Genomic DNA, 57,671 nt, shown 5'->3' with positions numbered 1-57,671 from the left:
CGCCGTACGGAACAGCACGGGCCGGCCGCGGCGCCTGCCCACCGCCTCGCGCGGAGCCGCGTGCAGATCGGCCGGCCGAGCCGGGAAGCGTCGGCTCCGTCGTCAGGCCCTGGGCCGCTGGACGCTCTCCAGGAGCATGTCCAGCCACTCCGCGACCTTGTCGCGGTGCTGGTCGGTGGGCAGTTGGGCGGCCCGCCAGGCGATCCCGCGCACCCCGTGGTCCTGCAGCAGCCGCTCCAGCGGGTCGTCGGCCGGTGCCGCCGCCGCCCGCTCACGGTCCGCGAGTTTCTGCAGCAGCTCCTGCTCGGTGTGCTGGAGCGCGCCCGCGAGCGCCTCGGGGTCCTCGGCGGTGAGGAAACCGGCGTGCACCCGGAAGAACCGCTGGATGGCGTCGCAGTGCTCCATGGTCGGACGCCGGTCGCCGTTGATCAGCGCGCCGGCCTGCTGCCGGGACATGCCCGCGCCGTCGGCGATCTCCTGCTGGGTGTACTTGCGGCCGTTCGGCTTCAGCCGGGTGCGGCGCAGCAGGTCCAGCCGCTGCACGAACCGCGCCTGCACATCGGGCTCGCCCGCGGGCCGGCCGCTCAGCAGCGCCTTGACCACGGACTCGGGAACACCGGAGGCGGCGGACAGCCGGCCGATGTCGAAGACCTCGGTGTGCGCCACGCCGAGCCGGTCGGCGAGTGCGGTGACGCGGGCGACGACGGCCGGCAGCGCGGTCGTCGGCGTGGCGCCCGGACCCTCGAAGCCACCCGTCACCGAAAGATCTCCTACGTCTCTCACAGGCTTCTCACAAGCGATTGCCGTGAACTTCACGGAGACTAGCCGTTGCCTCGAACCCACATCCAGGTCTCGCCACAACTGTGGCCAATTTCAGCCGTCAACCGACATGAAATGCCACGATAGTTGACACGCCTCGCGTGCGGGCAGCAGGATCGGGGCGCCGCGTCAGGGCCGCACAGGCAAGAGGGGTGACCTCCCGATGGCACATCAGGCAGGAGGGCAGCGGCCGGTACCGCGGCCCGTCCCCGGGACTCCCGAGGCCCAGGCCTATCTGCAGGACTACGCCGTCCTCCTGGAGGCGGTCCCCTTCCCCTCCCTGGTGGTCGACCACCGCTGGGACGTGCTGCTCACCAACACCGCTTTCCGGTCGCTTTTCCAGGATGTCGAGCCGCACCCCACGGCTCTGCCCGGCGACAACTTCCTCCGGTTCGTCCTCTTCCACCCGGACGCGGCCACGGTGCTCGGCGACCACGAGTCGAGCTGGTGCCTGCCGATGCTGGCCCACTTCGCCGAGGCCGTCGAACGGTACGGCCACGACCACGGCCTGGGGGCCATCCGCCGCGACATCGCCCAGGACCCCATCATGGAAGCCGCCTACCGGCACGGACTGCCGCACTGGCTGCGGGCCGTCGGCGAGCAGGCCGCCGAACACGACGGCGCCGTACGGCCGTTGCTGCACCCCGACCCGCGCTGGGGCGCCACGGACTGCCGGATCGTCACGGAGACGACCCCGACCCTCCAGGACATGGACTGCACCCGGCTGACGCTCGTCCTGCGCGAGGCGCGCCGCGCCCCGTCCGGGGAGCGCGGGTACCGCCGCGCCGCCTCCCACCTGAGAGTGGTCCGTTCCGCCGACTGAAGCGGCCCGTCGCCGACGACGTCCGCCCTCTTCCCCACAGCAGTGCTGTGTGACATATTACTGGCGTGAGCGAGCCGCTGACCTGCGATGTCGTGGTGGTGGGCGCCGGGATGACGGGCGCCGCCTGCGCCCTGTACGCGGCCCGGGCGGGCCTCGCCGTGACCGTGGTGGACCGGGGCCCCGTGGCCGGCGGCACGACCGGCGCGGGCGAGGGGAACCTCCTCGTCTCCGACAAGGCGCCCGGCCCCGAACTCGAACTCGCCCTGCTGTCCAACCGGTTGTGGGCACAGGTGGCACAGGAACTGGGCAGGCCGGTCGAGTACGAGGCCAAGGGCGGACTCGTCGTCGCCGAGAACCCCGAAACGCTCGACGGGCTGCGGAGGTTCGCGGACACCCAGCGGGCCGCCGGGGTGACGGCCGACCCCGTCCCCGCCGACCGGCTCCACGACCTGGAACCGCGTCTGGCGCCCGGCCTCGCGGGCGGTGTGCGCTATCCGCAGGACGCCCAGGTGATGCCCGCCCTCGCCGCCGCCCACCTCCTGCGCGCCTCCGGGGCCCGGCTGCTCACCGGCCGCGAGGTGACCCGCGTCCTGCGCACCGCCGACGGCGCGGTGCGCGGGGTGCGCACGGACCGCGGCGACCTGCACGCCCCCGCCGTGGTCAACGCGGCCGGCACCTGGGGCGGCGAACTGGCGGCCCGCGCCGGGGTGTCCCTGCCCGTCCTGCCCCGACGCGGCTTCGTCCTGGTCACCGAGCCACTGCCGCCCCGTGTCCGGCACAAGGTGTACGCCGCCGACTACGTCGCCGACGTCGCCAGCGACTCGGCGGCACTGCAGACCTCCCCCGTGGTGGAGGGAACGGCCGCCGGACCGGTGCTCATCGGCGCCAGCCGGGAACGGGTCGGCTTCGACCGGTCCCTGTCCCTCCCGGCGGTGCGGGCCCTGGCGGCGGGGGCGACCCGCCTGTTCCCCTTCCTGTCCGGCGTACGGGCCCTGCGCGCGTACGCCGGCTTCCGGCCGTATCTGCCCGACCACCTCCCCGCGATCGGCCCCGACCCCCGGGCGCCCGGACTGTTCCACGCGTGCGGCCACGAGGGCGCGGGCATCGGACTGGCCACCGGCACCGGCCTGCTGATCGCCCAGGCCCTGACCGGTGGGACACCGGAACTGGACCTCACCCCGTTCCGGCCCGACCGCTTCCCCCGTACGACGAAGGAGGCCGAGCAGTGAATCCACTGGAACTCGCCGGGGCGGGGCCCGGACCCGCCTTCGAGGTCACCTTCGACGGACGGCGGATCGAGGCGCTGCCCGGCCGGACGGTCGCCGCCGCGCTGTGGGCCGCGGGCGTCACCTCGTGGCGCACCACCCGGGGCGGCGGACGCCCCCGCGGGGTGTTCTGCGGGATCGGGGTGTGCTTCGACTGCCTGGTCACCGTGAACGACCGCCCCAACCAGCGGGCCTGTCTGGTCCCGGCCCGGCCCGGCGACGTGATCCGCAGCCAGGAGGGGACGGGCCGTGCGGACTGACCTCGCGGTGATCGGCGCGGGACCGGCGGGACTCGCCGCGGCCCTCGCGGCGGACCGGCGCGGTCTGCGGGTCGCCCTGGTCGACGCGGCTCCGGAACCGGGCGGGCAGTTCTACCGGCAGCCCGCCGCCGGACTCCGCGCGGAACGCCCCCAGGCCCTGCACCACCAGTGGCGCACCTGGGTCGGGCTGCGGGACCGGCTCGCCACGAGCTCCGTGCGGGTGCTGAGCGAGCACCATGTGTGGTGCGTGGAGCGGACACCCGACGGACCGGCCGTGCACGCGCTGCTCGGACCGGAGCAGGAGAAGCCGGCCGAGGTGCGCGCCACCGCCGTACTGCTGGCCACCGGCGGATACGAGACCGTGCTGCCCTTCCCCGGCTGGACCCTCCCCGGAGTCGTCACCGCGGGCGGCGCCCAGGCGATGCTCAAGGGCGGGCTCGTCGTACCGGGCCGGACCGCCGTCGTGGCCGGGACCGGGCCGCTGCTGCTGCCGGTGGCGACCGGGCTCGCGGCGGCGGGCGTACGAGTCGCCGCGCTGGTGGAGTCCGCGGACCCGGGCCGCCTGCTGCGGCACGCCGGAGCTCTGGCCGGCAAGTTGCCCGAGGGCGCCGGGTACGCGGCCCGGCTGCTGCGCCACCGCGTACCGTTCCTCGCCCGCCACACCGTCGTCCGCGCCCACGGCGACACCCGGCTCACCGGCGTCACCGTCGCCGCCCTGGACGCGCACGGCCGCGTCCGGCCCGGCACCGAACGCCGTCTGCCCTGCGACACCCTCGCGGTGAGCCACGGCATGCTCCCGCACACCGACCTCGCCGAGAGCCTCGGCTGCCGCCTCGACGGACTCACCGTGGCCGTCGACGCGGAACAGCGCACCGACGTACCCGGCGTGTGGGCGGCGGGCGAGGCCACCGGCGTCGGCGGGGCCGCTCTCGCGCTCGCCGAGGGGCACATCGCGGGCCGCTCGATCGCCGCCCGGCTGCGGGGCACCGTGCCCGACCCCGGAGAGTGGGCCCCGGCCGCCAGGGCCCGCGCCCGGATGCGCGGATACGCGGCCGCACTCGACGCCGCCTACGCCCCGCCCGCCCACTGGACCGACCGGGTCACCGACGACACCGTGGTCTGCCGCTGCGAGGAGGTCACGGCGGGCACGGTCCGCGAGGCCCTCGCGCTCGGCGCCGGGGACGCCCGCACGGTCAAGCTGCTCACCCGGGCCGGCATGGGCTGGTGCCAGGGCCGGATGTGCGAACCGGCGGTCGCCGGGCTCGCCGGATGCGAACCCGCCCCGTCCCGGCGGCCGTTCGCCCGGCCGGTGCCGCTGGGCGTACTCGCCGAACAGCACGAACAGCACACCGAGAGAGGACCCTCATGACCGACCACCGTCCCTGGCGCGGCGTCCTCGTCGCCACCGCGCTCCCGCTGAACGACGACCTCTCCGTGAACCACGACCGCTATGCCGAGCACTGCGCCTGGCTCGTGGACAACGGCTGCGACGGCGTCGTACCGAACGGATCCCTCGGCGAGTACCAGGTGCTCACCCCCGAGGAGCGCGCCCGGGTCGTCGAGACGGCCGTCGCCGCGATCGGCGGGGAGCGCGTCATGCCAGGCGTCGCCGCCTACGGATCCGCCGAGGCCCGCCGCTGGACCGAGCAGGCGGCCGAGGCCGGCTGCCGGGCCGTGATGCTGCTGCCGCCCAACGCCTACCGCGCCGACGAGCGCGCCGTCCTCGCCCACTACGCCGAGGTCGCCGCGGCCGGACTCCCGGTCGTCGCCTACAACAACCCCATCGACACCAAGGTCGACCTGGTACCGGAACTGCTCGCCCGGCTGCACGGCGAGGGACACGTGCAGGCCGTCAAGGAGTTCTCCGGGGACGTCCGCCGCGCCTACCGGATCGCCGAACTCGCCCCCGAACTGGACCTGCTGATCGGCGCGGACGACGTCCTGCTGGAGCTCGCCGTCGCCGGTGCCAAGGGCTGGGTGGCCGGTTACCCGAACGCGCTGCCCCGCTCCTGCGTGGAGCTGTACCGCGCCGCCACCGGCGGCGACCTCGACACCGCGCTGCCGCTCTACCGGCAACTGCACCCTCTGCTCCGCTGGGACTCACGGGTGGAGTTCGTGCAGGCGATCAAGCTGTCCATGGACCTCGTCGGGCGCCACGGCGGCACCTGCCGCCCACCCCGAGGCCCGCTGGAACCCGGTCAGGAGGCGGCCGTCCGCGCGGCCACCGAGAAGGCCGTCGCGGCCGGACTCGCGTAGGGAGGGACGGACATGCGCAGCAAGCTCGTCCTGCACGCCGTCGACTCGCACACCGAGGGCATGCCGACCCGGGTGATCACCGGCGGCATCGGCGCCATCCCGGGCGCGACGATGAACGAACGACGCCTGTACTTCCGTGAACACCGCGACGACATCAAGCAGTTGCTGATGAACGAGCCGCGCGGGCACTCCGCGATGAGCGGCGCGATCCTCCAGCCGCCGACCCGGCCCGACTGCGACTGGGGTGTCGTCTACATCGAGGTCTCCGGCTACCTCCCGATGTGCGGGCACGGCACGATCGGCGTCGCGACCGTGCTCGTCGAGACCGGCATGGTCGAGGTCGTCGAACCGGTCACCACCATCCGCCTGGACACCCCCGCCGGGGTCGTCGTCGCCGAGGTGGCGGTCGAGGACGGCGCCGCCACCGCCGTGACCCTGCGCAACGTGCCGTCCTTCGCCGTCGCCCTCGACCGGAAGGCCACCCTGCCCGACGGACGGACGGTGACCTACGACCTCGCCTTCGGCGGCAACTTCTACGCCATCCTGCCGCTGGACCGGCTCGGGCTGCCCTACGACCGGTCCCGCAAGGACGACATCCTCGCGGCCGGCCTGTCCCTGATGGAGGCGATCAACGCCGAGGGGGAACCCGTCCACCCCGAGGACCCGTCCATCCACGGCTGTCACCATGTGCAGGTGACCGCTCCCGACGCCACCGCCCGCCACTCCCGGCACGCCATGGTGATCCACCCCGGCTGGTTCGACCGCTCGCCCTGCGGCACCGGCACCAGCGCCCGCATGGCCCAGCTCCACGCGCGCGGCGAACTCCCGCTGCACACCGAGTTCGTGAACGAGTCCTTCATCGGCACCCGGTTCACCGGCCGGCTGCTCGGCACCACCGAGGTGGCCGGCCGTCCGGCGGTGCTGCCCAGCTTCACCGGCCGGGCCTGGATCACGGGCACCGCCCAGTACCTGCTGGACCCGCGCGACCCCTTCCCGGCGGGGTTCGTCCTGTGAACACCGCCCTCTCCGACCTGGGTGGCCGCAGGCCCAGCTACCGCGAACGGGTCGCGGACGCGCTGCGGGCCGCGCTGATCGCCGGGGAGCTGCGCCCCGGCGAGGTGTACTCGGCCCCCGGCCTCGCCGCCCGCTTCGGTGTCTCCGCCACCCCCGTGCGCGAGGCCATGCTCGACCTCGCCAAGGAGGGGCTGGTCGACACCGTGCCCAACAAGGGCTTCCGGGTCACCGCCGTCTCCGACCGGCAGCTCGACGAGTACACCCACATCCGCGCACTCATCGAGATCCCGACGACGGCCGGGCTGGCCGCCACCGCGGACCCGGTGGCGCTCCAGGCGCTGCGTCCGGTCGCCGAGGAGATCGTCACCGCCGCCGCGGCCGGTGACCTCATCGCGTACATCGAGGCCGACCAGCGCTTCCACCTCGGGCTGCTGGCGCTCGCCGGCAACGGCCACCTGGTCGAGGTGGTCCGGGACCTGCGACAGCGCGCACGGCTGTACGGGCTGACCGCGCTGGTGGAGCAGGGACGGCTGGAGGCGTCGGCCGAGGAGCACCTGGAGCTGCTCGACGCGCTGCTCGCCCGGGACACGGAGGCCGTACGGGCCGTGATGACCCGCCACCTCGGACATGTCCGAGGGCTCTGGGCGGCGCCTTGACAACAAATTTGCGCGGAAACGCAAGCCGCTTGCGTTTCTTGCGCTACTCTTGCGTGCATGACGCGACGACTTGCTGTGGTGGCGAAGAAGGTCGGGGTCAGCGAGGCCACGGTCAGCCGGGTGCTCAACGGCAAGCCCGGAGTCTCCGAGGCCACCCGGCAGGCCGTGCTCTCCGCCCTGGACGTGCTCGGCTACGAGCGGCCCACCCAGCTGCGCGGTGAGCGCGCCCGGCTGGTCGGCCTGGTCCTGCCCGAGCTGCAGAACCCGATCTTCCCGGCCTTCGCGGAGGTCATCGGCGGTGCGCTGGCCCAGCTCGGTCTCACGCCGGTGCTGTGCACCCAGACGCGGGGCGGTGTCTCCGAGGCGGACTACGTGGACCTGCTGCTCCAGCAGCAGGTGTCCGGTGTCGTGTTCGCCGGCGGGCTGTACGCCCAGGCCGACGCGCCCCACGACCACTACCGGCGGCTCGCCGAGCGCAACATTCCGGTCGTCCTCGTCAACGCGGCCATCGAACACCTCGGCTTCCCCGCCGTGTCGTGCGACGACGCCGTGGCCGTGGAGCAGGCCTGGCGGCATCTGGCCTCGCTCGGGCACGAGCGCATCGGGCTGGTGCTCGGCCCCGGCGACCACATGCCCTCGGCCCGCAAACTGGCCGCCGCCCGCGCGGTCGCCGGCGAGGTGCCCGAAGAGCATGTCGCCCGCGCCATGTTCTCCATCGAGGGCGGACACGCCGCCGCCTCCCGGCTCATCGAGCGGGGCGTCACCGGCTTCATCTGCGCCAGCGACCCCCTCGCCCTCGGTGTCGTACGGGCCGCCCGCCGCAAGGGACTCGACGTGCCCGGACGGATATCCGTCGTCGGATACGACGACTCGGCGCTGATGAACTGCACCGAGCCCCCGCTCACCACCGTCCGGCAGCCCATCGAGGCCATGGGCAAGGCGGTGGTGGAACTGCTGAACGCGCAGATCAGCGGCAGTGTGGTGGCCCCCGAGGAGCTGCTGTTCGAACCCGAGCTGGTGGTGCGGGGGTCGACCGCCCAGGCTCCCCGTTCCTGAGATCCACTCCGCTGTCGAATAATTTCAAATTCTGCGCGACATCTTGCGGGCCGATGTCGTCGGTGCTTGAGTGTGCCCCGCCCACCGCTCCTGTTCCGAGGGGTTCACTCGCTCCTGTCCCTTAAGGGGTCCACCGATGAGAAACACCGGGATCCGTCGTACCCTCGTCGCGCTAGGCGTCGGCGCGCTCGCGCTCACCGCCTGCGGCGCGGACGACGAAGCCGCCGGCGGCAAGACCCGCATCACCGTCAACTGCATGCCGCCCAAGAGCGCCAAGGTCGACCGGCAGTTCTTCGAGGAGGACATCGCCGCCTTCGAGAAGAAGAACCCGGACATCGACGTCGTCCCGCACGACGCGTTCCCCTGCCAGGACCCGAAGACGTTCGACGCCAAACTCGCCGGCGGGCAGATGGAGGACGTCTTCTACACGTACTTCACCGACGCACGGCACGTCGTCGACATCGATCAGGCGGCCGATCTCACCCCGTACGTCAAGGAGTTGAAGAGCTACGACACCATCCAGCAGCAACTGCGGGACATCTACACCGTCGACGGCAAGGTCTACGGCATCCCGCGCACCGGCTACTCGATGGGCCTGATCTACAACCGGGAACTCTTCGAGAAGGCCGGCCTCGACCCGGACCGGCCGCCCACCACCTGGGACGAGGTCCGCGACGCCGCCAAGAAGATCGCCGCACTCGGCGACGGCACCGTCGGCTACGCCGACTACAGCGCCCAGAACCAGGGCGGCTGGCACTTCACCGCCGAGCTCTACTCCCAGGGCGGCGACGTGGTGAGCGCCGACGGCAAGAAGGCCACCATCGACACCCCCGAGGGCCACGCCGTGCTCCAGACCCTCCACGACATGCGCTGGAAGGACGAGTCGATGGGCAGCAAGCAACTGCTCGTCATCAACGACGTCCAGCAGATGATGGGCGCCGGCAAGCTCGGCATGTACCTCGCCGCCCCCGACAACATCCCGATCCTCGTCAAGGAGAAGGGCGCCGAGTACGAGAACATCGCCCTCGCCCCCATGCCCGGCGGCGAAGGCACCCTCATCGGCGGCGACGGCTACATGTTCAACAAGAACGCCTCACCCGAGCAGATCCGCGCCGGTCTCAAGTGGCTCGACCACATGTTCCTCACCCCCGGCGACGGCTTCCTCGGCGACTACGCCCGCGCCAAGAAGAACGACGCCCCGGTCGGCCTGCCCGAGCCCCGTCTGTTCACCGGCGCCGCCGACACCAAGGACCAGCAGGTCAAGAAGGCCAACGCCAATGTCCCGGTGGAGAACTACCAGGCATTCCTCGACGGCAACCAGCAACTGGAGATGAAGATCGAGCCGCCGCACGCCCAGCAGCTCTACTCCGTCCTCGACAGTGTCGTCTCCGCCGTCCTCACCAAGGAGGACGCGGACATCGACCGGCTCCTGAAGGACGCCTCCGGCAAGATCGACGGCATCCTGGCCCGGAGCTGACCGGTGACGAAGACGGTTGAACGGCCGGCCACGGCCGTGCGGGTCCGTCCGGTGAAGGCGCCGTCCCCGGCAGGGGACCGGAGACGGCGCCGCCTCACCGACCATCTGCGCGCCCACGGCTTCCTCCTCGGCGGACTCGTCTGCTTCGCCCTGTTCTCCTGGTACCCGGCGATCCGCGCCGTCGTGATCGCCTTCCAGAAGTACACGCCGGGCTCCGACCCCGAATGGGTCGGCACCGCCAACTTCACCCGGGTCCTGAACGACCCCGAGTTCGGCGCCGCCTGGCGCAACACGCTCACCTTCACCCTGCTCGCCCTGCTGATCGGCTTCGCGATCCCCTTCGTCCTGGCCCTCGTGCTCAACGAACTGAGGCACGCCAAAGCCTTCTTCCGGGTCGTCGTCTATCTCCCGGTGATGATCCCGCCGGTGGTCAGCGCCCTGCTGTGGAAGTGGTTCTACGACCCCGGCGCCGGCCTCGCCAACGAGGCACTGCGCTTCCTCCACCTGCCCACCTCGAACTGGTCCAACGGCGCCGACACCGCCCTGGTCTCCCTGGTCATCGTCGCCACCTGGGCCAACATGGGCGGCACCGTCCTCATCTACCTCGCCGCCCTGCAGTCCATCCCCGGCGAGCTGTACGAGGCCGCCGAGCTGGACGGCGCGAACCTCCTCCAGCGCATCCGCCATGTGACGATCCCGCAGACCAGGTTCGTCATCCTCATGCTGATGCTGCTCCAGATCATCGCCACCATGCAGGTGTTCACCGAACCCTTCGTGATCACCGGCGGCGGCCCCGAGAACGCGACCGTGACCGTCCTCTACCTCATCTACAAGTACGCCTTCCTCTACAACGACTTCGGCGGCGCCTGCGCGCTGAGCGTGATGCTCCTCGCCCTGCTCGGCGCGTTCTCCGCCGTCTACCTCCGTCTCACCCGCTCCGGAGAGGAGGCCGCATGAGCAGCACCACCCGCACCCTCGTCTCGCCGGCGGTGCTGGCCCGCCCGCGCGGCAGGGCCGTCTACTGGACCGTGTTCACCGGCATCGTCGTGCTGTTCGCGCTCGCCTTCCTCTTCCCCGTCTACTGGATGGCGAGCGGCGCGATGAAGTCACCCGACGAGGTGGCCCGCACCCCGCCCACCCTCCTCCCGGAGAGCTGGAGCACCAGCGGGTACACCGACGCCTGGGAGCTGATGGAGCTGCCCACGCACCTGTGGAACACGGTGGTGCAGGCGGCCGGCGCCTGGCTGTTCCAACTGGTGTTCTGCACGGCCGCCGCCTACGCCCTGTCCAAGCTCCGGCCCGCCTTCGGCAAGCTGATCCTCGGCGGCATCCTCGCCACGCTGATGGTCCCGGCGCAGGCCCTGGTCGTACCGAAGTACCTGACCGTGGCCGACCTCGGCCTCCTCAACGACCCCCTCGCCATCTGGCTGCCGGCCGTCGCCAACGCCTTCAACCTCTACCTGCTCAAGCGGTTCTTCGACCAACTGCCCAGGGACGTGCTCGAGGCCGCGGAGATGGACGGCGCGGGGAAGCTGCGCACCCTGTGGTCGATCGTGCTGCCCATGTCGCGTCCGGTGCTCGGCGTGGTGTCGATCTTCGCCCTGGTCGCCGTGTGGCAGGACTTCCTGTGGCCGCTCATGGTCTTCTCCGACACCGGCAAACAGCCGATCAGCGTGGCCCTCGTGCAGCTGTCGCAGAACATCCAGCTGACCGTGCTCATCGCCGCGATGGTGATCGCCAGCATCCCCATGGTCGCGCTGTTCCTCGTCTTCCAGCGGCACATCATCGCCGGAATCAGCGCGGGCAGCACCAAGGGCTGACGCCGGAAACCCCTTACAGAAGAGAAAGGCACGCACCGTGGGACAGCCCACCCCTGCCCTGAACGACGACTGGTGGCGCTCCGCCGTCATCTACCAGGTGTACGTCCGCAGCTTCGCCGACGGTGACGGCGACGGCACCGGCGACCTCGCGGGCGTTCGCGCCAGGCTGCCGTACCTCGCCGAACTCGGTGTGGACGCCCTGTGGTTCAACCCCTGGTACCTGTCCCCGATGAAGGACGGCGGCTACGACGTCGCCGACTACCGGACGATCGACCCTGCCTTCGGCACCCTCGCCGAGGCGGAGAAACTCATCGCCGAGGCCCGGGAACTGGACATCCGCACGATCGTCGACATCGTGCCGAACCATGTCTCCGACCAGCACCCCTGGTTCCGGGCCGCGCTCGCCGGCGGCCCCGAGCGGGAACTGTTCCACTTCCGCCCCGGCCGTGGTGAGCACGGTGAACTCCCGCCGAACGACTGGCGGTCGGAGTTCGGCGGCCCCGCCTGGACCCGGCTGCCGGACGGCGACTGGTACCTCCACCTGTTCGCCCCCGAGCAGCCCGACCTCAACTGGGCGCATCCCGCCGTCCGCCAGGAGCACGAGGACGTCCTGCGCTTCTGGTTCGAACGGGGCGTGGCCGGCGTGCGCATCGACTCGGCCGCACTGCTGGTGAAGGACCCCCGGCTGCCCGACTTCGTCGAGGACCGCGACCCGCACCCCTATGTCGACCGCGACGAACTCCACGACGTCTACCGGGGCTGGCGGGCCGTCGCCGACGAGTACGGTGGCGTCTTCGTCGGCGAGGTCTGGCTCCCCGACACCGAACGCTTCGCCCGCTACCTGCGCCCCGACGAACTGCACACCGCGTTCAACTTCTCCTTCATGACCTGCCCCTGGGACGCGGCACGACTGCGCACCTCCATCGAGGACACCCTCGCCGAACACGCGCCGATCGGCGCCCCCGCCACCTGGGTGCTGTGCAACCACGACGTCACCCGCACGGTCACCCGCTACGGCCGCGCCGACACCGGCTTCGACTTCGCCACCAAGGCCTTCGGCACCCCGACCGACCTCACCCTCGGCACCCGCCGGGCCCGCGCCGCCGCCCTGCTCTCCCTGGCCCTGCCCGGCGCGGTCTACGTCTACCAGGGCGAGGAACTCGGCCTGCCCGAGGCCGACATCCCGCTCGACCGCATCGAGGACCCCATGCACGCCCGCTCCGGGGGCACCGACCCCGGCCGCGACGGGTGCAGGGTGCCGCTGCCGTGGACGGCCGACGCGCCGCACGCCGGGTTCGGCGGCGAACCGTGGCTGCCGCAGCCCGCCGGCTGGGCGTCGTACGCGGCCGACCGGCAGGCGCGGGACCCCGGCTCGATGCTCGCTCTCTACCGCGAGGCGATTCGCCTGCGCCCGGTCCTCGGCGACGGCCCGCTCACCTGGCTCCCCGCCGCCGACGGCGTGCTCGCCTTCACCCGCGCGGACGGCGGCACCCTCTGCGTGGTGAACCTCGCGGACACGCCCGCCACCCTCCCGGCCCACACCGCGCCGCTCCTCGCCAGCGGCCCCCTGGACCCCGAGGGACGACTGCCGAAGGACACCGCGGTCTGGCTGCGCGCCTGAGGCCCCGCCCCGGAACGCCCCGCGTTGTTCAGTGAGGCGGAGGCGTATCCGTCTTGGCCGTGGCGACTCCGCGCTTCGCCGCCTGGATCCGCTCGTACACATGGGTCCGCAGCTCGGCGAAGCGCGGTGCCACGCGGGTGCTCAGCTGGTCCCGTTCGGCGGGCAGATCGACCTTCAGCTGTTCCCGTACGACGGTGGGGGAGGCCGACAGCACGATCACCCGCTCGCCGAGGTACACCGCCTCGTCGATGTCATGGGTGACGAACAGGACCGTGATCCCGCGCTCCCGCCACAACCGTCGTACCAGGTCCTCCAGATCGGCGCGGGTCTGCGCGTCCACCGCCGCGAACGGCTCGTCCATCAGCAGCACCTCCGGCTCGTACGCCAGCGCCCGCGCGATCGCCACCCGCTGCTGCATGCCGCCGGAGAGCTGCCACGGGTACGCCCCGGCCGCGTCCGCGAGGCCCACCGAGGCGAGGGCGTCCGCGACCAGCTCGCGGCGTCGCGCCTTGCCCAGGTCCTTCTGCTTCAGCGGGAGTTCGACGTTCTGGCCGACCCGCATCCACGGGAAGAGGCTGCGCCCGTACTCCTGGAACACGAACGCCATGCCGGGGGGCGGACCGTCCACCTTCCGCCCGGCCAGGAACACCTCGCCGGCCGTCGGTTCGAGCAGCCCGCCCACGCACTTCAGCAGCGTCGTCTTGCCGCAGCCCGACGGGCCGACCAGGCAGACCAGTTCACCGGCCGCCACGGTGAAGGTCAGGTCGCGCACCGCCTCGACGCGCCGCCCCGATCCCTCGTACACCTTCCGCAGACCGCGTACGTCGAGCATGGACCGCCCTTTCAGGAGTTTCACCGGGACCGCCGGGCGGCGGCGCGCAGGCCGTGGTACCAGCCGAGCGCCCGCCGCTCGACCAGTTGGAAGAGGACCGAGAGGACGAAGCCGAGCAGACCGAGCAGCAGGATGCCGGTCCACATGTCGGGGATCGCGAAGGAGCGCTGGAACTGCACGATGGTGAAGCCGAGACCGTTGCTGGCGGCGAACATCTCGCTGATCACCATCAGGATGATGCCGATCGACAGCGCCTGCCGCAGACCCGCGAAGATCTGCGGGCCCGCCGAGGGCAGCACCACGTCCTTCAGGCGCGCGGCGCCCGTGATGCCGTAGGAGCGGGCCGTCTCGGTCATCACCGCGTCGACCGCGCGGACCCCCTCGACCGTGTTGAGCAGCACCGGCCAGACGCAGCCGCTGGCGATGACGACGATCTTCATCGTGTCGCCGATGCCCGCGAACAGCATGATCACCGGCACCAGCACCGGCGGCGGCACGGCCCGCAGGAACTCCAGCACCGGCTCGCACACCGCGCGCACCCTCCGGTACGAGCCGATCAGCGTGCCGAGCGCGACGCCGACGACGGCGGCGAGGGCGTAGCCCGCCGTGAGCCGCAGCACGCTGGGCAGCACGTCACCGCGCCACCGCTCACCGGTCCACACGTCCGGGAACGTCTCCAGGATCGTGCGCAGCGGCGGCCAGTACACGTCCTCGCTGCCGGCCGAGGACACCCACCACACCGCCACCAGCACCACGGGCAGCGCGAGCACGAACACCAGGCGCAGCAGCAGCCGCCTCACACCGCCACCTCCCCGCGCACCGACTGGTGCCAGGCCAGCGCCCGCCGCTCCACCGACCGGGCCCCGACGTTGATCAGCAGCCCGAGCAGTCCGGCGACGACGATCAGCGCGTACATCTCGGGCACCGCCTGCGAGGTCTGCGCCACGGCGATCCGGGCGCCCAACCCCGGTGCGCCGATGACGAGTTCGGCGGTGATGGTGAGGATCAGCGCGACCGCCGCCGCCAGCCGCACCCCGGTCATCACGTACGGCAGCGCGGTCGGCCACAGTACGTGCCGGATCCGCGCCCAGGGGCCGAGCCCGTACGACCGTGCCGTCTCCTCGGCGACCGGATCGACGTCCTGGACGCCGTACAGGACCTGGATCAGCACCTGCCAGAAGGAGGCGTACACCACGAGGAGCAGCACCGACTCCAGTTCGGTGCCGTACAGCAGCACCGCCAGCGGGATCAGCGCGACCGACGGGATGGGGCGCAGGAACTCGATCGTGGACGCCGTCGCCTCGCGCAGATACGGCACCGTCGACAGGACCACCCCGGCGACGATCCCCGCGCCGACCGCGATCGCCAGGCCCAGCGCCCAGCCGGTGAGGGTGTCGCCGAGCGCGGTCCAGAAGGCGCCGTCCGTGATCTCCGTGCCGAGCGCGTCGGCGATGCGGCCGGCCGGCGGGAAGTAGTCCTCCTCGACCAGGCCGAGCCGCGGCACCGCCTCGGCCAGGAGGAGGAAGGCCGCGAGCCCGGCCGCACCGAGAGCGGCGTTCGCACCCCTCACGGCAGCAGCTCGTCCAGATCCGGTGTCTGCTCGAACAGGCCGTCCTGCGCGCCCAGTTCGGCCAGTCGCTCGATGGCGGCGCGGTTGGGCTCGGCCGGCCACTTCGGCAGGGTCACCTTCGCCAGCACGTCCGCGGGGATCTTCGTGTACGTGGTGACGATCTCGCGCACCTCGTCGGGGTGGGAGTCCGCGTAGGCCAGGGACTCGGCGGTGGCCTCCTGGAACTTCTTCACCACCTCCGGGTTCTCCTGCGCGTACTTGGTGGAGGTGAAGTACATGGCGACCGTGAGCTTCGGGGCGATGTCGATCATGGGGGAGGCGATCTCCCGGCCGCCCTGGCTCTTGATGGTGGCCAGCGCCGGTTCCACCACCATCGCCGCGTCGATCCGCCCGCCGTCGAGCGCGGCCGGCATCTGGTCGAAGGCCAGCTCGACCAGCTCCACCTTGTCGGGATCGCCGCCCGCCTTGCGCACCGAGGCGCGCACCGCGGTCTCGTTGATGTTCTTCAGGGTGTTGATGGCGACCTTCTTGCCCTCCAGGTCCTTCGCCGACTTGACCGGGCTGTCGCCCTTGACGGTGAGCGCCTCGAAGTCGTTGCCCACCTCACCGGTCGAGGCGATGCCGTTCGCCACCGCCTTCACCGGCACGTTGTTGGACCGGGCGATCATCAGCGAGGTCATGTTGGAGAACCCGAACTCGAACTGGCCGCTGGCCACGCCGGGCACGATGGCGGCGCCGCCCTGCGCGCTGGAGAAGTCGAGCTTCAGTCCGCGCTCGCTGAAGAAGCCCTTCTTCTGGCCCAGATACAGGGGCGCCACGTCGACGATGGGGATGAGGCCCACCGTGACGTCGGTGGTGCCGCCGGACGAGCCTGCCTGGTCCGACTCGTCGGAGTCGGACGAGCCGCAGGCCGTCGCGGCGGTCAGGACGGACAGGGCCGTGAGGCCGATGAGCAGACGACGACGCATGACTGTGACTCCCGCGGTGGGACCGGACCGGATGCTCCGACAGGCTGTGCGCAGAGAGAACGAACGTACCGATCGGGAACGTAGGGCCCGCGCCGAGACACGGTCAATCCCCGTACACCGTCCAATCGTCAACGATCGCATCGTGGACAACCCCTCAGGCGCGGACGCATCGTTGACAGTCGGATCGCGCACTCATAGCGTGCGCGACGCGTACGTTCGTACGTCTTCCCGGAGGCCACGATGACCGTTGACGTCCGCGGACCGCACTTCGTCCGGTCCTTCGAGCGGGGCCTCGCCGTCATCCGGGCCTTCGACGCCGAGCACCCGGCGCTGACCCTGAGCGAGGTCGCCCGCGCCTGCGAACTGACCCGCGCGGCGGCCCGCCGCTTCCTGCTCACGCTGGCCGACCTCGGCTACGTCCACACCGACGGCCGGCTCTTCCGGCTCACCCCGCGGGTGCTGGAGCTCGGCTACTCCTACCTCGCCGGCTTCACGCTGTCGCAGATCGCCGAGCCGCACCTGGAGCGACTCGTCGCGCAGGTGCGGGAGTCGTCCTCGCTGTGCGTGCTGGACGGCGACGACGTGGTGTACGTCGCCCGCGTCCCCACCAGCCGCATCATGACGGCGTCGATCACGGTCGGCACCCGCTTCCCGGCCCATCTGACCTCCGTGGGCCGGGTGATCCTCGCCGGTCTGCCGGACGCCGAGACCGAGGCCCGGCTGGCCCGCGCCGACCTGCGCCCGCACACCTCCCGCACCATCGTCTCGGCGGACGCCCTGCGCGCCGAGCTGCGCCGGGTGCGCCGCCAGGGTTACGCGCTCGTCGACCAGGAGCTGGAGGACGGGCTCAGGTCGGTCGCCGCGCCGGTGCGGGACCGGGACGGCGAGGTGGTGGCCGGCGTGAACATCGCGGTGCACGCCGGCCGCAACTCCGCGGAGTCCGTACGCCGGGACCTGCTGCCCCACCTGCTGGCGACGGTCGCCCGGATCGACGCCGACCTGCGGATCACAGGTCCAGCACGAGCCGCCGCCCACGACACCGGGACACACAGATGAGCATGGTCTCCCCGGCCGCCCGCTCCTCCTCGGTGAGCACCGAGTCACGGTGGTCGGGGTCGCCCTCCAGCACCTCGGTCTCGCAGGTACCGCAGGTGCCCTCGGTGCAGGAGTAGAGCACCTCGACACCGGCCCCGCGCACCATATCCAGGACGGAGACGTCCGGCGCGACGGTGAGCGTCCGGCCGCTGCGGGCCAGTACGACCTCGAACTCACGCTCTTCACCGCTGTGTTGCGTTGTGGGACGGAACCGCTCCACGCGCAGCACCCCGGCCGGGCACCGCTCCTCGACCGCGTCGAGCAGCGGACCGGGACCGCAGCAGTAGACGAGGGTGCCCTCCGGAAGACCGTCCAGCACCGGGGCGAGGGCCGGCAGCCCGGCCTCGTCCTCGGGGGCGAGCGTGACCCGTTCCCCGTACCGGGCCAGCTCCCCGGTGAACGCCATGGAGGCGCGGGTGCGCCCGCCGTACAGCAGCGTCCAGTCGGCGCCCGCCGCCTCGGCCGCGGCCAGCATCGGCAGGACGGGGGTGATGCCGATGCCGCCCGCGACGAAGCGGTAACTTCCGGCCGGCTCCAGCCGGAAGTGGTTGCGGGGACCGCGCGCCCGTACCTTGTCGCCCGGCCGTACCCGCTCGTGCACATGCGCGGAGCCACCGCGCCCGTCCCGCTCGCGCAGGACGGCGATCCGCCAGCGGTCCCGGTCCGCCGGGTCCCCGCACAGCGAGTACTGCCGCTCCAGACCCGGTCCGAGCACCAGGTCGATGTGCGCGCCCGGCTCCCAGGCGGGCAGCTCCGTGCCCGACGGGTGCCGCAAGGTGAGGACGAGAACGTCCTCGGCCGCCGGCTCCCGCCGCTCCACGACGAGTTCGATGTCGTCGTACGAGGTCATGCACCGGCTCCTCGTGGCTCGTGCCCCCGCGGATGGGCGAGCATCCACTCCCACATCTCGACCGGGTCCTGCGCGGTGTGCTCGCGTCCGCAGTGGCAGGTGCCGTGCAGCAGATCGGTGCCCGGCAGCCAGTCGACGCGGTAGATCTCGCCGGCGCGCTCGCTCATCGGATCCTCTCCACGGGCTTGTCGCCCTCCTCCACCAGCCGGGCGAGGATACGGCGGGCGGCCAGACCGCCGGTGTCGATGTTGATGCTCAGCTCCTGGTAACCGGCGCGTTCGGTGCCGAGGGAGCGCTGGAGCAGGTTGAGCGCGTCGACGTCCTGCATGACGACCGTGTGGTTGTTGCTCCGCAGGAACTCGCTCACCTCGGCGTCGCCCGTGGCCCAGTCCCGCGAGACCGCCCAGAAGTCGTACACCTTGCCGTCGGCGGACGGCGTGATGGCGTACGTGATCTCGGTGTGGAAGCCGCCCGGGTCGCTGCCGTCCGGTTCGGGCAGCACACCCACCGGGGCGATCCTGCTGTGCAGCAGATACAGGCACGGCGCGTGGTACTCGATGTCCTGCCAGCGGGTGATCCGGCCGTCGATCCCGGTCGACCGGGCGTAGAACGGCGGGCACGCCGCGTCGTCCATGTGCCGGCTCACCCGTACGATCCCGGCGCCCTCGTCGACCTCGGTGGTGATCGGTGTCTCGGCGACCTCGGGGGTGCCGATGTAGCCGCCGTGCAGGTAGGTCTCGTGGGAGAGGTCGAGGAGGTTGTCGACGAGCAGCCCGTGGTCGCAGTCGATGGGCTCCATGCCCCGCACGGTCACCCAGCCGGGGGAGTCCAGGTGCCGGGCCCGCGGAATGCTCCCCGCGTCGGCGAGCGCCGGGTCACCGATCCACACCCAGACCAGCGAGTCCTGCTCGACGACGGGGTAGGAGGCGACGCGCGCGGTGCGCGGCACCCGCTTCTGCCCCGGCACGTACACGCACGTGCCCGTGGTGTCGTAGGTGAACCCGTGGTACCCACACACGATCCGATCGCCGTCGAGCCGCGTCGGCGCCTCGGAGAGCGGGTAACGGCGGTGCACGCACCGGTCGTTGAGCACGACCGGCGTTCCGTCGCCCTCGGTCCGGTAGAGCACGAGCGGCTCCCCGAGCACCGTGCGTCCGAGCAGCTCCCGGCCCACCTCGTGACTGTAGGCGGCGACGTACCACTGGTTCCTGGCGAAGGCGGTGATGTGCGGCATGGCGGCCCCGTCCCTGTCGGCGGGGCGTCGTCGCCCCGCGTTCCGTGGTCGGGATCAGGGTCCTGTCGGCTGCGACCGTCGGGCAAGGAGGCTTCTGCCAGGCGGAAGTGCTTCGGTGAGAGGGCCGGCCGGAGTGCCGGCCGGCCCGGTGGTGTCCACCGGTGCGTTCGGCGGAACCGGCTCCGCGGTGGGTGGTGCCCCGCGGAGCCGGTGCCGTGCGTTCGGTGGATGACCAGCAGACCCCGGCCGCGCAGCACGCGCCGTTCCAGCGGGCTGCAACCAGCAGCAGGCCGACGGCGATCCCGACGAGCGGACTCGGCGATCCCTCTGAACCTCAGGGCGGGTTCGGTGTTCTTGCCCGAGGCCGGCCACGGGAACAGCGCGTGCTCCTGGGACATCAGGGCGGGGCGGCCGTCCGTGTCGACCGAGCCGACGCTCCGGGCCGGCCACGGCATACGGGCGTGGGGTCGGCTTGTCGGTTTTCTGTCCTGGCGTAGGTACCGAGCTGCCTCACGCGGACGCTTCCTCCGCAGACTTGATCAGAGAAGTGCGACGTCGGCTAGGGTGAGCCCTCGAATGCGTGACCGATTCACAGCGGCGGGGGTTGCCTGATGTCTGTGCGTGTCGGCTCGGCGTGCCGTACGGGGTGTCCCGGTCGGCCGGCCGGGCGGGGGCGTCGCCATGGCCTCTGACTTCAGCCGGCTGATGAAGCGGGACTTCTCCGGTCCGGAGGCCGCGGCCAAGTCGTGGCGCCCGCTGTCGACGACCACGGACTCGCTCACCGACCGCCACCGTCGGCAGGTCACCGGGCCGCCGCACCAGTCCTGGAAGGGCGACGTCGCCGACGCGGCGCTGTTCCACCTCGAGGACGTCGAGTCGCGGACCGGTGTGGTCGAGACGGAGGCCATGGCCGTCGCCTCCGTCCTCGAGACCGCCAGGTTCTGGATGGAACGGGCCCGGACGAGGTCGCGCTCCGCGGTGCGGCGGGCGGAGCAGGACCCATCAACCACCTGTCCGACCACACCCTCGGCCGTGACCCGATGCTCGGAGGCTTCGGTGGCAACAGCTTCGCAGTCGACACCCACGGGCGCAGCGGCTGCTGGGACGAAGGCAGCGGCTCCCTCGACAACCAGGGAAGGATCATCGCGGAGAAGGCGCCCGACGAGGTTCCCAGGAAGGGCACCGGCCTCCCGCCGGAGGGCTGCGCCGTTCCGGGACTGCAGTCCCTCACTCGGCGCGGTCATCGCCGTCTGCGCGATCCTGCTTTCGACCGGAGCCTGTGTGTCTCGGAGCGACGACGACCGGAACGATCCGCTGCCCCGCGTGGACAAGGACGCTGCGGTGAAGCAGGCCGAGGACTACACCGCGTACATGGCCCGGATCGCCGATGTGGAGTTGACGCCGTCGACGGCGGAAGCGAACTTCGAAGCGTGCGTCGGGAAGGACGACGAAGTCGCCCAGGACGGCCGGTACAGCCTCTTCTACTACGTCTACTCGGACGTCCCTGTCACGGAGCACTCGCGGGTCGTGCGGACGCTCCGCGGGGAGCTGACCGAGCAGGGGTACGAGGTGACCTCGTACCGGGAGTTCCAGAGCGCCTACAAGCCGGCCGTGTTCAGCGCACGGAACAAGAAAACCTCCTACCGGGTCATGGCCGACACCGTCGGTTCCGGCAAGGACAAGCCGCAACGGCTTTCGTTCTCCGTCCGTACGCCCTGCCTGCTGCCGCCCGGCGTGACTCAGCAGCAGTTCTGACGGCCCGGAACGACCACCTGTCCACCGGAGAGGATCCGACATGCTCCGGACCATCGACGTCGTCCCCGCCGAGCTGCGCGCCTCCAGTGGCGCGTGCGACGGTATCGCCCGTGACCTGAAGAGCCCCGCCGACAAGATCACCCGTCAGCGGGCGAGTTCCCGGTTCGTCAGCACCAGCAGGGCCCGCACCAGCGCGGTCGCGCGCCTTGGAGCTGTGGGGACCGGTGCGGGATTCGACCGGCGCGGGGGCACGGAAGGCCGGTTCTCCGGCTGGGCCGGTGGCATGGGCTGTCCGTAGCGGTGCTTGTCGGGTCCCCGCAGGGATGCCGTCGGCCCTGCTGTGCGCGCCACCTCGACCAGAATCCGCATCCGTGTGCTGCGCCTGTGCTTCCCGATGAGGGTCCGCACCACCTGGTGCAGAACCCGTTCGGGTTCACGCGTGGTGCGGAGGGTGCCGGCCCACCGCGTGTTCGCCGGGATCACCACCGGCCCTGTGGCTATCCTGCTGACGGCGCGAGCGAAGTTGTGACCGCAGGTGTCAGGTGCGGCTACGCCGAGAGATGCGGCCAGGCTGCGAGCGATCTCCTCACAGTGCAGACCCGCACAATCCAGGTGAACGGCACCCGGCTGCCGCGCGGCGGCAGTGCGAAGCAGTGCGGTCTTGCCGGATCCCTCCTTCCCGCCCACCCACAGCCAAGCACTGCTGTCACGTGGCTTGTCGATCCACCGGAGCGCGCGGTCCAGGGCGAGGGCAGGTGGAACCGCGGCTGGTCCCGGGGTGGATGCGCTCATACGTCAGACTGCTCCCATGAGTCGCGCGACGACGGTTCGGTCCGCTCGGTTGCCCGCCGCCTCCGCGTCACGGTGAGGTCCGTGGTCGCGTCGGATCGGTCAATACGGCCAGGGATTGTTCCGGGTCATGAGTGATGAGCGAGCCACCACGGAACGCCTGGTCGGTTCTCCTGGATCATATCGGCGAGCGGGCATGAGGGCGCTTTCCGCGCCCTTGCTGTTGCGGGTATCAGATGGGCGGAGCGCCGCCCTCGAAGCGGTAGTTGGGTACGTTGGGGTGGGGCGTGGCGGGCCGGCCGTGGCGTTGCGTGCCGGATGCGGGCATGCGGCCGGATTCGACGTCGGCGGGGGGCCAGTACCGGGCTCGCGGCGTCGAGGAGGTGCGGCACCATGCCACCGAGCGCGGCGAGCGTACGGCTGGTACAGGAGGTGGCCGTGGCCCGCGCGGCTCACAAGCAGGGGAAGTTCTCCTCTTCCAGCACGTGGCCCCAGTTCCTGGTGGCCGCGGCGGCGGGGTCGACGGCGGTGAGCCATGCGGTGAGTTCGTCCAGCAGGTCCGCGCCGTCCACACCGGCGGACGTCGCATAGCCGCGCATGTACTCCCACTGCAGGCAGACCATCGCGACGAACGAGGCGAGCGAGGAGCCTGCGAGGGGACTGCCCGGACGGTCGGCGTCGACCGCCCCCGGCCGCGTCCTGCGCAGTACACGGCCGGTGCGGCCGTCGAGCAGCAGCACTCCGCCGATCCAGGAGCCCAACTCGTAGAAGGGGCCGTCCCCGACAGGCGTGACGCCGTTTCCGGAGCCGTCCCATACATGTTCGGCGAGGCCCGTGGTGAGGAGGTTGTGCGTGTCGAGGCCGTAGAAACCGGCCACGGAGGGGAAGCCGACCTCGGTCAGGAAGCGGCGGGTGGGCTCGTGGGTGAGGCCTGCGGGCAGCCGGTCGGCGGCGATCCTCGCGACGGCGTCCTCGCCGAAGACGTCACACAGCCGAGTGCGGGCCGGGACGCGCACGGTCTCGTCGAAGGGGCGTGGTGTGATCCTGCAGCGTGGCCCCACGGCGGGGAGCGGGCGGGCCGGAGCACCGTCAGTGGTGCGGAGGTCGGGTTCGATGGCGTACAGACCACGACCTCCGGCGATGATCACCAACGAGCCGGCGCAAGCGGCGTCCCGCACGCTCGGTGCCTGCACGGTGCGGCGGACCGACGGGGTGGTCACGAGACCGAGCCTGAGCAGGTTCCACGAGGGGGCGTCGGCTGTCCAGAGGGGCGGCGCAGTGGTGTCCGCCGCTGTGGGCGGGAGAGCAGTGGTGTCTCCGCGAGGATCTCCTCCCACCGGCCGTCCGGTGGCCGCGTCCCAGATCGCGCTGCCGCCGGCCGTGAAGGTGCTGGTGACCGTACCGGGGTCCGTGGAGGTGTCGATGCCGACACGTGCGACCGCGGGAATGTGGGGGCCCTGACGCGTGAGACATCCGGGTGCGCGCCAGTTGCTCCAGACGGTTCGCCAGGGCAGTACCCCGGCGGACTCCGCCAGCACTCGTGCCCGCTCCGCTCGGCCCTGACTCAGTGCCACGAGATGGAGTACGGAGATCCACTCCGCGTGCGAGGACGGGGCGAGGCCGAGACCGTCCAGGTAGTGCAGATCCGCCGCGAAAGTGCCGGCGGGCACCCCGTCGGGGAAAGCCACGGGCAGCGCCTCGATCAAGGCGCTGCGGTGACACGCGGCGAGGGCGCGGGGGAGGGACAGCAGTTCCTCGAAACGGCCCGCGGCAGCGGCGTGGGCGGGCAGGGCCCGGGCGCGGTAGTCGGCGAGCCCGTCGTTCTCCGCGCACGTCAGCAAACGGTCGAAGACCGCGGTCTCGAAGGCTCGGAAATCCTCGTCGGAGACCTCGGCCCGCAGATCGCGTGAGACGGAGTGGTGAGCCAGTGTCACCGGGGTGTCGCCCTCAGGGGTCGTGGCGAAGGGCAACTCGGCCGCAACGGTGTGCAGTTCACCGTATGTGAAGGACGCCCCGAGCGCGGAGCAGAGCATCTGCCATTCCGTGAACCGGATTTCCCGGGGCTCGGCGAGCGCGAGGGCCAGCGCGGCGATGCGCCACCTGGGCGACAGGGTGCTGATGTCCGTACGACGCACCGTGCCGGGCCGCGGGGCGAGGACCAGAGGTCGACGTACACGCGAGCCCAGGTCCCGCACGGTGCTGTCGATCTCGATGACGAAGCGGACACCGGTGATGCGGAAGTCGATGCCCAGGGTGCCCGCAAGGTGTTCCGCGGTGTGCAGGGGCTCGGTCGTCGACCGGGTCCGTCCGGCCCACTGGGTGTTGGTCACGAGGACCAGGGAGTGGAGAGGGTCCTGTTCCTCCATCTCCTCCGCGAGGAATCCGGCGCTGCGGTAGTCGCCGTACGAGACACCGAGGGACCGCATCACCTCGTCCAGCACCTCCTCCGTGGAAAGGCCCGCGGCATCGACAACGCACGCTCCGGGAGCGGCTGACGCCGTCTTCCGCAAGAGCGGGCTCTTTCCCGAACCGGCCGGTCCGTCGACGAAGAGGAAACCGCGGTCGGGGGAGGGATCGGCCACCCATGCGTGCAGGTGGTCAGCGGCTTCGTCGGAATTGTTGACAGCCGTGGTCGCCATGAAGGTTCCTTCTCGCTCGTGTCGCCGTCACGGCGTTCCGCAGTCCGCCTTCCGGCGTCGCACGCGTCCATATTCTGCCGAGTGCGACGGTGTTCCTGGCGAAATCCTTGTCGAAGCGCCTCTTGCAGCCGCCCGCGGGGGCTCGGATGCGGCGACCACGAGGCGGAAGACGGTGGCCCCCGGGAGGGCGAAGACCCGCACCACGGCGCCGATGCCGAGGGGGAGGTACGTGAGGTCGGAGGAGAGGGGGAAGACCGTTCAGGCGGCGCAGGCGTTCGACGCGGAGGCGTTCGGCGACGGGAGCGGGAGCGGGGCCATGGCGCGGACCTCGTTGGTGACGTGACCGTGTTCACGCAGGGTTTCCGCGAGGCCCGTCAACGGCCGAGGCCGTGGGGTACTTCCGGGCGACGACCACCCACCGTGCCGACGCCGGGGAGGCGGTCCACGAGGCCCTCGGCGCGGAGGCGTGCCGCGGACCGTGACCGGCGGCGTCTCCGGCCCGGTCTGTGCCTACGGGCCGGTCCGCGCCCCGGCACCGGCAAGGGGACTTCCGCCGTGCGGAACCTCCGTCGTCGGGCGCCGAACACCGGCCGCCCTCAAGGGAGACGGGCTCCGTCCCGCCCGGCCTCCAATGAAGTTACCCGTGCGTTCCGCACGTCGGAGTGATGACAGCGGTGACTGTGCGGGACGGTGCGCCCCGTGACAGCGTCATGCCCGTCAGCGACCGATGGGAGGGAGACGGCGTGAACAAGGGCTATGCCGTGTACTGCGACGCGGACCCGTACTTCTACGACGCTCCGCACCGCACCGTCTCCCCGGCCGGCAACGGACGCTCCCGGTACGCCGCGGCCTCGTGGCCCGTCCCGCCGGGATGGCAGCGCAACGAGAGCGGGGACTGGCTCGCCCTGCGTCCGGTCGACGCCGAACTGCCCGACCAGGGCTGGAAGATCCACGTCTCCGCCTGTCTCGACAACGCCGAGTCCGTGCTCGAACGCGTGTGGCGGCACTGTGTCGCCGGCGGCACGGCCTTCAAGTTCGTCCCCAGCCGCTATCTGCTGCACCAGCGCAACGCCAAGTACGCGGACCGGGCGGGCAGCGGCAAGTTCATCACCGTGTACCCGGCGGACGAGGAGCGGTTCGAACGGCTCGCGGGCGAGCTGTCGGAGCTGCTGGCGGGCGAACCCGGACCGTACGTCCTGAGCGACCTGCGGCTCGGCGAAGGACCCGTGCACGTCCGGTACGGCGGCTTCACCCGGCGCAACTGCTACGACGCGCAAGGGGAGTTGCGGCCGGCCGTGACCGGTCCCGACGGAGTGCTGGTGCCCGACCTGCGCGGCCCCGTCTTCCGTGTGCCGGACTGGGTGGAGCCGCCCGCCTTCCTGCGCCCGCACCTGGCGGCCCGGGACGCGCTGACCGTGGGCAGCCTGCCCTACACCGTCGAATCGGCGCTGCACTTCTCCAACGGCGGCGGTGTCTACCTCGCCCGCGACTCCCGCACCGGGGAACGGGTCGTCCTCAAGGAGGCCCGGCCGCACGCAGGTCTGGCGGCCGACGGCGCGGACGCCGTGACCCGGCTGCATCGCGAACGCCGGGCGCTGGAGCGGCTGTCCGGTCTCGGCTGCACACCCGAGGTGCTCGATCACCTGACGGTCGGGGAGCACCACTTCCTGGTGCTGGAGCACATCGACGGCAAGCCGCTCAACACGTTCTTCGCCCGCCGTCACCCGCTCATCGAGGCAGACCCCGGTGAGGAGCGGCTGGCCGAGTACACGGCCTGGGCCCTCGACGTCCACGCGCGGGTGGAACGCGCCGTCGAGGACGTCCACGCCCGGGGCGTGGTCTTCAACGACCTGCACCTGTTCAACATCATGATCCGCGAGGACGACAGCGTCGCCCTGCTGGACTTCGAGGCGGCGCACCAGGTCGGCGAGCCCGGCCGGCAGACCGTCGCCAACCCGGGGTTCGTGGCGCCGTCCGACCGGCGGGGTGTCGCGGTGGACCGGTACGCGCTGGCCTGTCTGCGGCTCGCGCTGTTCCTCCCGCTCACCAGTCTGCTGGCGCTGGACCGGCGCAAGGCGGCCCATCTCGCCGATGTGGTGGCGGGGCAGTTCCCGGTGGACCGGGCCTTCCTGGACGCGGCGGTCGACGAGATCACCGGCGGCGCCCCCGCCTCCACCGGCGCTCCGGCGGCGCGACGGACGGACGGGCCGGTGGTGCCGGTCCGGCCGGACGACTGGCCCCGCAGCCGGGACTCGATGGCCGCGGCCATCCGCGCGTCGGCGACACCGTCCCGTACCGACCGCCTCTTCCCCGGCGACATCGCGCAGTTCGCCACGGCCGGCGGCGGACTGGCCTTCGGCCACGGCGCGGCGGGAGTGCTGTACGCCCTGGCCGAGAGCGGGGCGGGAAGGGACGAGGACGGGGAACAGTGGCTGCTGGAGCGGACCAAGCAACCGCCGTCGGGCATGCCGCTCGGTTTCCACGACGGGCTCGCCGGCCTCGCCTGGACGCTGGAGTACCTCGGCCACCGCGATCGCGCCCTCGACCTCGCCGAACTCCTCCTCGACCAGCCCTTCGACCACCTGGCCCCGGACCTGCACAGCGGCACCGCCGGACTGGGGCTGGCCCTGGACTCGCTGGCCGCGGCCACCGGGGAGACCGCCGTGCACGCGGCGGCCCGGCGCTGCGCCGAGCTGACCGCCCGGGGCGTGCCGGCCGGGGACGGGAGCACCGGCCGGGCGCGCGCGGGGCTGCTGTACGGCGCGGCGGGACGCGCCCTGCTCTTCCTGCGGCTGTACGAACGCGACCGGGACCCCGCCCTGCTCGACCTCGCGCGGGACGCGCTGCGCCAGGACCTCGCCCGCTGCGTCCGCGGCGCGGGTGGCGCCCTGCAGGTCGACGAGGGCTGGCGCACCATGCCCTACCTGGGCGCGGGCAGCGTGGGCATCGGCATGGTGCTCGACGACTACCTGGCGCACCGGGAGGACGAGGAGTTCGAGCGGGCGAGAGGCGAGATCGTGGCCGCGGCGCAGGCCATGTTCTACGCCCAGCCGGGCCTGTACCGGGGTGTGGCCGGGATGGTGCTGCACCTCGCCCGCACGACGGCCGAGGTGCCCGGCACCGGTCCGGAGGCCGTCCGGCGTCAGCTCGACGCGCTGTCCTGGCACGCCATGAGCTACCGCGACCGGCTCGCCTTCCCCGGTGAGCAGATGATGCGCCTGTCCATGGACCTCTCCACGGGCACGGCCGGATGCCTGCTGGCCGTCGCCTCCGCCCACGGTGCCCCGCCCGCCGGGCTGCCGTTCCTTCCGCCGCCGCGCACGCGGGGCGGCCACCTGACTCGGCCCCTTCCCGGGGTCGTGATGAAAGAAGACAACCCGTTGTCCCACGAAGGGAAGATGTCATGAACCTGTTCGACCTGCAGTCGATGGAGACCCCCAAGGAAGAGGCCATGGGGGACGTCGAGACCGGCAGCCGCGCGAGCCTGCTGCTCTGCGGCGACAGCAGCCTGAGCGTCACCACCTGTAACTGACGCCGGTGTCGACCGCCGCGGCGACGCGGTGAGTCATGTCGTTCGGCTCCGGCGCCCCGGGCTTCCGCCCGGGGCGCCGTCGCCTGTTCCGGTGGACGGACGGAAACGGAAGGAGATCGGCCGGTGCTGACGACCGGGTTCCGGGCGCGGGACGGAGCCGGCGGCGCGGGGCCGGGGCGCGCACCCGAAGTACTGGTACTGCTGTGCTCGGTCGGAGCGGCCGCGGCGACGGTGGCCCAGCCCTTCGCCCTCGGCCGCACACTGGACCTGCTCCTGCGCGACGGCGGAGCCGACGGCGCCGTGGGACGCTGGCTGGCGCTGACTGCCGTACTGCTCCTCGGTGAACTGCTGCTCGACAGCCTCACCTCCCTGTTCACCGGCCGCTGCAACGCCGGCTGGACGGCCTCCGTCCGCTCCCGCGCCTTCGACGGTCTGCTGCGCGCCGTACCGGAGCGCGCGGGGCCCTTCACGCCGGGGGACGTCGGGACCCGCCTGACCCTCAACGCCGCCGACGCGGGCGGCGCCCCGGCGGCCCGGGCGGCGCTGGCGGCCTCGGTGGTCACGCCGGTGGGCGCGCTCGTGGCGCTGGCCGTCGTCGACGTGTGGGTGGCGGCCTGCGTGCTGGCCGGTCTGCCCGCCCTGGCGCTGGTGCTGCGGACCTTCGCCCGCGACACCGGTGCCTCGGTGGCCGCCTACCAGAACACGCAGTCACAGATCGCGTCCCGGCTGCTGGAGGCCCTGGAGGGCGCGGCGACGATCGCCGCCGCGGGGACCGTCGCCCGTGAACGCGCCCGCATACTGGCGCCGTTGGAGGAGCTCGCCGCCCTGGGCCGGCGCATGTGGGCGCTGCACGGACGGGCCCTGGGCCGCAGCGGTGTCCTGGTCCCCCTGCTCACCCTGGCCGCCACGGCCGTCGGCGGCCTGCGCCTGGCGTCGGGCGCCCTGAGCGTGGGCGAGCTGCTCGCCGTGTGCCGGTACGCGCAGCTGACGGCCGGCGTCGGTGGCGCCGCGTCCCTGCTGGGCGCGGTGGTACGGGGCCGCGAGGCACACAACCGGACCCTGGCACTGGCAGGCATGCCCACGCTGGACTACGGGACGCGGCGCCTCCCCCCGGCCGGACCGGGCGATCTCGAACTGCGCGGCGTGCGGGTGGTGCGCGACGGCAGGCAGGTCCTGCGCGTCGACGGTGTGCGGGTGGAGGGCGGCACCACCGTCGCGGTGGTCGGCCGCAGCGGAGCGGGGAAGTCCGTCCTGGCCGCCGTGGCGGGGCGGCTGATCGACCCCGACGAGGGACACGTGCTGCTGGACGGCGTCCGCCTCGACCGGTTGGCCCGGGAGGCGCTGCGCACCGAGGTCGCCTACGCCTTCGAGCGCCCGGCGCCGGCCGAGGGCACGGTCGCCGAAGCGGTCGCCGCCGGCCCCCGGCGGGTGTCGCCCGAACAGGTCCGGGAAGCCTGCCGTGCCGCGGGCGCCGACGGCTTCGTCCGCCGGCTGCCGAGCGGCTACGACACCCCGCTGTCCACGGCGCCGCTCTCGGGCGGCGAGCACCAGCGCCTCGGCCTCGCCCGGGCGTTCGCGCACGCCGGACGGCTGCTGATCATGGACGACGCGACATCCAGTCTGGACACCGCCACGGAGCACGAGGTGGACCGGGCGCTGCGCCACTCGGTACGGCCCGGAACCAGGCTGGTCGTCGCACACCGCCCGTCGGTGGCGGCCCGGGCGGATCTGGTGATCTGGCTGGAGGACGGGGGAGTGCGTGCCGTCGCACCCCATCACGAACTGTGGCACACGGCTGACTACCGGGCGGTCTTCGGCGCCGGTGGCACCGAGGTCACGGCACCGCGTGCGGACACCACGCACCGGCCCGAACCCGAGGGGGTGCGGCGGTGACGCGCGGCGCGGGTACGGGTGACGGGTCCGGGGCGTTGCGCCGTATCGCGCTGCCCGTCTGTTGTTTCCTCGCCCGGGGCACTGAGGCCACGGCACCGGGTGTGTGCGCCGTGTGTCGGTCCCGGCCCGAGGGGGTGCGGCGGTGACGCGTGGTGCGGGTACGGGTGACGGGTCCGGGGCGTTGCGTCGCATCGCGCCGCCCGCCCGTCGTTTCCTCGCCCGTCGCACGGGGGTGTCGGTGCGGCTCGCGCTCTGGTCGCTTGTCGAGACCGGGCAGGCGTTTCTCGTGGGCTACGGCGTCGCCCGCGCCGTCGACCAAGGGTTCCTCGCCGGCGATGTGCGCCGGGGGCTGCTGTGGCTCGCGGTCGCGCTGGTCGCCGTACTGTTCGGCGCTCCGGTGATCCGGGGCGTGTTCACCCAGCTCGCCGGGCTGACGGAGCCGCTGCGCGACGGCCTGGTGCGGCGCGCGGTCGACCGGTCCCTGGCCCGGGCCGTCCTGGGCGGGGCCGGCGGGACGGACCGGGCGGCCGTCTCCCGGCTGACGAACCAGGTCGAGATCGCCCGGGACAGCTTCGCAGGTCTCGTCCTGACCCTGCGTTCTTTCGTCTTCACCGCCGCCGGAGCGCTGCTGGGACTGTTGTCGCTGCACCCCGCCCTCCTCGTGGTGGTGCTGCCACCGCTGACGGGCGGCCTGGTGCTGTTCCTGGTGACGCTGCGGCCCATGGCGGCGGCTCAGCGACGCGCCCTGGCGGCCGACGAGGCGCTGGGCGACCACGCGGCCCGGTCACGGGCGGCGCTGCGGGACCTGACGGCCTGCGGAACCGGGCCCGAGGCGGCGCGGCGCGGCGCGGAGCTGGTCGACGGGGCCGCCGCGGCGGCCCGTGCCCTGGCAGGCTGGGCGGCGGTGCGCACGGCGGCGCTCGGCGTCTCGGGCCAGCTGCCCGTCCTCGCGCTGCTGCTGGCGGTGCCGTGGCTGCGCGGGCGAGGAGTGACGGCGGGCGCGCTGCTGGGTGCCTTCACCTATCTCGTCCAGTCGCTGCTGCCCGCCCTGCACACGCTGATGACCGCGCTCGGCGCGGCGGGGGCCCGGCTGCTGGTCGTCCTCGACCGGATCATCGGCCCGGAGCCGGAGCCGGAGCCGAAGCCGAAGCCGGAGCCGGAGCCGACGTCGGCGGGGGCGAAGGCGTCGGCGGTCGGACACCACGCGCGACCGAAGCCCGCGTACCCGGCCGCGCGCTTCCCGGCCCCCGGCACAGCCGTCACCGCCCGCCCAAGGACGACCGCCGGCACCCGGGCACCGGCTCACGGGGAACGTCCGGCCGCGGCGGTGGAGCTGCGGTCCGTGACCCTCTCCTACGGCGCCCGCGCCGAACCGGTCCTCGACTCGCTCGACCTGTGCGTCGCCCCGGGCGAGCGCCTCGCGGTCGTCGGACCGAGCGGCATCGGCAAGTCGACGCTCACCCGCCTGGTCGCGGGGACGCTCGCGCCGAGCGGCGGCGAGGTACGGGTGGCCGGCCGGGAGGTGACCGGGCGCGCCCCCGCCGAACTCGCCGCGCTGCGTGTGCTGGTGCCCCAGGAGGCGTACGTCTTCTCCGGGACCGTGGGCGACAACCTCGCGTATCTGCGTCCGGACGCGGACCGCGCGGACCTCGACGCCGCCGTCGGGGCCCTCGGTCTGCGGCCGTTGGTCGAGCGCTTGGGCGGGCTCGACGCACCGGTGCGGCCCGCCGGACTGTCCCCGGGCGAACGGCAGCTCGTCGCGCTCGCACGCGCCTGTCTGTCCTCCGCGCCCCTGCTGCTGCTCGACGAGGCCACCTGCCACCTCGATCCGGCGTCCGAGGCACACGCGGAGGAGGCCCTCGCGCGGCGCCCGGGAACGCTGCTGGTGGTGGCGCACCGCTTGTCGTCGGCCGTCCGCGCCGACCGGGTGCTGGTGCTGGACGGGACGGAGGCGGTGTGCGGCACGCACGAGGAGGTGCTGGAACGCTCGCCGCTCTACCGTGACCTGACGGGCCACTGGAACGGCGGCCCGGCCCGGGATCCCTGACCGGGGCCGGCCGTCCCGGGCGGGGTCACCGCACCGCCCGTCACGTCCAGCCGGCGCTCTGGACGATGCGTATCGCGTCGACCCGGTTGCGGGCGCCCACCTTCCGGATCGCCGTGGCCATGTAGTTGCGGACGGTTCCCCGGGACAGGTGCAGACGGGCCGCGATCTCGGCCATCGGCGCCCCCTGGGAGGCGAGGGACAGCACGCTCAGCTCACGGGTGGTCAGCGGCATCTCCGCGCCCTCCAGCAGGGCGACCGTGAGCGTCTGGTCGAGGAAACGTTCCCCCTTGGCGACCGTGTGCACCGCCGTGATCAACCGGTCCGCCGGGGCGTTCTTGTCGACCAGCCCGAGAGCACCGCCGTCGAACGCCCGGCGGAGGATCCCCGGCCGCTTGGCGGTCGTCAGCACGACGAGCCGGTCCCCGCGCCGGGTGGGGAAGGGCGCGTCGTGCGCCTGCCCCGGCCCCCGCAGGCAGTCACCGTCCACGACCCACACGTCCGTCGGCGACATGTCGCGATCCGGCGGTCCGGCGCCGGGTGACATGGACGAGACCTCCAGCGCGGCATCGGACCTGAGCAGTTGCACCAATGCCGACCGCAGTAATTCCTCGTCGTGCACCACGACAGTACGAACCATCTCCCCCACCTCTTGTCAGCGGCTGCGCCTGCGGCAGCCGACCATGCCCCTCCCGCACCACGGGCCGTGTGCCCTGATCCACCCCGGGCCAACACGACGCGTACGCACGTGCGAACCGCACCGGACGTAATCCGCCGTTCCCAGTGCCCCTCGGGGAGGGGAACGGTCGTGCCCGCCCGGCCGAAAACGACGGAGCCACACGCCCTCCGGCGGGCGGTGCCCGCCCCTGCGGAACGCGGCAGCCGGCCGTCACGACCACGCCGGCGGTCCCGTTGCCCTGGTTACGACGGCACATCGCCGGCCGGAGCGGCCGTACCACGCCGGACGAGAGGGACCGGGCAGCGAGTTCGCCCGTCCGGGGTTCGGCCGGAAACAGACATCGTCCAATCTGGCGTGAATCCCACCGTCCGCCCGGACGGGCCGCGCTGCTCGAGACCTTCCCGCCAACCCGGCCCGCGGCGGGCCCCGGTGGACTGTCGGTGGGTGCCTCTAGTCTTTCGACCGTCGTCACAGCGAGGCGCGCCGATCAGGCCGTCGCCGGACGAGCTGTGCCGAATTCCGAGTGGTGGAAGAGGCGAGTAACCCATGGGCTGGCTGGCAGCGGGCGACACGTACGAAGTCGCTCTGGTGGAGGGCAGGGTGGTGGCGCGGTCCACATCGGGACCGTCCCCGGCAGAGCAGGTGAGAACTCTGCCGGAAGAGATACGGGACCGCCCCGAAGTACAGGAACTCCAGCGGTTCGCCGAGTGGCTGGAGCGGCACGCGGCCGAGTGCGCCGCACAGGTCGACACCTGGATGGTCTCCTCGCTGCCGGTGCCGGCCGGTCTGCTGGCCCGGCTCTGGCCCGACGAGGCATGGCGGTCCGCGCTGCGCGACATCGTCGTCGTCGGTGACGGCCCCGACGAGACCGGCTTCCTGCGCGACGCGGACGACTCGGGTGAGCTGCGGGTGGTCGACCTCGACGGCGAGACCGTCCGCCTGACCCCCCGCACGGTGACCATGCCCCACCCCGTCCTCCTCCCGGACCTGGAGGAACTCCGCACGTTCGCCGCCGAGCTGGGCGTGACGCAGGGCGTCGAGCAGATCCACCGCGCCACCTGGCACAAGCCCGCCGGCATCGACGGGTCCGCCGACTCGGTCCGTGAGTTCGCCGGCGCCGAGTACCGCTCGTGGTTCCACCTCTCCTCCCGTATCACGTCCCTCGGCTACAAGGTCTCCGGCAACAGCGCCGTCGACCGGATCCTGGACGGCGGGCGCGTCGTCACCGCCTCGGTCGGCATGAGCAACCCCTACACCGAGGAGAAGGCCTGGACCGGGGGCCTCAGCTGGAGCGACGAGGACGGCTACCGCAGCCTGCCGCTGACCGAAGTCGGCCCCGTCGCCTGGTCCGAGGGCATGCGCATGGCCGCGGCCCTGCACGCGGGCCGCACCGTGACCGAGGACGGCGCCGCGTGAACGACACCACGGCAGCGCACACCCAGGAAAGGCACGCGCTCATGAACGACCCGACGACACGGAACGGCGCGCCGGCGGACCCGGAGGAGCTGCTGCGCGCCGGTGCGGTGCTGCCGCCGGGCACCAGCGGGGCGGGTGACCGGGCCGTGCCCATGTACACCCAGGCCTACCGCCATCCGGGCCTGGACGGCAGGACCGTCGTACGCCTCACCACCGAGGAGCAGACCGAGGGCCCGCGCACCGGTTTCCTCGGCCTCGAACCCGAGGGCGAGCCGGTGGAGGTCGGTCTCGGCCGGCCCCGGGCCCTGGGCTTCCCCGACTGGGTGCTGGTCCACCGCCCCTCGGACGGTCACCTCGCCATGTCCCTGGTCGAGGAGATGAACAAGGTGGCACGGAAGGCGAGATCGAGCCCGAAGCGGGCCCGCGCCACCTACGAGTCGATCGGCGAACGGCTCGCGGGATCCGTACCGCACTTCCTGCCGACCTTCTACGAGCAGGCCGGCCGGGTCTTCCTGGCCGCCGACGAGAAGGCGTACGCGTCCCAGATGTTCGTCAACGCGCGCAAGGCCGAGACGGCCCACGGGCTGCCGTTCGACGAGGCGCGCATGGACGCCGTGTTCCTGGAGTTCGCCCTCGCCGACGCCATGCCGACGAAGGTCCTCTCCAGCTACGCCAAGGGACTGATCTCCCGGGTCCCGGCCACGACGGCGTTCCGGCACCTGCGCGGGCTGTTCGTCCGGCTCGCGGCACACGGGCTGCCCCCGTCGAGTCCGGGCGCGGCCGAACTGCGCAAACTGGCGAAGGCGGTCGCGGGCAAGAACGCGCAGGCGGAGGAGATCGCCTACCTGCGCGAGATGCTGACGCTGCCCGGCACCCTCAAGGCACCGCCCGCCTGGTGGAAGGCGCACCGGCAGGCCCTGCTGGAACTGACCCGGCGGGAGCCCGCCGTCCGCGGCACCCTGCTGGGTCTCATGCCCGAGGAGTGGGAGGGCGAGGACCTGTCCCAGTGGCTGGACCTGCTGGAGAAGTCCGGCGCCACCGCCGGACTGTGCGGGGCCGCGCTGCCCGCCGAGGTACGGTCCCCCGACGGTACGGCCGGGTGGACGCGCAGGTTCCTCCACCTGTGCCAGGTCGACCGCCGGCGTCTCGCCCCGCCGGAGCTCGCTCCGCTCGTCGACCGCATGGCCGACGCGCTGCGCGCCGAACTGCACGCCACCGGCGGCACGTTGCCGCCCCCGGTCAGCGACGTGAACCTCCTCGACCAGCTCCTGTCGCTGCGCGTACCGGTGGCGGAACCGCAGGACGGGCAGCAGCTCGGCCTGACCGACTGGGCCGCCCGCGACACCCGGCGCGACCTCGTCGCGCTGGAGGCGGACACCCGTTTCCGCCCCGCGTTCCGGCGCGGCTGCCCCGAGGACGACAGGGGCAACCACAAGGAGACAGTCCTCACCCTGGCCGAGTCCCCCGGCGGGCGGCCCATGCTCGCCGAATGGGTGGGCGAGGTCAGCCGGAGGTACCTCACCGCCGAACTGCCCGCGTTCTCCGGCTACTCCGGCGTGCTGCGCACGCTGGACTGGCTGCCCGGAGAGGCGCTGGCGGTCGCCGAGGAGGCGGTACGGAACGCACTGAGCACCGGGACCGCCCCCGCACTCGCCCGCACACTGCGCACCGGCGTCCTCGACGAACTGGGCTGGCCCGCTTGGGAGGAGACGCTCCCACCCTGTGAACCGGAGCAGCGCGCCCCGAAGGTCCGGGTCATCGACGCCTGGCCGTACCTCGTCGTCATGACGGGCACCCAGGTCCGGGTGGTCGGCGCGGAAGGCACCGTGCTCACCCACGAGATGCGGCTCCCGCCGGACATGACGGACCGGTTGTGGCGCGTCAGCTGTCAGTACGTGGACGGCGAACTGCTCGTCTGGTGGGACTCGTACTCCACCGGCACCGAGGGCTACTGGAGCCACAGCCCGGACCCGTCGCCGATACCCGTCGGAGGCTACCTCCGCAGCGACAGTGAGGCGGGCGGACGCGACGCGGACCAGCTCCTCGTCTCCCTCCCGCTGCCCGGGGGCGGGCGGACCACCGGCTACGGCGTGCTGCGTCGCGGGGGCACGGTGGTCTGGGCGAGGCGGCAGGTGATCGGCGACGGGACGTCGTACTGGGTGTGGGCCTCCCGGGGGGCCGAGGACAGGCAGCCCACCTGGCGCGCGTACGACCCGGCCGGCGACACCGTGGGCGAGCCCGGGATGCCGGAGTGGTTCGGCGGGGGACCGGGCACCGGCTCCGAGGACCACATGCTGCAGAACTCCTGGCTGCGGCCGGCCCCCACCGCCGTACCGGGTCCGGTGTGCGCCCCCGTGGACGGGCTCCTCGGCTGGCGTCTGACGAGGCTGCCGGACGGCCGGCTGCGGGGCGAGGACCTCGCCGGACGCTCGGTCGTCGTACCGGACGACGGCAAGGACACGTTCCCCCGGCACGCGCTGCGATTCCCCGGCACCGAACAGACGCTGGCCGTGGTCCGGCACTGGAACGCCGTCCGGCTGCTCGACCCGGACGGCACGGTGCTCGCCGAGGTCCCGGAGAACCGGACACACGGGCACTTCAGCGCGGGTACCGCGCTGCTGCCGCCCCTGAGCCACTGGCATCTGCTCCAGCCCCGCGACCCGCAGGGCTCCGCGGCGCTCCGCCGGATCGACGAGGACACCGCGCAGGCGCTGCTGACCGGAGCCGTGGCGGAGCGGCCACGGAATGCCGAGAACCCGGACGAGCCGATCGGGGACGACCAGGACCTGGTGCCCGGACTGGTCCGGAAGCTGCTGCCGGAGGTCGGCCACGAGGCGCTGCGGGCGGGCATCACCGGCATCGTGCGGTACGCCGCCGAGCAGCAGCGCGTCCTGGACGCGGCGCTGGCCCGGCTCGACTCCGCGATCGCCGGAGAGGTGCTGCGGGAGCCACGGCCCAAGGTGGGCGACGGCGTGCTCGGGGCGGCGCTGAACGGCGTCGGACTCACCATCGGCTGGCGCCGCCGGTTCTACGACTTCTACCACCACCTCTACGATCTGCCGGACCTGCTGGGCCGCTCCCTGCGGGGCCTGGCCGAACCGGCTCCCACGGGCCGGACCCACCTCGACATGGCCAAGCAGGAATCCCTGGAGTGTCTGCACATCCCGGCGCTGCCCGTGCTGCCCGCGATCCTGGCGCTGCGGGCCGGCTCGGAGGCCGTCGTGGAGGAGCACCGGCAGGCGCTGGACGCGTACCTCGAGGAGTTCGACGCGCAGGGGCTCACGGACCTGGACCCCGGGCACTGGCGGGGGGTCCGGCTGCGGCTGGACCAGAGCCTGTTCGAGGGACCCGACGCCATTCAGGGGTACCGGGACGCGACCGTGCTAGACCTCGGCGACGGCGCGTTCCTGGTCTTCCCCGAGCACGCGTTCCGCTTCCTCCAGGGCTGGGACCCCGACGGCGAGACCACCGGCCGGCACTACGGAGCGCTCTTCCACGACCCGTCCGGCCGGTTCGAGACACCCGCGCCGTACACCCTGGTCGCCGCAGGACCGCTGGTGGCGGAGCCGACACGGCCGCCCGGCTGGGCCGCGGCGTTCCGTGCCGAGCTCGCCGAGCGCGGACCGGCGCCCTGGTCCCCGGCGGCCGCCGAGGAGTTCGCGCGGCTCACCGGCGTCACCCCGACCATGGCCCGGCTGGTGGTCGCCGGCCTGCCCATGATCGACGACGAGCGCGTGGCGGTGCCCTCGGCGACGCTGAAGACGATCGGCGTGAAGTCGGCCGACGCGCGCGTGGCCAAGGACGAGCTGAGGTCCCTCGACGCGGACGCCCGGCAGACCGTCGTCGCGGCGCTGCTGCCCGCCGATCCGTCCCGGCTGTGGACGGACGGCCCTGACGCAGCCCGCGCGGCCGAGGTGTGGAACGAGCGGTTCGGCCGGCGCGCGCCCATCCCCGAGGAAGTGCTTCACGACGCGGTCCGCGGCGTGGTCTCCCCGGGCTGGGCACCGGCCGAGGCACTGCGCGGCTTCCTCGACGTGACCGCCGAGCCCCGGCTGTCCCAGGACCTCACCTGGAGGATCGGCGCCTACCGCCCGGAGAACACCGAAAAGACGCCCGGCTTCGACGGCGCGGTCCTGAAGGGCTCGGTGGCCCTGGCCGCGTGGCTCGCCCACTGCCTCCCGGCCGGCGACCCGATCCGCGCCACCCTGCCCGGCGTACTCACCGCGCTGCGCGACCGGCTGGCCCACCCCGGCCTGCTGATCGAGGTCGACCGGCGGATCGACTGGGAGGAGTTCCGGCGCGCCGCCGGAGAACCTACCGAGACCGGCGACGACTTCGTGCGCCACGGCGCGGTCGTGCTGGGCACCGGAAGGTCCGAACCCGTCCCCGCCATCCATCCCGCGCTGCTGGACGCGACCGGCAACGACCCGTATCTGACGGCCCTGTTCACCGGCGAGCGGCCCAACGCCCAGGAAACGGCGCTGCGTCTGGTCCACGACCGGCGGTTCGCCGAGCTGCTCGCCGACCCCGGCAACCCGGTGGCGGGCGAACGCGACGCGGACGGGACGTGGTGGCCGCAGGACCCCGCCCGGTCCGTACCCGACCTCGTCACGGAGGTCGCCGAGCGGTACGGCATCAGCGAGGACGCCGCCGTCCTCCACCTGATGCTGCTCACCCTGCCGGACCCCACCGACCGCAACACCGCCCGCTGGACCGGCTGGGGCAAGCAGCGCGGCGGAACGGCCAGGCTCCGGGCCGCCCGCGCCGAACTCGCCGCCACCGACCTCGTCATCGAGGGCAACCGCTCCAAGGCCGGACGCTCCCTGTTCCTGCCCGGCGGCTGGACCCAGCTCACCAACCCGCACCTCCCGCTGGAGCGGTGGAAGCTGCCGATGTACGACCTGCTGGACGGCGAGCGGCCCGTCCTGGGCGCCGTGGTGCCCCTCCGGCCCGTCGCCGCGCTCTACCGCGAGGCCTGGCGCCGGGTCCAGGACGGGGACGGGCCCCAGCTGGAGGAACTGGAGGTGCCGCGACCGCGGAAGAGCCGTCGCTGAGTTCCGTCACGAAGGGGGACGGCCGTCCGTACGGCCGTCCCCGCCGAACCGCCCACCTGGACCCATGACCGCAAGAGCAGAGGTGGCCGCGCTGGCGGCCCGCACGGAGCCGTACCTGATCGGCGTACGGCACCACAGTCCCGCACTGGCCGTCGCCGTGCCCCGGCTGCTGGACGCCGCGGGCGCCGAGGCCGTCTGCGTCGAACTGCCGGCCGACTTCCAGCCCTGGCTGCCGTACCTCTCCGATCCGCGCACCGCGGCGCCGGTGGCCCTGGCCGGCGCGTACGAGGACGGACGGCTGCACCTGTACCCCCTCGCCGACTTCTCCCCGGAACTGGCGGCGATCCGCTGGGCGCGGGACCGGGGCGCGGAGGTGATCTGCTGCGACCTGCCCCTCACGGCACCGGAGTGGACGACCGCCCCGGCGGCCGGCCCGGAAGCGGCCGCGCCGGACGCGGACGACCTGTGGGACCGCACCGTGGAGGCGCTCGCCCCCGGCAGCGCTCCCGACGCCGTGCGCCGCGCCGCCCTCGGCTTCGGCCTGGCCGTGCGCCGGGACCGGGCGGCCCACGGCGGCATCGCGGCCGTCGACCTCGCCCGGGAAGCACACATGCGCCGGGCCGTCGCCGCGGCCGGGGCCGGCGAACGCCGGGTCGCGGCGGTGACCGGCGCCTTCCACACGCCCGGACTGACCGACGAGGACGGGCCCACGGCCGCGGGACAGGCGGCCGGCGCGAGCTCCCCGGTCGTCACCTCCCTCGTGCCGTACGCCTTCGCCCTGCTGGACCCCCGCTCCGGATACCCGGCCGGCATCCGCGACCCGCGCTGGCAGCAGGCGGTGCTCGACGCCGGTGGCGATCCCGGCCGGATACGCGACGCCGCCGCCCGCCTCGTCACCGAAGTGTGCCGGGAGATCCGCGCGGCCGGCCACACCGCGGGCACCGGCGAGGCGATCGAGACCCTACGGCTGGCCTGCGACCTCGGCACCCTGCGCGGCCTGGCGGCACCCGGCCGGGGCGAGCTGCTGGAGGCGGTGACGTCCGTACTGGGCCAGGGGGGACCACCACCCGGCCGGGTCCTGGAGACGGTGCTGGTCGGCACGGGCCGCGGCCGGCTCGCCCCCGGCACACCCCGGTCCGGTCTCGGCCCCTGGGTGGAGGCGGAACTCGCCTCGCTCCGGCTGCCGGGGCCGGGCAGTACCGGCCACCGGGAGGTCCGGCTCTCGCCGCTGCGCTCCGCCCTCGACGCCCGGCGCGAGATCCTGCTCCAGCGGCTCAAGGAGTGCGGGGTGGGCTACGCGGAGCCGGTCGAGGTGTCCGCCGCGGGGGAGGGGAGCGCCCTCACCACACGCTGGCGGGCGGCCTGGACCCCGGCGGTCGCGGCCCGGCTCGACCTGGTGGGCGTCAGAGGGGTCACCGCCGCCCAGGCGGCCGAGGGCACCCTGCGCGCGAACCACCGCCGGGCGACGGAGTCCGGCGGAGTCACCCCGGCGCGGGTCATCGACCTGCTGGGGGCGGCGGCCCGGTGCGCCCTGCCGGACCTGGTCGGCGACTGCCTCACACAGGCCGCGCGGGTCCTGCCCGCGGCGGCCACGCTTCCCGAACTGCTGCGGTGCATGGACCTGTCGGAGTCGATACACCGGGAACACCTGCCCGGCACCACCGAGCGGACACGCCTCCGGGCGGCGGCGCTCCGCGGCCTCCTGCTGGAAGCCGCCGTCCGCACCCTGCCCGGGCTGGCCGGCAGCGACGGGACGGAGGACGCCGTCGCCCTCGTGACCCTGGCCGTCCGCAGCGGTGAGGAACGGCTCGGGCTGCGCCTGGACGGCGAGTTGTACGCGCTCGCGCGCACCGGTTCCCCGCTCGTCCAGGGAGCGTCCCTGGCCGCCCGGGTACTGCTCGACCTCGACAGTTCGGAGCTGCTGGGCAGGAGACTCGCCGACTGGATCGACTCGGCGACGGCACCGGACACCCGGCACCGGCTGGAGCGCCGGCTCGCCGGTCTGCTCGTCGCCGCCGGACCGCTGATCGCGTCCCTGCCCACCTCCCTCGACCCGTTGCTGGAGCGCGTCGAGACCCTGGACGACCGGGGCTTCCTCGACCGGCTCCCCGCGCTGCGCGGCGGTTTCCGGGCACTCACCCCGGACGGACGCGGGCGACTGCTGACGGCCGTGACCGACCGGCTCGGCGCCCGGCCCGACCTCCGGCTCACCGCGCCCGCCGAGACGGCCGGCCGGTGGGCCGAGGCGGACAACGAGGGGCTGGCCCTGCTGAGGGAGCTGGGCCTGGCGGGTCTGGTGAGCCCTCCGCCCCCGGACGGTCCGGCTTTGGACGTTCCGGCCCCGGGCGGTTTCGTCCCGGACGGTCCGGCCCTGGATGCTCCCGCCCCGGACGTCCTCGTCCCGGACGGGCAGACGTCCGCGGCGAGCGGTCGGTGGCCCGCCCGGGGAACGGAGCCCGATACCTCACGCCTCGGCCCCGCCGACCGCTGGCGGCTGCTGCTCGGCCGCGGCACGGCGAAACTCCCCCCGGAGCTGGTGCCGTACGCCCGGGCCCTCGACGAGCTGTTCGGAGCGGAGGGGCCGACCGGGGACGAGGGTGCGGACGGCGGCGCGGAGGAGGCGGGGGCGGCGGCCCCGGACCACGGTGGTGACACGGACGAGCTCACCGCAGGCCAGGGCCCGAGTTACCCCAGTGTCCGGCACTGGGCCGAGGACCTCGAAGCGCTCTTCGGCGCGGACATCCGGGAGGAAGTCCTGGGACGCGCCGCGGCCGAGGGCCGTACGGATGTGATCGATCACCTCGACCCGGACTCGGTACGCCCTTCCGTGGAGCTGCTGTCCTCCGTACTGTCGCTCGCCAGGGGAATGCCCGAGCAGCGGATCGCCCGCCTCCGGCCGCTGGTCAAACGGCTGATCGAGGAACTCGCCCGGGAACTCGCCGCCCGGCTGCGTCCCGCGCTGACCGGCCTCACCACACCGCGCCCCTCCCGGCGCCCCGGCGGCCGGCTCGACCTGCCCCGTACCCTGCGGGCCAACCTCGTCCACAGCCGCCGTCTGGAGGACGGCACCGTCCGGATCGTCCCCGAGCGGCCGGTCTTCAGGACCCGCGCAGCCAAGCAGAGCGACTGGCGGCTGATCCTCGTCGTCGACGTGTCCGCGTCCATGGAGTCCTCGGTCATCTGGTCGGCGCTGACCGCCGCCGTACTGGGCGGTGCGCCCATGCTCTCCGCCCACTTCCTCACCTTCAGCACGCGGGTCGTCGACCTCACCGACCGGATCGACGACCCGCTCTCCCTGCTGCTGGAGGTGAAGGTCGGCGGCGGCACCCACATCGCGGCCGGTCTCGCGCACGCCCGCACACTGGTGACGGTGCCGAACCGCACCCTGATGGTGGTCGTCAGCGACTTCGAGGAGGGCGGCGCGGTCGACGGTCTGCTGACCGAGGTCAGGTCCCTGGTCCTCTCCGGTGTCCACCTGCTGGGCTGCGCCGCCCTGAACGGCGACGGAACCCCCCGCTACTCGGTACCGGTCGCGCGGCAACTCGTCGCGGCCGGCATGCCGGTGGCCGCCCTCAGTCCCCTCTCGCTCGCCCGCTGGGTGGGCGAGCGCCTCCGCGGAGCGACCCGATGAGCCGTTCACTCCCACCCGTCGCACCGGAGGTGTTCGCCTCCGCGGTGGAGATCCTCACCACGAGGCTCCGCGGCAGACTGGACGCGGCCGTCGAGGCCCTGGCCGGCGCACCGGTCACCACCGAGGACGGCACCGTCCGCGTCCGCTGCGGCGAGGACGCCCGGGTGACCCTGACCCCCGGCCCGTCCGGCACCGTCACCGCCCCCGGCCAGGCCCACTGCACCTGCCTCCTGGCCCCACGCTGCCTGCACCTGGCGGCGGTACTGGGAGCCTGCCCGGTCGCCGACGCGACGCCGGCGGCCGACGCGGCCGTCGCGGCGGATCGGGCCCAGCCCGAGGGGCCGGGCCGGGGCCCCGGCGAGGCCCGCGGTCCGCGTCGGACGCCGGCTCCGGGCCCGGTCGCCGACACGACGTCCGCGGTCGACGTGGACCGTCCGGCGGTTCAGGTCCGGCCCGCTGGGCGGGGTCGGTTCGCGGGTTCGGGGCAGGGCCCTGTTGAGGCCGGTGGCCCGCACGGGGCACCGGGTCAGGGCCGGGTCGCCGGTGACGGCCGTCGGGCCGGCCCGGACCGCCCGGCCGCCGCCGACCGACCCGCCGACGACGGTCGCCGGGCCGCCCCCGGCCGTCCCAGCGCCGAGAAGGAGCCGCTCGTCGGTTCGGGGCGTCGGTCCGTCCTTGTTCCCTCCGCCGACCGGACACGGGCGGCCTCCGGGCTCTGGGCGGCGGGGGCGGCCGTGCTGTCCGCCGGGACCGCCGGGGCCGGAGCGGTCCTTCAGGCGGAGTTGCTGCGCGCCGCCCACACCGCCCGCCTCGCGGGTCTCCACCGTGCGGAGGCCGCCGCCCTGGACGTCGTACGCCACCTGCGTGACGAGCGCGACCCGCACCGTCCCCGTGCCCTCGCCGCACTGGTCGACGCCCTGCGGGAACTCCTCCTCGTCACCCACCGGTTGAGGTCCGCCGACCCCGACCCGGCGCTCATCGGTGCCGTCCGCCACCACCACCGCCCCGACGGACCGCTGCGGCTGTACGGCGTCTGCCGCGAACCGGTGATCGGGCCGGGCGGCCTCGGCGGGGTGGTCACCCACCTCGTCGACGACGACGGCCACGCGTACACGCTTCCCGACGTCAAGCCCGGCGGCCCCGCCCGCGCCCGCCGGGCCGGTACCGCCCATGTCGCCCTCCGGTCCTTCCTGAGCGACCACTTCCGGGTGTCCCGCGGCGGCCTGATCGTCACCGGAGCGGTCGTCGCCCCGGACGGCCGCCTGCTGCCGGAACCGGGAGTCCGCGTCACCTTCGCCGCCGGACGGCCCTGGCCCCCGTCGGGCCCGGACCCCGACGGAGCCGGGTCCACCGCGTCACTGACCGCCCGTGACGTGGAGATCGTCGCCACCGACGGCGAGGACCTGCTGGTCCGCGTACTGCCGGGGCGGGCAGCCGGACCGGTCCGGCTGGCCCCCGCACTCCGTCATCCCTCTCTCGCCCACACCGCGAACCTGCGGCGCCTGGGCGAGCACCCCGGGCTGCGGATCCGGGTCGTCGGACGCCTCGACCCCGACCGGGTCACGACCCTCCGCCCGCTCGCCGTCGCCCCGGTACCCGGCGCGGAGGCGACCCTGCGCCTGCCGGACGACTGGCAGGGCCGCGCCGATCTCGGCTACGACCACCTCCGGGACGACCACTTCCCGGCGGACCTGCCCTGCCCGCCCGAACCGGCCCCTGCCGGTCCCGTGGACGACTCACCGCTCTGGCGCGTCCGCCGGCTGGTCGAACTGGCCGTCGCCGGGGGACGCCGGGCCGCCGCCGAACCCGCGCGCGGCGACGACCTGCGCGGCCACGCCACCGCGCTGCGCCGCGACGGGTTCGTCACCGGCGCGGCCCTGGCCGCCACGCTCGGCGCGGTGGCCGCCGACCGCACCCGTGACGCGTTCGGCCGCCTCGACGAGGGCGGTCCCGACCGGTACACGGCCCAGTGGCTCGCCACGGCCGTGTACCTCACCGGCACCGAGGCGGCGCTGCGCCGTGACAACTGGCTCGGCCACGCACCGGGTTCAGCCGGGTCCGCACGGTGATCCGGCGCGGTCCACGACGCGTCGCCGCACCTCACGTACCGATGACCTTCACGCCCGCGCCACGGCGCCCTTCCCCGACGTTCGCTGCTCCTGGAACACTCCTTTCGCGCGCACCCCCTCAGCATCCGGCACCGTACGAGAGGCCCTCACCCATGCCCGAAGTCAACCGGCGCCGATTCCTCCAACTCACAGGCGCCACCACGGCGTTCAGCGCGCTGTCCGCGAGCATCGAACGGGCCGCCGCGCTCCCGGCCCACCACCGCTCGGGGTCGATCGAGGACGTCGAGCACATCGTCGTCCTCATGCAGGAGAACCGCTCCTTCGACCACTACTTCGGCAGGCTGCGCGGCGTCCGCGGCTTCGGCGACCCGCACCCGGTCCGGCTCGACAGCGGCAAGTCGGTGTGGCACCAGACCAAGAGCGACGGCACGGAGGTCCTGCCCTTCCGCCCGGAGGCCGACGACCTCGGCATGCGGTTCCTGGAAGGGCTGCCGCACGGCTGGTCCGACGGCCAGGACGCCTACCACAACGGCAAGTACGACCGCTGGCTGCCCGCCAAGGGCACCACCACCATGGCGTACCTGACCCGCGAGGACATCCCCTTCCACTACGCGCTCGCCGACACCTTCACCGTCTGCGACGCCTACCACTGCTCCTTCATCGGCTCCACCGACCCCAACCGCTACTACCTGTGGTCGGGCCACACCGGCAACGACGGCGAGGGCGGCGGCCCGGTCCTCGGCAACGACGAACTCGGCTACGACTGGACGACGTACCCCGAGCGGCTGGAGGAGGCCGGGATCTCCTGGAGGATCTACCAGGACATCGGCGACGGCCTGGACGCGGCCGGTCACTGGGGCTGGATCTCCGACGCCTACCGCGGCAACTACGGCGACAACTCCCTGCTGTACTTCGACAAGTACCGCAACGCCGAGCCGGGCGACCCCCTGTACGACAAGGCCCGTACCGGCACCGACGCGAAGAACGGCGAGGGTTGGTTCGACCGGCTCCGCGCCGACGTCAAGGCGGGCCGGCTGCCGCAGATCTCCTGGATCGCCGCCCCCGAGGCCTTCTCCGAGCACTCCAACTGGCCGTCCAACTACGGCGCCTGGTACATCTCCCAGGTCCTGGACGCGCTCACCTCCAACCCGGCCGTCTGGGCGAAGACCGCCCTGTTCATCACGTACGACGAGAACGACGGCTTCTTCGACCACGTGGTGCCGCCGCTGCCGCCGAAGTCGGCCGCGCAGGGCCGGTCCACCGTCGACGTCTCCCTGGACGTCTTCGAGGGCAGCGGCACCCACCGTGAGGGCTTCTACGGGCTCGGCCCGCGCGTGCCGATGCTGGTGGTCTCGCCGTGGAGCAAGGGCGGGTACGTCTGCTCGGAGACGTTCGACCACACCTCGGTCATCCGGTTCATGGAGCGCCGCTTCGGTGTGCGCGAGCCGGGCATCTCGCCGTGGCGGCGCGCGATCTGCGGCGACCTGACCAGTGCCTTCGACTTCTCCCGCAGGGACAGCCGGCCGGCTCGGCTGCCGGACACCGACGCCTACGAGCCGCCGGACCGCGAGCGCCATCCCGACTACCGGCCCACGCCGCCGGCCGACGCCGGCATGCCCCGTCAGGAGCGTGGGTCGCGCCCGGCTCGTCCGCTGAAGTACGCCCCGGCGGTGGACGGTTCCGCCGATCCGGCGGCCGGGAAGTTCACGCTGACCTTCGCCTCCGGTGCGCGGGCGGGGGCCGCCTTCCTGGTCACGTCCGGCAACCGGGCCGACGGTCCCTGGACCTATACGACCGAGGCCGGCAAGGAGATATCGGACACCTGGAACTCGGTGTACTCCGGGGGGGCGTACGACCTGACCGTGCACGGTCCGAACGGGTTCCTCCGTGTTTTCCGGGGGGCGAACGGGGTTGCGGGGTGTGAGGTCACTGCTCGCCATACCGGTGATGACGTTCGGCTGACGTTCGTCAACGGGGGGTCGGGTGCCGTCCGGTTGCGGGTGGCCGACGGTTACGGCGGCCGCCCTGCGACCGTCACCGTCCGGCCCGGCGCCACCGTGCACCGCACCGTCGACCTGCGTTCCAGCCGTCGCTGGTACGACCTGACGGTCACGTCCGCGGCCGAGCCGGCGTTCCTGCGCCGCTTCGTGGGTCACGTCGAGAACGGCCGGCCGGGCGTCAGTGACCCGGCGATCGCCACGGACTGACTGTCGTCCGGGGCTGGGCGGGGGTGTTACGCAGCCCGGCGTTCGCGGGGTGCCGCCGCGCCCGCCCGTGCCGCCCCAGCGGCACGACTGCCCGCGGTTGCGGCGGTGTGACTGGCCGCAGTTGCGACCTCCTCTACGGAGTTCCGCTGCCGCATTGCGGGAGGGTTCACGTGAGTCAGGGTCGTGGGTGCTCCCGTCGGGTGGGGTGTCGCCCGGCTCAGCAGCAGGACGCCCCAGGAGGCGAGGGCTGCGCCGGTCAGGGTGAGGAGGATGCCCGTCGGGCCGGCGCGGAGGCGTTCGCCGAGGAGGGAGAGGCCGATCACCGCGGCCGCCAGCGGGTTCGTCAGGGTGACCACCGCGAGCGGGGCGCCCAGGCCACCCCGGTAGGCGGTCTGCGACAGCAGCAGTCCGCCGGCCGCGAAGGCGGCCACCAGCAGCGCCACCACGACCACCTGCACGCTCAGCAGCGGGCCGGACCGGTCCGTCACCGCGACCGTCACGGTCTGGGTGAGCGCCGAGGCCACCCCGGAGGCGATGCCCGACGCGGTCGCGTGCCGCAGACCGGGCCGGGACCCCGGCCACGACAGCAGCCCGATCAGCGACGCCGTACCGCCCGCGACGACCAGCGCCTCGGGCACGCTCAGCACGTCGTCGGGAGCCGGCCCGGACGCCGTCACCAGCACCGCCGCCAGACCGGTGAGGGTGAACGCCGTACCCCGCCACTCGACCGCGCTCACCGGCCGCCCCGCGATCCGCGCCCCCATGGGCACCGCCGCGACCAGGGTGAGGGCGCCGAGCGGCTGGACCACGGTGAGCGGGCCGTACTTGAGCGCCACCACATGGAGCAGCGCGGCCGAGGCGTTCAGCGCGACCGCCCACCACCAGGCGCCGTCGGCCAGCAGCCGCAGCGTGCCGGTGCCGGAGGACCGGGAGGCCAGCCGTTCCTGGGCCACCGCGGCGGCGGCGTAGGCGACGGCGGAGACGAGGGACAGCAGGACGGCCACGGCGACGGCGCTCATCGGCCCGCCCCCGCGAGCGCCCGGTCCCGTGCCGGTACGCCCGGTACGTGGCGGGCCCGTGTCCGTCCCGTCCCCGTCGCCGTGTGCCGCGGCAGGCGCAGCACCACGAGCGCGAGGCCCAGCAGCGCCGCCGCCACGAGCGCGTCCAGCCAGAAGTGGTTCGCCGTCCCCACGATCACCAGCAGCGTCACCAGCGGATGCAGCAGCCACAGCCACCGCCACCACGCGCGCGTGGCGACGACCAGGCCGACCGCCACCATCAGCGCCCACCCGAAGTGCAGCGAGGGCATCGCCGCGAACTGGTTCGAGAGCTGGTCGGTCCCCGGCGGGCCGTACACCGACGGCCCGTACACCCGCGCGGTGTCCACCAGCCCCGTGGCGGCGAGCATCCGCGGCGGGGCGAGCGGGAACACCAGATGCAGCACCAGCGCGGCGGCGGTGACCGCCGCCAGGATCCGGCGCGCCCAGACGTAGTGGGCCGGGCGGCGCAGATAGAGCCAGACCAGGAAGGCCGCGGTGGCCGGGAAGTGGACGACCGCGTAGTAGGTGTTCGCGAGGTGCGCGAGCCCGTCGCCGTGCAGCAGCAGGGACTGCACCGCGCCCTCGCCGGGCAGGTGCAGCGCGCGCTCCAGGTCCCACACCTCGTGGCCGTTGCGGTACGCCTCGCCGGTGTGGCCGGTCGCCAGTCGCCGGCCGAGCTTGTAGACGAGGAAGAGTCCCGCCACCAGCAGGAGTTCACGGACGAGCGGCGGACGCGCCGGCGCGTCGGACCCCGCGGGTCCAGGCTCCTTGCGGCCATTCATCCCCGGGCCCTTTCTGTCGTGGTGCAGACGGTGCGCGCGGGTACCGACTCTCATCGATACGGGTTCGTACCGATACGCCAGTGTACCGATACGGTCGCGTACCGGTACACTGGTGTATCGATGACGTACGCCTCACTCGAGGGAGTAAGGAGCCGAGCGATGACGTCGCAGGACGCGGACCGACCCGGGCCGGCCGGAACCTCGCGCCGCTCCAAGATCACCCCGGAGCGTGAGCGGGAGTTCTTCGACGCCGTGCTGGACCAGATCCGCGAGTGCGGCTACGACGCCGTGAGCATGGAGGGCGTCGCCGCCAGCACGCGGTGCAGCAAGTCCACGCTGTACCGGCAGTGGCGGACCAAGCCGCAGTTCGTCGCCGCCGCCCTGCGCTCCAACCGGCAGGCGCGGTTCGCCCGCATCGACACCGGCACCCTCGCCGGGGACCTGCGCGAGGCGGCGCGGTGCGCGGGGGAGTGGTCGCCGAAGGACACCACGCTGCTCCAGGCGCTCGGGCACGCGGTCATCCAGGACCGGGAACTGGCGCAGGCCCTGCGCGAGGCACTGGTCGACCCGGAGATCAGCGCGCTGGAGAAGATCCTGCGGCGCGGCGTCGAGCGCGGGGAGGTCGCCGCCGGGAACCCGGCGCTGGAGTACGTCCCGGCACAGCTCTTCGGCGTGCTGCGGGTCCGGCCCACGCTGGAGGGCCGCAACGCGGACGCGGACTATCTGCTCCGGTTCGTCGAGGCCGCCGTACTGCCGGCCCTCGGCCTCGAATGAGACACAGGCCGCCGTCGACGGGATGACCGTACGGCGGCCTGACCGCGCCGCACCGTGGGGACGGGGGCGGCGCCCACCCCGGCCGGGTGGGGCACCCCTTGAGCGGAGGGGTGCCCCACCCGGCCGTCAGGTACGGGGTGTCAGACGTCCTGCCCGTTGCCGCCGCCGCCCGAGGACACCTCGATGCCCTCGGTGATCTCGTCGAGGACGGACTGCTTCTGGTCGGTGTCCACCCCGAAGCGGACCACGACCATCTGCTGCGGCTGCGCGGGGGAGGGGAAGGCCAGCGACTGGACGTACCCGTCGGAGCCCTTGCTGGTGACCGCCTTCCAGCGCACCAGATAGCCCTTCTGCCCGGCCACGGTCACGGCCTTGGACGCGAGGACGTCGTGCGAGGTGATCTTCCCGTAGGCCTCACCGCCGTAGCTCTGCTCGGCGTTGGCGGAGATGTCCGCCTTGGCGACCTCCTCGGCGGTGGAGCCCTTGGTGCCGAACGCCAGGGCCGGCGCCGAGTACGCCCCGCCCTTGGTGCAGGTCTTGGAGGTGTCGCCGGGGCAGTCGTACGAGTTCTCCGACGTCACCGAGGCGCCCACGTCCGACTCCTGGCCGTACCAGCCGTCCGGGATGGGCAGACTGATGCCGCTCAGCGCGTCGGTCACCGACCCGCTCTCGATCCGCGGTGCCTCGGACCCGTCCGGCGCCGGCTCCTCACCACCGGAGCCACCGGAACCGCCCGAACCCCCGGAGTCCCCGCCCGACCCGCCGGAGCCCCCGTCCTGCCCGCCGGAGCCCCCGTCCTGCCCGCCGGAGTCACCGAACGGACCGCCGTCCCGTCCACCCGATCCCTGCGAGGTCGTGGTGCCGCCGTCACCGCCGTCGTCCGTCAGCGCGTACACACCCACACCGATGCTCGCCAGGACGGCGACGGCCGCCGCCACGGCTATCCCGTTCCGCACTCGCCGGCCCCGCCCGGGCGGCGGGTGCGGAACGGGATACGCCGGGTAGGCCGGATACGCCGGCCCGCCCGCGCCGCCCGGCGCCGGGGGGCCCCAGGCGGCGGCCGACCCCACCGGACGGACCTGCTCCGTCCAGGCCCTGCCGTCCCACCAGCGCTCGGTGGCCGGCCCCTCATTCGTCTGCCCGGGGTCGGGGTACCACCCGGGAGGAGTCACCTGCGTCATGCCCATACCGTATGAGGCCTCGGTGAAAGCCGGATGAGAGAGCCCCGTCACACCTCCGCCGCGCCCGTCCCGGAGATTGTCATCTCCCGGCCCCTTGACAGGAGTTGACCATCAGGACGCCTGGTGAGGGGCGGAACACGTCGACCCGGCGGGGCCGTGTCACCCGTCACGGCAACACGTGGCGCGAGCGGGCACCGCTGCGGCGGCAGGGGGACTACGCTCAAGGTCTGTACGTCATTCGGGCGACTCGGGGAGGTAGCGGGATGACGGAGGTACGGCCCCCGGCCGCCCCCTCGGCCGGCCTGTGGGAGCGCGACGAGGAGGTCGCCGCCATCACACGGGCCGTCGACACCCTGTGCGCGGACCGCTCCTCACCGGGCGGCCTGCTGGTGCTCCGGGGCGAGGCCGGACTCGGCAAGACCGCGCTGCTCGCCGAGACCCGCCGCATCGCCGAACGGCGCGGCTGCACCGTGTGGTCGGCCCGCGGCGGCGAGACCCTGCGCACCGTCCCCTTCAACGTCGTACGCCAGCTCCTCCAGCCCGCGCTGGTGTCGATGCTGCCGGAGGAGGCCCGCGAGTACCTCGGCGACTGGTACGACATCGCCGGCCCCGCCCTCGGCATAGCCGACCCCGGCGAGGGGCACGCCGACCCGCAGGGCGTGTGCGAGGGACTGGTCGCCGCCGTGCGCCGGCTGGCCCGCCGGGACTGGCCGCTGGTCCTGCTGATCGACGACGCGCACTGGGCCGACCAGGAGACCCTGCGCTGGCTCGCCGCCTTCGCCGAACGCCTGGCGGACCTGTCCGTCCTCGTCGTGGTCGCCCGCCGGTCCGGCGAGATCTCCGGAGTCGGCGCCCGGCACCTGGACGCCGTCGCCGCCGCGGCCGACCACCCCGTCACCACCCTCAGCGTCCTCACCCCGGAGGCCGCGGCCGGACTCACCCGCGCCACCCTGGGCGAGAACGCCGACGCCGCGTTCTGCCGCGAGGTCTGGGCCGTCACCGGCGGCAACCCCTACGAGACCGTCGAACTCCTCGCCAAGGTCCAGGACAGCGAACTCGAACCCGTCGAGGCCCACGCCGGTGAACTGCGCGACCTGAACCGCTCCGCCCGCGGCGGCGGACTCGTCGCCCGCCTGGAACAACTCCGCATAGACGCCACCCGGTTCGCCTGGGCCGCCGCCATCCTCGGCAACGACATCACCGTCGGCCTGGCGGCCCGGCTCGCCACCCTGGACGCCGACGACGCCGCCCGCTGCGCCGAACTCCTGCGCAGCGCCCGCATCCTCACCGCCCCCGACCCGTCCGCCACGGGCCGCACCGCCCCCGCCGACCTCGAGTTCGTCCACCCCCTGATCGCCACCGCCGTCTACAACTCCATCCCCGACGCGCTGCGCCGCGCCATGCACGGCATCGCCGCCCGGATCGTCACCGACTCCGGACGCGGTGCCGCCGCGGCCGCCCGCCACCTCATCGAAGTGCACCCGGACGACGACGGGGAACTCGTCTGGCAACTGCGCGAGGCCGCCCGCGAACACCTCGCCGTCGGTGCCCCGGACGCCGCCCGCCGCTGCCTGGAACGCGCCCTGGAGGAACCGCCCCGCCCCGAGGTCCACGCACACGTCCTCTACGAACTGGGCTGCGCCACCTTCCTCACCGCACCCGCCCGTACCATCGGCCATCTGCGGGCCGCCCTCGGCATGCCCGGCCTCGACGACGACCGGCGGGTGGACGCCGTGGTCCGCCTCTCCCAGGCGCTGCTCCACAACGACCAGCTCGAGGAGGCCGTCCGCACGGTCGAGGCGGAGGCCGCCCGGCTCGAACCCGGCCCCGCACAACTGCGGCTGCGGACCGTGCAGTTCATGTGGGAGGGCATCCACGCCGGCGAGGCCGCCTCGCCCGGCCGCTCCGAGCGGCTGGCCGAACTCGCCGCCACCTGCACCGGCCGGGACAACTCCGAACGCGCGCTGCTCATCGTGCGCGGCTTCGACGCCATGATGCGCGGCGAGAACGCCGAGGAGGTCGTGGAGATCTGCGACCGCGCCCTCGTCAACGGCCGCCTCGCCCCCGGCCTCGGCTGGACCGACCCCGAGTGGGGCATCGAGCTGCTGCTGATGCTGGCCGACGCCTATGCCTACACCGACCGCCTGGACCGCGCCGAGAGCCTCTACCACGAGGGCCTGAACGCCTATGAGACGGCGGGCTGGAGCGGGGGCCACCTGGTCCTGGCGCACGCCTACGTGGGTCTCGGGCACCGCAGGCGGGGCCGGCTGCCGGAGGCCGAGGCATCCCTGCGCGAGTCCCTGCGCCTCGCCGAACGCGTCGGCCGCGGACTGCCCCTGTACTGGACGGCCACCTGCAACCTCGTCGACACCCTGCTCGCCCGCGGCCGGGCCGACGAGGCCTGGGAGGTGGCCGAACGGCACGGCTTCGCACCGCCCTACCCGTCCACCATCGTGCTGCCCGACCCGCGTTCCGTACGCGGCCGGCTGCTGCTGGCCGTCGGCCGCACCAAGGACGGCATCAACGAACTCGAGGCGGCCGAGAAGGCGGCCGCCGCCCGCGGTCACCACAACCCCGTGCACGTCTTCGCGACCGCCGACCTCGCCCGCGCCCTCGCCGGCGAGGACCCGGCCCGCGCCGCCCGGCTGGCCGTCGACGTCCGCCGGCGGGCCGAACGGCTCGGCACGGACACCGCCATAGGGGAGGCCCTGCGCGTCGCCGCCGCCCTGGAGACCGGCCAGCGCGCGGTCCGCCTCGCCGCCCAGGCGGTCACCTACCTGGAGTCCTCCCCCTGCCAGTACGAACACGCCGCGGCCCGCGTCGAGTACGGCATCCTCGCCCGTTCCGTCCCCGACCTCGAACGCGGCCTCGCCCTGGCCCGCTCCTGCGGCGCGGACGGCCTGGTGGAACGGGCCGGACAGGAGCTCAGGACGGGCGTGGGACCGCGCTAGGGGCTGCCCCCGGTCACTCCTCCTCCGCCAGCACCCGCTGGGCCGTCGCGAACGCCGAGTTCGCCGCCGGGACCCCGCAGTACACGGCCGTCTGGAGCAGCACCGCCCCGATCTCCTCGGGGGTGAGCCCGTTGCGGCGCGCCGCGCGGACGTGCATGGCGAGCTCGTCGTAGTGGCCGTGCGCGACCAGCGCCGTGAGTGTGATCATGCTGCGTTCGCGGCGGGTGAGGGTCGGGTCGGTCCAGACCTCGCCCCAGGCGTAGCGTGAGATGAAGTCCTGGAAGCGTGCCGTGAACGGCGTCTGCCGGGCCTGCGCCCGGTCCACGTGCGCGTCGCCCAGCACCTCCCGGCGCACCTCCACACCGCGCCGGGCGGCCCCGTCGAAGTGGGTACGCAACGCGGTCAGCACCGCCTCCGGGCGCTGTGCCGGCGCCAGGTGCGAGGCGCCGGGGAGCTCCACGAGCGCGGCGTCCGGCACCGCGTCCGCGATCTCCCGCAGATGCTCGGGCGGCGTCGCCGGGTCCTCCCGGCCGGCCACCAGCAGCGTCGGCACGGACACCTCCGCCAGCCGGTCCCGCAGATCGAACACGGCCAGCGCGTCACAGCAGGCGGCGTACGCCTCCGGGTCGGCCTCCCGGTGGTCCCGGACCAGCCCCGGCACGGTGAACCCGGACGTGAACCAGCGGGCGTCCGCGCCTTCCGCTAGTTCGGCGAGCCCTCCGCTCCGCACCCGCGCCGCCCGCTCCTCCCACGGCTTGGCGCCGTTGAAGTGCGCCGAGGAACAGATCACGGCCAGCGACGACAGCCGGTCCGGATGGTGCACGGCCAGGTGCAGCCCCACCGCACCGCCCAGCGAGACGCCCGCGTACGCGAACCGCTCGACGCCGAGCGCGTCGGCGAGCGCGAGCACCAGACCGGCGAGATCGCCGACGGTCGCTCCGGGGCCGATCAGCCCCGCCGCCGAACCGCCGTGTCCCGGCAGGTCCCAGCGGACCACCCGGTGCGCGGCCGACAGTTCGGGCGCCACCTTGTCCCACAGGGCGTACGACGTGCCGAGCGAGGGGCCGAGCAGCAGCGGGGGAGCGGAAGCGGGTCCTTCGGCACGGTGATTGAGCAGCTCACTTGTCAACGTCGCTCCAGGGCACGGTCGGTGAGGGCTCCGGCGGAGCCGGTGTAGTGGGCGGGGTCGATGAGGTCGTCCAGGTCGATCTCCTTCAACTCGGCTTGTTCCACGAGGAGTTCATGCAAAGAGCGGCCTTCGGCGTGGGTGCGGCGGGCCAGTTCGGTCAGGAGTTCCTTCGCCCGGGCCCGGCCGAGAACGGGCGCCAGCGCGGCGGACAGCCGCTCGGAGACGATCAGTCCCCGGGTGGCGTCCAGGTTCCGGCGCATCGTGGCCGGGTGGACGCGCAGCCCTTCGGCCAGCTCGGCGGCGTGCGCGGCGGTACCGCCCACCAGCCGGAGCAGATCGCGCAACGGCTCCCACTCGGCGTGCCAGGCACCGGCCGGCCGCTCGTCCTCGGCGGCCACCGAGGCGTACAGGGTGGCGGAGAGCTGGGGCGCGCGCCGGGCGGCGGCCGCGAGCAGGGTGGACCGCACCGGGTTCGCCTTGTGCGGCATGGCCGACGAGCCGCCGCCGCTGCCCTCCGTCACCTCACCGATCTCCGTGCGTGACAGCGTCAGTACGTCCGCCGCGAACTTGCCCAGCGCTCCCGCCGCGAAGGCCAGGCAGCCGGCGAGATCGGCGACCGGGGTGCGCAGCGTGTGCCAGGGCAACGCCGGTGCCGCCAGGCCGACTTCGCGGGCGTAGGCCGTCGTGAGCGCGTCCGTGTCCTCGGAGCCGTACGCCTGGAAGGCCGCCAGGGTCCCGGCGGCACCCCCGAGTTGGGCGGGGAGCGAGTCCCGTACCCGGCTGATGCGGTCGCGGGCATCCAGGATCAGCGAGCGCCAGCCGGCCGCCTTCAGACCGAACGTCGTCGGCACGGCGTGCTGGGTGAGCGTCCGTCCGGGCATCGGCGTGTCCCGGTGCGCGGCGGCGAGCCCGGCCAGCGCGCCCTCGGTCCGGCCGAGGTCGGCGAGGACCAGGTCCAGGGTGCGCACGGCGACCAGCATGGTCGCCGTGTCCATGATGTCCTGGCTGGTGGCACCCCGGTGGACATAGGGGCCGTACTCCTCACCGACCTCCGCGGTCAGGGCGGCGACCAACGGGATGACCGGGTTGCCGCCGGCCGGGGTGCGCGCCGCGAGGGCGTGGACGCCGAAACGGCCCGGGACGGCCGCCTCGGTCACCGCCGCCGCTGCCTCGGCCGGTGCGAGCCCCAGCGAGGCCTGCGCCCGGGTCAGCGCGGACTCGGCGTCCAGCATGGCCCGGAGATACGCGTGGTCGCCGGTCTCCGAGGCGGCGCCGGACAGTCCCCACTCGGGACCGAGCAGGCCGGTGTCGGAGTACGGAGGGGACGTGAATGTCACTGGAACTCCAGGAAGACCGTCTCGCCCTCGCCCTGAAGGCGGATGTCGAAACGGTACGTGCCGGCGCCCTCCTCACCCGCGACCAGCGTGTCGCGGCGCCCGGTGTCGAGCCGGGACAGCAGCGGGTCCGCCGCCAGCGCCGCCTCGTCGCCCGGCAGGTAGATCCGGGTGAACAGGTGCACCAGCAGCCCCCGCGCGAACACGCACACACTGAGGTACGGCGCGTTCCCCCCGCGTGCTCCGGGGCGGAGCGTACGGGCGTACCAGTGGCCGTTCGCGTCGGTCTGGATCCGTCCGAAGCCGGTGAACTCCACGCCGTTGCGGCCGAGGAAGCCGCCGCTCGCCGGGTCCCGGCGCATCGAACCGTCCGCCGTCGGCACGTTCCCGTCGGGGTCCGGCCCCCACAGCTCCAGCAGCGCGTCCGGCAGCGGCCGGCCTTCACCGTCGTACACGTACCCGTGCACGGTGACGGTGTCCGGGTGCCCGAGCGGCGCGATGTCCTCGCCGCCGGGGAAGGGCAGGGCGTGGCCGTAGAAGGGGCCGACCGTGTGCGACGGGGTGGGCAGCACGGTCTCCGGACGAGTGGTGTCGATCTTCGTCATGGTGGGTCAGCGCCCCTCTTCCATCCAGGTGGCCCGCGGTCCGTCGAGCACGATGTCCCAGTGGTAGCCCATCGAGAACTCCGGCACCGACAGGCTGTGGTCGTACGTCGCTATCAGCCGCTGCCGTGCGGCGTCGTCGGTCACCGACTGGATGATCGGGTCGTACGGGAAGAGCGGATCGCTGGGGAAGTACATCTGCGTCACCAGCCGCTGGGTGAACGACGTGCCGAAGACGGAGAAGTGGATGTGGGCGGGCCGCCAGGCGTTGAGGTGCTGGCGCCAGGGGTAGGGGCCCGGCTGGATGGTGGTGAAGTGGTAGCGGCCTTCGTCGTCGCTGAGGGTGCGGCCCACGCCGGTGAAGTTCGGGTCCAGCGGGGCGTCGTGCTGCTCGCGCTGATGGGCGTACCGGCCGGCCGAGTTGGCCTGCCAGATCTCCACGAGCTGGCCGCGCACCGGCCGTCCGTCGCGGTCCAGCAGCCGGCCGGAGACGGTGATGCGCTCGCCGACGGGTTCACCGGTGTGCTGCCGGGTGAGGTCGTTGTCGGTCTCGG

Annotated in this window: 43 protein-coding genes and 3 pseudogenes (2 of these 46 running past the window's edge); 26 read left to right on the top strand and 20 right to left on the bottom strand. The window is 73.3% G+C overall.

The window, feature by feature from the left end; genetic code table 11:
• Positions 1-66 (bottom strand): annotated as a pseudogene (locus AMK33_RS45225) (toxin-antitoxin system, toxin component); its annotated part reaches 114 nt to the left of the window's first position; the annotation flags it as partial.
• 36 nt (positions 67-102) lie between these two features.
• A complete protein-coding gene (locus AMK33_RS24485) occupies positions 103-759 on the bottom strand; it encodes a helix-turn-helix domain-containing protein (protein ID WP_073935101.1) in 657 nt (218 codons plus the stop codon).
• Positions 760-982: 223 nt separating this feature from the next.
• Here AMK33_RS24485 and AMK33_RS24480 point away from each other — a divergent pair, with 223 nt between their 5' ends.
• From AMK33_RS24480 to AMK33_RS24425, 12 genes are all read left to right on the top strand, one after another.
• Complete coding sequence (locus AMK33_RS24480) at positions 983-1,642, top strand: MmyB family transcriptional regulator (protein ID WP_073935100.1); 660 nt, start codon at positions 983-985, stop codon at positions 1,640-1,642.
• A 65-nt stretch (positions 1,643-1,707) separates the two neighbouring features.
• Positions 1,708-2,871: an NAD(P)/FAD-dependent oxidoreductase gene (locus tag AMK33_RS24475; protein WP_073935099.1), complete on the top strand. Its 1,164-nt coding sequence runs from the start codon at positions 1,708-1,710 to the stop codon at positions 2,869-2,871.
• Positions 2,868-3,167: a (2Fe-2S)-binding protein gene (locus AMK33_RS24470; RefSeq protein WP_073935098.1), complete on the top strand. Its 300-nt coding sequence runs from the start codon at positions 2,868-2,870 to the stop codon at positions 3,165-3,167. The genes AMK33_RS24475 and AMK33_RS24470 overlap by 4 nt, the downstream gene beginning before the upstream one ends.
• On the top strand, positions 3,157-4,536 hold the full coding sequence (locus AMK33_RS24465; RefSeq protein ID WP_073935097.1) for an FAD-dependent oxidoreductase: 1,380 nt from the start codon (positions 3,157-3,159) through the stop codon (positions 4,534-4,536). The genes AMK33_RS24470 and AMK33_RS24465 overlap by 11 nt, the downstream gene beginning before the upstream one ends.
• A complete protein-coding gene (locus AMK33_RS24460) occupies positions 4,533-5,423 on the top strand; it encodes a dihydrodipicolinate synthase family protein (RefSeq protein WP_073935096.1) in 891 nt (296 codons plus the stop codon). Before AMK33_RS24465 ends, AMK33_RS24460 begins: the two co-directional genes overlap by 4 nt.
• A 12-nt stretch (positions 5,424-5,435) precedes the next feature.
• Complete coding sequence (locus AMK33_RS24455) at positions 5,436-6,437, top strand: proline racemase family protein (RefSeq protein WP_073935095.1); 1,002 nt, start codon at positions 5,436-5,438, stop codon at positions 6,435-6,437.
• Complete coding sequence (locus tag AMK33_RS24450; protein ID WP_073935094.1) at positions 6,434-7,093, top strand: GntR family transcriptional regulator; 660 nt, start codon at positions 6,434-6,436, stop codon at positions 7,091-7,093. The genes AMK33_RS24455 and AMK33_RS24450 overlap by 4 nt, the downstream gene beginning before the upstream one ends.
• A gap of 57 nt (positions 7,094-7,150) precedes the next feature.
• A complete protein-coding gene (locus tag AMK33_RS24445; protein WP_201263072.1) occupies positions 7,151-8,149 on the top strand; it encodes a LacI family DNA-binding transcriptional regulator in 999 nt (332 codons plus the stop codon).
• 136 nt (positions 8,150-8,285) lie between these two features.
• A complete protein-coding gene (locus AMK33_RS24440) occupies positions 8,286-9,626 on the top strand; it encodes an ABC transporter substrate-binding protein (RefSeq protein WP_073935093.1) in 1,341 nt (446 codons plus the stop codon).
• Positions 9,627-9,629: 3 nt separating this feature from the next.
• Positions 9,630-10,583, top strand: a complete 954-nt coding sequence (locus tag AMK33_RS24435; protein WP_073935092.1) for a carbohydrate ABC transporter permease — start codon at positions 9,630-9,632, stop codon at positions 10,581-10,583.
• Positions 10,580-11,446, top strand: coding sequence for a carbohydrate ABC transporter permease (locus tag AMK33_RS24430; protein ID WP_073935091.1), 867 nt, complete (start codon positions 10,580-10,582; stop codon positions 11,444-11,446). Before AMK33_RS24435 ends, AMK33_RS24430 begins: the two co-directional genes overlap by 4 nt.
• Positions 11,447-11,483: 37 nt before the next feature.
• Entirely contained in the window at positions 11,484-13,067 is a 1,584-nt protein-coding gene (locus AMK33_RS24425) for a glycoside hydrolase family 13 protein (RefSeq protein WP_073935090.1), read from the top strand.
• 28 nt (positions 13,068-13,095) lie between these two features.
• On the opposite strand, the gene AMK33_RS24420 is transcribed toward AMK33_RS24425, so the two are convergent.
• The 4 genes from AMK33_RS24420 to AMK33_RS24405 are packed head-to-tail and all read right to left on the bottom strand — an operon-like array spanning position 13,096 to position 16,437.
• A complete protein-coding gene (locus AMK33_RS24420; RefSeq protein ID WP_073935089.1) occupies positions 13,096-13,899 on the bottom strand; it encodes an ABC transporter ATP-binding protein in 804 nt (267 codons plus the stop codon).
• Positions 13,900-13,919: 20 nt separating this feature from the next.
• A complete protein-coding gene (locus AMK33_RS24415) occupies positions 13,920-14,699 on the bottom strand; it encodes an ABC transporter permease (RefSeq protein ID WP_073935088.1) in 780 nt (259 codons plus the stop codon).
• Positions 14,696-15,469 carry an ABC transporter permease gene (locus AMK33_RS24410; RefSeq protein WP_073935087.1) on the bottom strand — a complete coding sequence of 258 codons (774 nt, stop codon included), beginning with the start codon at positions 15,467-15,469 and terminating at the stop codon, positions 14,696-14,698. Before AMK33_RS24410 ends, AMK33_RS24415 begins: the two co-directional genes overlap by 4 nt.
• Positions 15,466-16,437, bottom strand: coding sequence for an ABC transporter substrate-binding protein (locus tag AMK33_RS24405; RefSeq protein ID WP_073935086.1), 972 nt, complete (start codon positions 16,435-16,437; stop codon positions 15,466-15,468). The genes AMK33_RS24410 and AMK33_RS24405 overlap by 4 nt, the downstream gene beginning before the upstream one ends.
• Before the next feature lie 240 nt (positions 16,438-16,677).
• On the opposite strand from AMK33_RS24405, the gene AMK33_RS24400 reads away from it, so the two are divergent.
• Positions 16,678-17,493 carry an IclR family transcriptional regulator domain-containing protein gene (locus tag AMK33_RS24400; RefSeq protein WP_073935085.1) on the top strand — a complete coding sequence of 272 codons (816 nt, stop codon included), beginning with the start codon at positions 16,678-16,680 and terminating at the stop codon, positions 17,491-17,493.
• On the opposite strand, the gene AMK33_RS24395 is transcribed toward AMK33_RS24400, so the two are convergent.
• The 4 genes and pseudogenes from AMK33_RS24395 to AMK33_RS43940 form a co-directional block, all read right to left on the bottom strand.
• Positions 17,444-18,382: a PDR/VanB family oxidoreductase gene (locus AMK33_RS24395; RefSeq protein WP_073935084.1), complete on the bottom strand. Its 939-nt coding sequence runs from the start codon at positions 18,380-18,382 to the stop codon at positions 17,444-17,446. The two genes, AMK33_RS24400 and AMK33_RS24395, sit on opposite strands and share 50 nt — an antisense overlap.
• Entirely contained in the window at positions 18,379-18,549 is a 171-nt protein-coding gene (locus AMK33_RS42930) for a hypothetical protein (protein ID WP_167748586.1), read from the bottom strand. Before AMK33_RS42930 ends, AMK33_RS24395 begins: the two co-directional genes overlap by 4 nt.
• Positions 18,546-19,616: an aromatic ring-hydroxylating dioxygenase subunit alpha gene (locus AMK33_RS24390; protein ID WP_073935083.1), complete on the bottom strand. Its 1,071-nt coding sequence runs from the start codon at positions 19,614-19,616 to the stop codon at positions 18,546-18,548. Before AMK33_RS24390 ends, AMK33_RS42930 begins: the two co-directional genes overlap by 4 nt.
• A gap of 296 nt (positions 19,617-19,912) precedes the next feature.
• Positions 19,913-20,053, bottom strand: a pseudogene (locus AMK33_RS43940) (ABC transporter ATP-binding protein); the annotation flags it as partial.
• A gap of 886 nt (positions 20,054-20,939) precedes the next feature.
• Between AMK33_RS43940 and AMK33_RS24380 the strand changes: the two are divergent.
• Together AMK33_RS24380 and AMK33_RS24375 are read left to right on the top strand one after the other, a co-directional pair.
• On the top strand, positions 20,940-21,371 hold the full coding sequence (locus tag AMK33_RS24380) for a hypothetical protein (RefSeq protein ID WP_143203857.1): 432 nt from the start codon (positions 20,940-20,942) through the stop codon (positions 21,369-21,371).
• A 40-nt stretch (positions 21,372-21,411) separates the two neighbouring features.
• The gene (locus AMK33_RS24375) at positions 21,412-21,669 is read left to right on the top strand and encodes a hypothetical protein (protein ID WP_073935080.1); all 258 of its coding nucleotides are present in this window, start codon (positions 21,412-21,414) and stop codon (positions 21,667-21,669) included.
• A 943-nt stretch (positions 21,670-22,612) separates the two neighbouring features.
• Here the strand turns inward: AMK33_RS24375 and AMK33_RS42245 are convergent.
• On the bottom strand, positions 22,613-24,799 hold the full coding sequence (locus AMK33_RS42245; protein ID WP_073935079.1) for an SUKH-4 family immunity protein: 2,187 nt from the start codon (positions 24,797-24,799) through the stop codon (positions 22,613-22,615).
• Between the two features lie 156 nt (positions 24,800-24,955).
• A pseudogene (locus tag AMK33_RS43935) lies at positions 24,956-25,263 on the bottom strand (GntR family transcriptional regulator); the annotation flags it as partial.
• A gap of 279 nt (positions 25,264-25,542) precedes the next feature.
• Between AMK33_RS43935 and lanKC the strand changes: the two are divergent.
• From lanKC to AMK33_RS24350, 4 genes are all read left to right on the top strand, one after another.
• Positions 25,543-28,206, top strand: coding sequence for a class III lanthionine synthetase LanKC (gene lanKC / locus AMK33_RS24365; protein WP_073935119.1), 2,664 nt, complete (start codon positions 25,543-25,545; stop codon positions 28,204-28,206).
• A complete protein-coding gene (locus AMK33_RS24360) occupies positions 28,203-28,331 on the top strand; it encodes a mycelium formation morphogenetic lantipeptide SapB (RefSeq protein WP_006130296.1) in 129 nt (42 codons plus the stop codon). The genes lanKC and AMK33_RS24360 overlap by 4 nt, the downstream gene beginning before the upstream one ends.
• 123 nt (positions 28,332-28,454) lie before the next feature.
• A complete protein-coding gene (locus AMK33_RS24355; protein WP_073935078.1) occupies positions 28,455-30,224 on the top strand; it encodes an ABC transporter ATP-binding protein in 1,770 nt (589 codons plus the stop codon).
• Positions 30,225-30,366: 142 nt separating this feature from the next.
• On the top strand, positions 30,367-32,271 hold the full coding sequence (locus tag AMK33_RS24350; protein WP_073935077.1) for an ATP-binding cassette domain-containing protein: 1,905 nt from the start codon (positions 30,367-30,369) through the stop codon (positions 32,269-32,271).
• A gap of 40 nt (positions 32,272-32,311) precedes the next feature.
• Here the strand turns inward: AMK33_RS24350 and AMK33_RS24345 are convergent, their stop codons facing one another.
• Positions 32,312-32,908, bottom strand: coding sequence for a response regulator transcription factor (locus AMK33_RS24345; protein WP_073935076.1), 597 nt, complete (start codon positions 32,906-32,908; stop codon positions 32,312-32,314).
• Positions 32,909-33,493: 585 nt separating this feature from the next.
• Here AMK33_RS24345 and AMK33_RS24340 point away from each other — a divergent pair.
• The 5 genes from AMK33_RS24340 (at position 33,494) to AMK33_RS24320 (ending at position 47,324) form a co-directional block, all read left to right on the top strand.
• On the top strand, positions 33,494-34,363 hold the full coding sequence (locus AMK33_RS24340) for a DUF4132 domain-containing protein (protein ID WP_073935075.1): 870 nt from the start codon (positions 33,494-33,496) through the stop codon (positions 34,361-34,363).
• 41 nt (positions 34,364-34,404) lie between these two features.
• On the top strand, positions 34,405-39,417 hold the full coding sequence (locus tag AMK33_RS24335) for a DNA-binding protein (protein WP_073935118.1): 5,013 nt from the start codon (positions 34,405-34,407) through the stop codon (positions 39,415-39,417).
• 64 nt (positions 39,418-39,481) lie between these two features.
• Positions 39,482-43,048 (top strand): DUF5682 family protein, encoded by a 3,567-nt coding sequence (locus AMK33_RS24330; RefSeq protein ID WP_073935074.1) that lies wholly within the window; start codon positions 39,482-39,484, stop codon positions 43,046-43,048.
• A complete protein-coding gene (locus tag AMK33_RS24325; RefSeq protein WP_073935073.1) occupies positions 43,045-45,117 on the top strand; it encodes an SWIM zinc finger family protein in 2,073 nt (690 codons plus the stop codon). Before AMK33_RS24330 ends, AMK33_RS24325 begins: the two co-directional genes overlap by 4 nt.
• Positions 45,118-45,269: 152 nt before the next feature.
• Positions 45,270-47,324, top strand: a complete 2,055-nt coding sequence (locus tag AMK33_RS24320) for a phosphocholine-specific phospholipase C (RefSeq protein ID WP_073935072.1) — start codon at positions 45,270-45,272, stop codon at positions 47,322-47,324.
• Positions 47,325-47,350: 26 nt separating this feature from the next.
• Here AMK33_RS24320 and AMK33_RS24315 read toward each other — a convergent pair whose 3' ends face one another.
• Complete coding sequence (locus tag AMK33_RS24315) at positions 47,351-48,343, bottom strand: DMT family transporter (protein ID WP_235618179.1); 993 nt, start codon at positions 48,341-48,343, stop codon at positions 47,351-47,353.
• Positions 48,340-49,146 carry a phosphatase PAP2 family protein gene (locus tag AMK33_RS24310; protein ID WP_073935071.1) on the bottom strand — a complete coding sequence of 269 codons (807 nt, stop codon included), beginning with the start codon at positions 49,144-49,146 and terminating at the stop codon, positions 48,340-48,342. Before AMK33_RS24310 ends, AMK33_RS24315 begins: the two co-directional genes overlap by 4 nt.
• Before the next feature lie 159 nt (positions 49,147-49,305).
• On the opposite strand from AMK33_RS24310, the gene AMK33_RS24305 reads away from it, so the two are divergent.
• A complete protein-coding gene (locus tag AMK33_RS24305) occupies positions 49,306-49,920 on the top strand; it encodes a TetR/AcrR family transcriptional regulator (RefSeq protein ID WP_073935070.1) in 615 nt (204 codons plus the stop codon).
• A 140-nt stretch (positions 49,921-50,060) separates the two neighbouring features.
• Here AMK33_RS24305 and AMK33_RS24300 read toward each other — a convergent pair whose 3' ends face one another.
• The gene (locus AMK33_RS24300) at positions 50,061-51,101 is read right to left on the bottom strand and encodes a DUF2510 domain-containing protein (protein ID WP_073935117.1); all 1,041 of its coding nucleotides are present in this window, start codon (positions 51,099-51,101) and stop codon (positions 50,061-50,063) included.
• Between the two features lie 263 nt (positions 51,102-51,364).
• Here AMK33_RS24300 and AMK33_RS24295 point away from each other — a divergent pair, with 263 nt between their 5' ends.
• Entirely contained in the window at positions 51,365-54,052 is a 2,688-nt protein-coding gene (locus AMK33_RS24295) for an ATP-binding protein (RefSeq protein ID WP_073935069.1), read from the top strand.
• Between the two features lie 13 nt (positions 54,053-54,065).
• Here AMK33_RS24295 and pcaDC read toward each other — a convergent pair whose 3' ends face one another.
• The 4 genes in view from pcaDC to pcaH are tightly spaced (at most 6 nt apart) and all read right to left on the bottom strand, a layout consistent with a single transcriptional unit that may run on beyond the window.
• Positions 54,066-55,181: a bifunctional 3-oxoadipate enol-lactonase/4-carboxymuconolactone decarboxylase PcaDC gene (gene pcaDC, locus AMK33_RS24290; RefSeq protein WP_073935068.1), complete on the bottom strand. Its 1,116-nt coding sequence runs from the start codon at positions 55,179-55,181 to the stop codon at positions 54,066-54,068.
• The gene (gene pcaB, locus AMK33_RS24285) at positions 55,178-56,518 is read right to left on the bottom strand and encodes a 3-carboxy-cis,cis-muconate cycloisomerase (protein WP_073935067.1); all 1,341 of its coding nucleotides are present in this window, start codon (positions 56,516-56,518) and stop codon (positions 55,178-55,180) included. The genes pcaDC and pcaB overlap by 4 nt, the downstream gene beginning before the upstream one ends.
• Positions 56,515-57,120 carry a protocatechuate 3,4-dioxygenase subunit alpha gene (pcaG, locus tag AMK33_RS24280; RefSeq protein ID WP_073935066.1) on the bottom strand — a complete coding sequence of 202 codons (606 nt, stop codon included), beginning with the start codon at positions 57,118-57,120 and terminating at the stop codon, positions 56,515-56,517. The genes pcaB and pcaG overlap by 4 nt, the downstream gene beginning before the upstream one ends.
• A 6-nt stretch (positions 57,121-57,126) precedes the next feature.
• On the bottom strand, positions 57,127-57,671 hold the 3' portion of the coding sequence (pcaH, locus tag AMK33_RS24275) for a protocatechuate 3,4-dioxygenase subunit beta (RefSeq protein ID WP_073935065.1). 235 nt of this gene lie beyond the right edge of the window; the window shows 545 of its 780 coding nt (coding positions 236-780); its start codon lies beyond the right edge, outside the window — the gene reads right to left on this strand; it ends in the stop codon at positions 57,127-57,129.

It is taken from the genome of Streptomyces sp. CB02400 (assembly GCF_001905725.1).
GTDB classification, from domain to species: Bacteria; Actinomycetota; Actinomycetes; order Streptomycetales; family Streptomycetaceae; genus Streptomyces; species Streptomyces atrovirens.
Note: the sequence above shows the minus strand (reverse complement) of the source record. Positions and strands in the feature narration are given on the sequence as shown.

What these genes read in the sequence shown, in the direction of transcription:
- AMK33_RS24480 (WP_073935100.1), top strand. Translation starts at nt 983, where the DNA reads ATGGCACATCAGGCAGGAGGGCAGCGGCCGGTACCGCGGCCCGTCCCC.
- AMK33_RS24460 (WP_073935096.1), top strand. Translation starts at nt 4,533, where the DNA reads ATGACCGACCACCGTCCCTGGCGCGGCGTCCTCGTCGCCACCGCGCTC.
- AMK33_RS24455 (WP_073935095.1), top strand. Translation starts at nt 5,436, where the DNA reads ATGCGCAGCAAGCTCGTCCTGCACGCCGTCGACTCGCACACCGAGGGC.
- AMK33_RS24445 (WP_201263072.1), top strand. Translation starts at nt 7,151, where the DNA reads ATGACGCGACGACTTGCTGTGGTGGCGAAGAAGGTCGGGGTCAGCGAG.
- AMK33_RS24440 (WP_073935093.1), top strand. Translation starts at nt 8,286, where the DNA reads ATGAGAAACACCGGGATCCGTCGTACCCTCGTCGCGCTAGGCGTCGGC.
- AMK33_RS24430 (WP_073935091.1), top strand. Translation starts at nt 10,580, where the DNA reads ATGAGCAGCACCACCCGCACCCTCGTCTCGCCGGCGGTGCTGGCCCGC.
- AMK33_RS24420 (WP_073935089.1), bottom strand. Translation starts at nt 13,899, where the DNA reads ATGCTCGACGTACGCGGTCTGCGGAAGGTGTACGAGGGATCGGGGCGG.
- AMK33_RS24405 (WP_073935086.1), bottom strand. Translation starts at nt 16,437, where the DNA reads ATGCGTCGTCGTCTGCTCATCGGCCTCACGGCCCTGTCCGTCCTGACC.
- AMK33_RS24400 (WP_073935085.1), top strand. Translation starts at nt 16,678, where the DNA reads ATGACCGTTGACGTCCGCGGACCGCACTTCGTCCGGTCCTTCGAGCGG.
- AMK33_RS24395 (WP_073935084.1), bottom strand. Translation starts at nt 18,382, where the DNA reads ATGACCTCGTACGACGACATCGAACTCGTCGTGGAGCGGCGGGAGCCG.
- AMK33_RS42930 (WP_167748586.1), bottom strand. Translation starts at nt 18,549, where the DNA reads ATGAGCGAGCGCGCCGGCGAGATCTACCGCGTCGACTGGCTGCCGGGC.
- AMK33_RS24390 (WP_073935083.1), bottom strand. Translation starts at nt 19,616, where the DNA reads ATGCCGCACATCACCGCCTTCGCCAGGAACCAGTGGTACGTCGCCGCC.
- AMK33_RS24375 (WP_073935080.1), top strand. Translation starts at nt 21,412, where the DNA reads ATGCTCCGGACCATCGACGTCGTCCCCGCCGAGCTGCGCGCCTCCAGT.
- AMK33_RS42245 (WP_073935079.1), bottom strand. Translation starts at nt 24,799, where the DNA reads ATGGCGACCACGGCTGTCAACAATTCCGACGAAGCCGCTGACCACCTG.
- AMK33_RS24360 (WP_006130296.1), top strand. Translation starts at nt 28,203, where the DNA reads ATGAACCTGTTCGACCTGCAGTCGATGGAGACCCCCAAGGAAGAGGCC.
- AMK33_RS24345 (WP_073935076.1), bottom strand. Translation starts at nt 32,908, where the DNA reads ATGGTTCGTACTGTCGTGGTGCACGACGAGGAATTACTGCGGTCGGCA.
- AMK33_RS24340 (WP_073935075.1), top strand. Translation starts at nt 33,494, where the DNA reads ATGGGCTGGCTGGCAGCGGGCGACACGTACGAAGTCGCTCTGGTGGAG.
- AMK33_RS24335 (WP_073935118.1), top strand. Translation starts at nt 34,405, where the DNA reads ATGAACGACCCGACGACACGGAACGGCGCGCCGGCGGACCCGGAGGAG.
- AMK33_RS24330 (WP_073935074.1), top strand. Translation starts at nt 39,482, where the DNA reads ATGACCGCAAGAGCAGAGGTGGCCGCGCTGGCGGCCCGCACGGAGCCG.
- AMK33_RS24325 (WP_073935073.1), top strand. Translation starts at nt 43,045, where the DNA reads ATGAGCCGTTCACTCCCACCCGTCGCACCGGAGGTGTTCGCCTCCGCG.
- AMK33_RS24320 (WP_073935072.1), top strand. Translation starts at nt 45,270, where the DNA reads ATGCCCGAAGTCAACCGGCGCCGATTCCTCCAACTCACAGGCGCCACC.
- AMK33_RS24315 (WP_235618179.1), bottom strand. Translation starts at nt 48,343, where the DNA reads ATGAGCGCCGTCGCCGTGGCCGTCCTGCTGTCCCTCGTCTCCGCCGTC.
- AMK33_RS24310 (WP_073935071.1), bottom strand. Translation starts at nt 49,146, where the DNA reads ATGAATGGCCGCAAGGAGCCTGGACCCGCGGGGTCCGACGCGCCGGCG.
- AMK33_RS24305 (WP_073935070.1), top strand. Translation starts at nt 49,306, where the DNA reads ATGACGTCGCAGGACGCGGACCGACCCGGGCCGGCCGGAACCTCGCGC.
- AMK33_RS24300 (WP_073935117.1), bottom strand. Translation starts at nt 51,101, where the DNA reads ATGACGCAGGTGACTCCTCCCGGGTGGTACCCCGACCCCGGGCAGACG.
- AMK33_RS24295 (WP_073935069.1), top strand. Translation starts at nt 51,365, where the DNA reads ATGACGGAGGTACGGCCCCCGGCCGCCCCCTCGGCCGGCCTGTGGGAG.
- pcaG (WP_073935066.1), bottom strand. Translation starts at nt 57,120, where the DNA reads ATGACGAAGATCGACACCACTCGTCCGGAGACCGTGCTGCCCACCCCG.